This window comes from Roseococcus sp. (genome assembly GCF_965227005.1).
Lineage (GTDB): Bacteria > Pseudomonadota > Alphaproteobacteria > Acetobacterales > Acetobacteraceae > Roseococcus.
This window is the reverse complement of record NZ_CBDDFJ010000039.1, coordinates 1-54,348: the sequence shown is the minus strand read 5'-3', so window position 1 is coordinate 54,348 and position 54,348 is coordinate 1. Positions and strand designations below refer to the sequence as shown.

General features: G+C 70.1%; 58 protein-coding genes, 1 tRNA gene and 2 pseudogenes (1 of these 61 only partly in view). 35 read left to right on the top strand and 26 right to left on the bottom strand.

From position 1 onward, the window contains the following. Positions 1-581, bottom strand: the 5' portion of a protein-coding gene (locus ACO057_RS22675) for a Bug family tripartite tricarboxylate transporter substrate binding protein (RefSeq protein ID WP_421995792.1). 382 nt of this gene lie to the left of the window's left edge; 581 of the gene's 963 nt are visible here — the first part of the coding sequence; it begins with the start codon at positions 579-581; its stop codon lies off the left edge, out of view. 81 nt (positions 582-662) lie between these two features. On the opposite strand from ACO057_RS22675, the pseudogene ACO057_RS22670 reads away from it, so the two are divergent. Further along, positions 663-1,746 (top strand): annotated as a pseudogene (locus ACO057_RS22670) (mandelate racemase/muconate lactonizing enzyme family protein). On the opposite strand, the gene ACO057_RS22665 reads toward ACO057_RS22670, so the two are convergent. Next, positions 1,722-2,762, bottom strand: coding sequence for an amidohydrolase family protein (locus ACO057_RS22665; protein ID WP_421995790.1), 1,041 nt, complete (start codon positions 2,760-2,762; stop codon positions 1,722-1,724). The pseudogene ACO057_RS22670 and the gene ACO057_RS22665 overlap by 25 nt on opposite strands. A gap of 122 nt (positions 2,763-2,884) precedes the next feature. On the opposite strand from ACO057_RS22665, the gene ACO057_RS22660 reads away from it, so the two are divergent. Then, positions 2,885-3,835 carry a Bug family tripartite tricarboxylate transporter substrate binding protein gene (locus tag ACO057_RS22660; protein WP_421995788.1) on the top strand — a complete coding sequence of 317 codons (951 nt, stop codon included), beginning with the start codon at positions 2,885-2,887 and terminating at the stop codon, positions 3,833-3,835. A 28-nt stretch (positions 3,836-3,863) separates the two neighbouring features. Beyond that, positions 3,864-4,664 (top strand): SDR family NAD(P)-dependent oxidoreductase, encoded by an 801-nt coding sequence (locus ACO057_RS22655; RefSeq protein ID WP_421995786.1) that lies wholly within the window; start codon positions 3,864-3,866, stop codon positions 4,662-4,664. A gap of 7 nt (positions 4,665-4,671) precedes the next feature. On the opposite strand, the gene ACO057_RS22650 is transcribed toward ACO057_RS22655, so the two are convergent. Together ACO057_RS22650 and ACO057_RS22645 are read right to left on the bottom strand one after the other, a co-directional pair. Next, positions 4,672-5,145, bottom strand: a complete 474-nt coding sequence (locus ACO057_RS22650) for a DUF192 domain-containing protein (protein ID WP_421995784.1) — start codon at positions 5,143-5,145, stop codon at positions 4,672-4,674. A 7-nt stretch (positions 5,146-5,152) separates the two neighbouring features. Continuing rightward, the gene (locus ACO057_RS22645; protein ID WP_421995782.1) at positions 5,153-6,271 is read right to left on the bottom strand and encodes an acetoin utilization protein AcuC; all 1,119 of its coding nucleotides are present in this window, start codon (positions 6,269-6,271) and stop codon (positions 5,153-5,155) included. A 62-nt stretch (positions 6,272-6,333) separates the two neighbouring features. Here ACO057_RS22645 and ACO057_RS22640 point away from each other — a divergent pair, with 62 nt between their 5' ends. Continuing rightward, positions 6,334-6,732 (top strand): low affinity iron permease family protein, encoded by a 399-nt coding sequence (locus ACO057_RS22640; RefSeq protein WP_421995780.1) that lies wholly within the window; start codon positions 6,334-6,336, stop codon positions 6,730-6,732. Here ACO057_RS22640 and prpB read toward each other — a convergent pair. Together prpB and ACO057_RS22630 are read right to left on the bottom strand one after the other, a co-directional pair. Then, a complete protein-coding gene (gene prpB / locus ACO057_RS22635) occupies positions 6,720-7,643 on the bottom strand; it encodes a methylisocitrate lyase (protein WP_421995778.1) in 924 nt (307 codons plus the stop codon). The two genes, ACO057_RS22640 and prpB, sit on opposite strands and share 13 nt — an antisense overlap. A 14-nt stretch (positions 7,644-7,657) precedes the next feature. Next, complete coding sequence (locus ACO057_RS22630) at positions 7,658-9,061, bottom strand: sodium:proton antiporter (RefSeq protein WP_421995776.1); 1,404 nt, start codon at positions 9,059-9,061, stop codon at positions 7,658-7,660. Positions 9,062-9,174: 113 nt separating this feature from the next. Between ACO057_RS22630 and ACO057_RS22625 the strand changes: the two genes are divergently transcribed. The 9 genes from ACO057_RS22625 to ACO057_RS22585 all read left to right on the top strand — a co-directional run bounded on the left by ACO057_RS22625 (position 9,175) and on the right by ACO057_RS22585 (position 17,729). After that, positions 9,175-9,780: an SRPBCC family protein gene (locus tag ACO057_RS22625; RefSeq protein ID WP_421995774.1), complete on the top strand. Its 606-nt coding sequence runs from the start codon at positions 9,175-9,177 to the stop codon at positions 9,778-9,780. 35 nt (positions 9,781-9,815) lie between these two features. Further along, positions 9,816-10,664: an AAA family ATPase gene (locus tag ACO057_RS22620; RefSeq protein WP_421995822.1), complete on the top strand. Its 849-nt coding sequence runs from the start codon at positions 9,816-9,818 to the stop codon at positions 10,662-10,664. Next, the gene (locus ACO057_RS22615) at positions 10,661-11,893 is read left to right on the top strand and encodes a vWA domain-containing protein (RefSeq protein ID WP_421995772.1); all 1,233 of its coding nucleotides are present in this window, start codon (positions 10,661-10,663) and stop codon (positions 11,891-11,893) included. The genes ACO057_RS22620 and ACO057_RS22615 overlap by 4 nt, the downstream gene beginning before the upstream one ends. Continuing rightward, positions 11,890-12,204 (top strand): XdhC family protein, encoded by a 315-nt coding sequence (locus ACO057_RS22610; protein WP_421995770.1) that lies wholly within the window; start codon positions 11,890-11,892, stop codon positions 12,202-12,204. Before ACO057_RS22615 ends, ACO057_RS22610 begins: the two co-directional genes overlap by 4 nt. Beyond that, positions 12,201-12,875: an XdhC family protein gene (locus tag ACO057_RS22605; RefSeq protein WP_421995768.1), complete on the top strand. Its 675-nt coding sequence runs from the start codon at positions 12,201-12,203 to the stop codon at positions 12,873-12,875. The genes ACO057_RS22610 and ACO057_RS22605 overlap by 4 nt, the downstream gene beginning before the upstream one ends. Beyond that, positions 12,872-14,500 carry an NTP transferase domain-containing protein gene (locus ACO057_RS22600; RefSeq protein ID WP_421995766.1) on the top strand — a complete coding sequence of 543 codons (1,629 nt, stop codon included), beginning with the start codon at positions 12,872-12,874 and terminating at the stop codon, positions 14,498-14,500. The genes ACO057_RS22605 and ACO057_RS22600 overlap by 4 nt, the downstream gene beginning before the upstream one ends. Further along, positions 14,497-14,736 (top strand): hypothetical protein, encoded by a 240-nt coding sequence (locus tag ACO057_RS22595; protein ID WP_421995764.1) that lies wholly within the window; start codon positions 14,497-14,499, stop codon positions 14,734-14,736. Before ACO057_RS22600 ends, ACO057_RS22595 begins: the two co-directional genes overlap by 4 nt. An 88-nt stretch (positions 14,737-14,824) precedes the next feature. Further along, positions 14,825-15,808: a TAXI family TRAP transporter solute-binding subunit gene (locus ACO057_RS22590; RefSeq protein ID WP_421995762.1), complete on the top strand. Its 984-nt coding sequence runs from the start codon at positions 14,825-14,827 to the stop codon at positions 15,806-15,808. A 10-nt stretch (positions 15,809-15,818) separates the two neighbouring features. Next, the gene (locus ACO057_RS22585; RefSeq protein WP_421995760.1) at positions 15,819-17,729 is read left to right on the top strand and encodes a TRAP transporter permease; all 1,911 of its coding nucleotides are present in this window, start codon (positions 15,819-15,821) and stop codon (positions 17,727-17,729) included. A 10-nt stretch (positions 17,730-17,739) separates the two neighbouring features. Here the strand turns inward: ACO057_RS22585 and ACO057_RS22580 are convergent, their stop codons facing one another. From ACO057_RS22580 to ACO057_RS22540, 9 genes are all read right to left on the bottom strand, one after another. Then, positions 17,740-18,609 (bottom strand): hypothetical protein, encoded by an 870-nt coding sequence (locus ACO057_RS22580; protein ID WP_421995758.1) that lies wholly within the window; start codon positions 18,607-18,609, stop codon positions 17,740-17,742. Next, entirely contained in the window at positions 18,588-19,625 is a 1,038-nt protein-coding gene (locus ACO057_RS22575; protein WP_421995756.1) for an LLM class flavin-dependent oxidoreductase, read from the bottom strand. Before ACO057_RS22575 ends, ACO057_RS22580 begins: the two co-directional genes overlap by 22 nt. Before the next feature lie 51 nt (positions 19,626-19,676). Then, on the bottom strand, positions 19,677-20,183 hold the full coding sequence (locus ACO057_RS22570; protein WP_421995754.1) for a GNAT family N-acetyltransferase: 507 nt from the start codon (positions 20,181-20,183) through the stop codon (positions 19,677-19,679). After that, positions 20,183-20,815 carry a uracil phosphoribosyltransferase gene (gene upp / locus ACO057_RS22565; RefSeq protein WP_421995752.1) on the bottom strand — a complete coding sequence of 211 codons (633 nt, stop codon included), beginning with the start codon at positions 20,813-20,815 and terminating at the stop codon, positions 20,183-20,185. Before upp ends, ACO057_RS22570 begins: the two co-directional genes overlap by 1 nt. Continuing rightward, complete coding sequence (locus ACO057_RS22560; RefSeq protein ID WP_421995750.1) at positions 20,812-22,539, bottom strand: peptidoglycan -binding protein; 1,728 nt, start codon at positions 22,537-22,539, stop codon at positions 20,812-20,814. The genes upp and ACO057_RS22560 overlap by 4 nt, the downstream gene beginning before the upstream one ends. Further along, positions 22,532-23,698, bottom strand: a complete 1,167-nt coding sequence (locus ACO057_RS22555; RefSeq protein WP_421995748.1) for a flagellar motor protein MotA — start codon at positions 23,696-23,698, stop codon at positions 22,532-22,534. The genes ACO057_RS22560 and ACO057_RS22555 overlap by 8 nt, the downstream gene beginning before the upstream one ends. Before the next feature lie 91 nt (positions 23,699-23,789). Continuing rightward, on the bottom strand, positions 23,790-25,385 hold the full coding sequence (locus ACO057_RS22550) for an ABC transporter substrate-binding protein (RefSeq protein WP_421995746.1): 1,596 nt from the start codon (positions 25,383-25,385) through the stop codon (positions 23,790-23,792). 37 nt (positions 25,386-25,422) lie between these two features. Continuing rightward, positions 25,423-27,000 carry an ABC transporter substrate-binding protein gene (locus ACO057_RS22545; protein ID WP_421995744.1) on the bottom strand — a complete coding sequence of 526 codons (1,578 nt, stop codon included), beginning with the start codon at positions 26,998-27,000 and terminating at the stop codon, positions 25,423-25,425. A gap of 82 nt (positions 27,001-27,082) precedes the next feature. Then, on the bottom strand, positions 27,083-27,547 hold the full coding sequence (locus tag ACO057_RS22540; protein ID WP_421995742.1) for an Hsp20 family protein: 465 nt from the start codon (positions 27,545-27,547) through the stop codon (positions 27,083-27,085). Between the two features lie 127 nt (positions 27,548-27,674). On the opposite strand from ACO057_RS22540, the gene def reads away from it, so the two are divergent. The 4 genes from def to ACO057_RS22520 all read left to right on the top strand — a co-directional run bounded on the left by def (position 27,675) and on the right by ACO057_RS22520 (position 30,321). Continuing rightward, positions 27,675-28,202 (top strand): peptide deformylase, encoded by a 528-nt coding sequence (gene def / locus ACO057_RS22535; protein ID WP_421995740.1) that lies wholly within the window; start codon positions 27,675-27,677, stop codon positions 28,200-28,202. Beyond that, the gene (gene fmt, locus ACO057_RS22530; RefSeq protein WP_421995738.1) at positions 28,195-29,115 is read left to right on the top strand and encodes a methionyl-tRNA formyltransferase; all 921 of its coding nucleotides are present in this window, start codon (positions 28,195-28,197) and stop codon (positions 29,113-29,115) included. The genes def and fmt overlap by 8 nt, the downstream gene beginning before the upstream one ends. Further along, positions 29,115-29,876, top strand: a complete 762-nt coding sequence (gene truA, locus ACO057_RS22525) for a tRNA pseudouridine(38-40) synthase TruA (protein WP_421995736.1) — start codon at positions 29,115-29,117, stop codon at positions 29,874-29,876. The genes fmt and truA overlap by 1 nt, the downstream gene beginning before the upstream one ends. A gap of 76 nt (positions 29,877-29,952) precedes the next feature. Further along, positions 29,953-30,321, top strand: a complete 369-nt coding sequence (locus ACO057_RS22520; protein WP_421995734.1) for a DoxX family protein — start codon at positions 29,953-29,955, stop codon at positions 30,319-30,321. On the opposite strand, the gene ACO057_RS22515 is transcribed toward ACO057_RS22520, so the two are convergent. The 5 genes from ACO057_RS22515 to ACO057_RS22495 form a co-directional block, all read right to left on the bottom strand. After that, a complete protein-coding gene (locus ACO057_RS22515; RefSeq protein WP_421995732.1) occupies positions 30,308-30,886 on the bottom strand; it encodes a hypothetical protein in 579 nt (192 codons plus the stop codon). The genes ACO057_RS22520 and ACO057_RS22515 overlap by 14 nt on opposite strands. Beyond that, positions 30,874-32,025 carry a succinyl-diaminopimelate desuccinylase gene (gene dapE, locus ACO057_RS22510; RefSeq protein WP_421995730.1) on the bottom strand — a complete coding sequence of 384 codons (1,152 nt, stop codon included), beginning with the start codon at positions 32,023-32,025 and terminating at the stop codon, positions 30,874-30,876. The genes ACO057_RS22515 and dapE overlap by 13 nt, the downstream gene beginning before the upstream one ends. A 4-nt stretch (positions 32,026-32,029) precedes the next feature. Next, on the bottom strand, positions 32,030-32,857 hold the full coding sequence (gene dapD, locus ACO057_RS22505; RefSeq protein ID WP_421995728.1) for a 2,3,4,5-tetrahydropyridine-2,6-dicarboxylate N-succinyltransferase: 828 nt from the start codon (positions 32,855-32,857) through the stop codon (positions 32,030-32,032). Between the two features lie 78 nt (positions 32,858-32,935). Beyond that, positions 32,936-33,709 carry an SH3 domain-containing protein gene (locus tag ACO057_RS22500; protein ID WP_421995726.1) on the bottom strand — a complete coding sequence of 258 codons (774 nt, stop codon included), beginning with the start codon at positions 33,707-33,709 and terminating at the stop codon, positions 32,936-32,938. Between the two features lie 60 nt (positions 33,710-33,769). After that, complete coding sequence (locus tag ACO057_RS22495; protein WP_421995724.1) at positions 33,770-35,467, bottom strand: thiamine pyrophosphate-dependent enzyme; 1,698 nt, start codon at positions 35,465-35,467, stop codon at positions 33,770-33,772. Positions 35,468-35,607: 140 nt separating this feature from the next. Between ACO057_RS22495 and ACO057_RS22490 the strand changes: the two genes are divergently transcribed. The 5 genes from ACO057_RS22490 (at position 35,608) to ACO057_RS22470 (ending at position 40,077) form a co-directional block, all read left to right on the top strand. Next, positions 35,608-36,258: a PepSY-associated TM helix domain-containing protein gene (locus ACO057_RS22490; protein ID WP_421995722.1), complete on the top strand. Its 651-nt coding sequence runs from the start codon at positions 35,608-35,610 to the stop codon at positions 36,256-36,258. 8 nt (positions 36,259-36,266) lie between these two features. Further along, on the top strand, positions 36,267-36,785 hold the full coding sequence (locus ACO057_RS22485; RefSeq protein ID WP_421995720.1) for a DUF2271 domain-containing protein: 519 nt from the start codon (positions 36,267-36,269) through the stop codon (positions 36,783-36,785). 17 nt (positions 36,786-36,802) lie between these two features. Next, the gene (locus tag ACO057_RS22480) at positions 36,803-37,630 is read left to right on the top strand and encodes a DUF4198 domain-containing protein (RefSeq protein WP_421995718.1); all 828 of its coding nucleotides are present in this window, start codon (positions 36,803-36,805) and stop codon (positions 37,628-37,630) included. A gap of 80 nt (positions 37,631-37,710) precedes the next feature. After that, complete coding sequence (locus ACO057_RS22475; protein WP_421995716.1) at positions 37,711-38,604, top strand: FAD:protein FMN transferase; 894 nt, start codon at positions 37,711-37,713, stop codon at positions 38,602-38,604. Between the two features lie 3 nt (positions 38,605-38,607). Continuing rightward, positions 38,608-40,077: a sulfite reductase subunit alpha gene (locus ACO057_RS22470; RefSeq protein ID WP_421995714.1), complete on the top strand. Its 1,470-nt coding sequence runs from the start codon at positions 38,608-38,610 to the stop codon at positions 40,075-40,077. On the opposite strand, the gene ACO057_RS22465 is transcribed toward ACO057_RS22470, so the two are convergent. Next, positions 40,071-40,526 carry a carboxymuconolactone decarboxylase family protein gene (locus ACO057_RS22465; RefSeq protein ID WP_421995712.1) on the bottom strand — a complete coding sequence of 152 codons (456 nt, stop codon included), beginning with the start codon at positions 40,524-40,526 and terminating at the stop codon, positions 40,071-40,073. The genes ACO057_RS22470 and ACO057_RS22465 overlap by 7 nt on opposite strands. Before the next feature lie 191 nt (positions 40,527-40,717). Here ACO057_RS22465 and ACO057_RS22460 point away from each other — a divergent pair, with 191 nt between their 5' ends. After that, positions 40,718-41,779, top strand: a complete 1,062-nt coding sequence (locus ACO057_RS22460; protein ID WP_421995710.1) for a lipid A deacylase LpxR family protein — start codon at positions 40,718-40,720, stop codon at positions 41,777-41,779. Between the two features lie 258 nt (positions 41,780-42,037). Here ACO057_RS22460 and ACO057_RS22455 read toward each other — a convergent pair. Beyond that, positions 42,038-42,112 (bottom strand) — tRNA-Thr (locus ACO057_RS22455). Between the two features lie 186 nt (positions 42,113-42,298). On the opposite strand from ACO057_RS22455, the gene ACO057_RS22450 reads away from it, so the two are divergent. The 8 genes and pseudogenes from ACO057_RS22450 to ACO057_RS22415 all read left to right on the top strand — a co-directional run bounded on the left by ACO057_RS22450 (position 42,299) and on the right by ACO057_RS22415 (position 47,504). Beyond that, positions 42,299-43,012, top strand: coding sequence for a YopT-type cysteine protease domain-containing protein (locus ACO057_RS22450; RefSeq protein WP_421995708.1), 714 nt, complete (start codon positions 42,299-42,301; stop codon positions 43,010-43,012). Between the two features lie 161 nt (positions 43,013-43,173). Then, on the top strand, positions 43,174-43,743 hold the full coding sequence (gene efp, locus ACO057_RS22445; RefSeq protein ID WP_421995706.1) for an elongation factor P: 570 nt from the start codon (positions 43,174-43,176) through the stop codon (positions 43,741-43,743). 19 nt (positions 43,744-43,762) lie between these two features. Beyond that, positions 43,763-44,614 (top strand): inositol monophosphatase family protein, encoded by an 852-nt coding sequence (locus ACO057_RS22440; protein ID WP_421995704.1) that lies wholly within the window; start codon positions 43,763-43,765, stop codon positions 44,612-44,614. Further along, entirely contained in the window at positions 44,614-45,084 is a 471-nt protein-coding gene (locus tag ACO057_RS22435) for a hypothetical protein (RefSeq protein ID WP_421995702.1), read from the top strand. The genes ACO057_RS22440 and ACO057_RS22435 overlap by 1 nt, the downstream gene beginning before the upstream one ends. 93 nt (positions 45,085-45,177) lie before the next feature. Further along, a pseudogene (locus ACO057_RS22430) lies at positions 45,178-45,408 on the top strand (host attachment protein); the annotation flags it as partial. Beyond that, the gene (locus ACO057_RS22425) at positions 45,353-45,625 is read left to right on the top strand and encodes a host attachment protein (protein ID WP_421995700.1); all 273 of its coding nucleotides are present in this window, start codon (positions 45,353-45,355) and stop codon (positions 45,623-45,625) included. The pseudogene ACO057_RS22430 and the gene ACO057_RS22425, both read left to right, overlap by 56 nt. A 69-nt stretch (positions 45,626-45,694) precedes the next feature. Further along, the gene (locus ACO057_RS22420) at positions 45,695-46,672 is read left to right on the top strand and encodes a Bug family tripartite tricarboxylate transporter substrate binding protein (protein WP_421995698.1); all 978 of its coding nucleotides are present in this window, start codon (positions 45,695-45,697) and stop codon (positions 46,670-46,672) included. Positions 46,673-46,742: 70 nt separating this feature from the next. Further along, positions 46,743-47,504, top strand: a complete 762-nt coding sequence (locus ACO057_RS22415) for a tellurite resistance TerB family protein (protein ID WP_421995696.1) — start codon at positions 46,743-46,745, stop codon at positions 47,502-47,504. 7 nt (positions 47,505-47,511) lie between these two features. On the opposite strand, the gene ACO057_RS22410 is transcribed toward ACO057_RS22415, so the two are convergent. Next, the gene (locus tag ACO057_RS22410; RefSeq protein WP_421995694.1) at positions 47,512-48,099 is read right to left on the bottom strand and encodes a thiamine pyrophosphate-dependent enzyme; all 588 of its coding nucleotides are present in this window, start codon (positions 48,097-48,099) and stop codon (positions 47,512-47,514) included. After that, a complete protein-coding gene (locus ACO057_RS22405) occupies positions 48,096-48,623 on the bottom strand; it encodes a thiamine pyrophosphate-binding protein (protein ID WP_421995692.1) in 528 nt (175 codons plus the stop codon). Before ACO057_RS22405 ends, ACO057_RS22410 begins: the two co-directional genes overlap by 4 nt. A gap of 92 nt (positions 48,624-48,715) precedes the next feature. Between ACO057_RS22405 and ACO057_RS22400 the strand changes: the two genes are divergently transcribed. Then, on the top strand, positions 48,716-49,669 hold the full coding sequence (locus ACO057_RS22400; protein WP_421995690.1) for a LysR substrate-binding domain-containing protein: 954 nt from the start codon (positions 48,716-48,718) through the stop codon (positions 49,667-49,669). A 92-nt stretch (positions 49,670-49,761) separates the two neighbouring features. Further along, positions 49,762-50,928, top strand: coding sequence for an acyl-CoA dehydrogenase family protein (locus ACO057_RS22395; RefSeq protein ID WP_421995688.1), 1,167 nt, complete (start codon positions 49,762-49,764; stop codon positions 50,926-50,928). 39 nt (positions 50,929-50,967) lie between these two features. Here the strand turns inward: ACO057_RS22395 and ACO057_RS22390 are convergent, their stop codons facing one another. Beyond that, positions 50,968-51,309 (bottom strand): Rid family hydrolase, encoded by a 342-nt coding sequence (locus tag ACO057_RS22390; protein WP_421995686.1) that lies wholly within the window; start codon positions 51,307-51,309, stop codon positions 50,968-50,970. Between the two features lie 138 nt (positions 51,310-51,447). Here ACO057_RS22390 and ACO057_RS22385 point away from each other — a divergent pair, with 138 nt between their 5' ends. Next, the gene (locus ACO057_RS22385) at positions 51,448-52,575 is read left to right on the top strand and encodes a CaiB/BaiF CoA transferase family protein (protein ID WP_421995684.1); all 1,128 of its coding nucleotides are present in this window, start codon (positions 51,448-51,450) and stop codon (positions 52,573-52,575) included. Between the two features lie 9 nt (positions 52,576-52,584). Here the strand turns inward: ACO057_RS22385 and ACO057_RS22380 are convergent, their stop codons facing one another. Then, positions 52,585-53,421 carry a GGDEF domain-containing protein gene (locus tag ACO057_RS22380; protein WP_421995682.1) on the bottom strand — a complete coding sequence of 279 codons (837 nt, stop codon included), beginning with the start codon at positions 53,419-53,421 and terminating at the stop codon, positions 52,585-52,587. Positions 53,422-53,550: 129 nt separating this feature from the next. On the opposite strand from ACO057_RS22380, the gene pdxY reads away from it, so the two are divergent. Then, the coding region (pdxY, locus tag ACO057_RS22375; RefSeq protein ID WP_421995680.1) for a pyridoxal kinase PdxY at positions 53,551-54,348 on the top strand (798 nt) is incomplete at its 3' end.

Sequence of the window (54,348 nt, the reverse complement as noted above, 5' to 3'; positions counted from 1 at the left end):
CCCTGCAGGATCGCCGTCGCGAGAAGCCCGCCGCTGCGATAGGAAATATGCGTGAGCTGGATGCCGGCGGCGGCGCTGAGCTGCTCGGCGGCGAGATGCGGCATGCTGCCGGGGCCGGTGCTGCCGAAGTTCAGCCGTCCGGGCGCGGCCTTGGCCGCGGCGATCAGCTCGGCGAGCGTCCGATAGGGTAGCGCGGCAGGCACGACGATGGGTTCGGGAACCGCGACGCCCAGCGTGATGGGCGAGAAATCGCGATTGGGATCGTAGGAGGTGCCGCGGCCCAGGCGCGGCGCGATGGCAAGACCGCCCGCGCTCCCGATGCCGAAGACGTAGCCATCCGGCGCGGCGCGGGCGACGACCTCGAGCCCGGTGATGCCGCCTCCTCCAGCGCGATTTTCCACCACCACAGGCTGGCCGAGCGCGGCCGAAAGCCGCGGCGTCAGCACGCGCGCCACGATGTCGCTGGGACCGCCCGGCGCGAAGGGCACGACGAGGCGGACGGGGCGTGACGGATAGGCCTCCTGCGCCGAGGCGCCGGTCGTCAGGGCGAGCAGGATCGCCAGGGTGGCGCGCAGCTTCATGAATGTTCCTCCGCCGGCTTCTACGCGCCGGACTTGAGTGCAAGTATCGACCAGCGGCGGTATGGCCGGAAGGGGAAACAGATGAAGATCACGAAGATCGAAAGCCATATCCACCGCAGCGGCTTCACCTATGGCGCGGGCGAGACCGGCGTGGGCGGGAACCTGCATCTGCGCGGGATGGACACCCTGCTGGTGCGCGTGGAGACCGAGGATGGCCGCCACGGCTGGGGCGAGGGCTTCGGCTTCAATCTCGTGGACACGACCAAGGACGCGCTGGACCGGCTGCTGGCCCCGGCCTGCATCGGGCAGGATGCCGAGGATATCAGCGGGCTCGGCACGGCGCTGGCGCGGCGCTTCCACAACTTCGGCCGCAACGGGCCGGTGACCTTCGCGCTTTCTGGCATCGACATCGCATTGTGGGACCTCAAGGCCCAGCGCGCGGACAAGCCGCTGCATGCGCTGCTCGGCCCGGCGGCGCGCAAGCGCGTGCCCGCCTATGCGAGCCTGCTGCGCTACGGCGTGCCGGAGGACGTCGCGCGCAACGTGAAGGCGGCGGTGGCCCAGGGCTACCGGCAGATCAAGCTCCATGAGGTGGACCTCACCTGCATCCGTGCCGCGCGCGACGCCGCGCCGGCCGAAATCCCGCTCATGCTCGACATCAACTGCGCCTGGAACACCGTGCGCGAGGCCGTCGCCTTCTGCCGCGCGGTGGAGGGGATGAACATCCGCTGGGTCGAGGAGCCCACCTGGCCGCCGGAGGATTTCTCCGCGACGGCCGCCGTGCGCGAGGCAGTCAATTGCGGCATCTCGGCGGGCGAGAACGCCGGTGGACCACAGGACTTCCACCATCTCATCGATGCGCGCGCCGTCGATGTCGTCCAGCCCTCGGTCACGAAGGTGGGTGGGCTCACCGCGATGATGGAGGTGGCCGCCATGGCCGAGGAGGCGGGCGTGGAGCTGGTGCCCCACTGCCCCTATTTCGGCCCCGGGGCTGCTCGCCTCGCTGCACTACCTCGCGGCCTGCGAGGAGGAGCAGCCGATCGAGATCTACTTCGCCGAGCTCGCCGCCCCTCCCTATGGCGACGCGCTGGCGGTGAAGGACGGCTTCATCGCTGTCCCCCAGGGCCCCGGGCTCGGCCTTCAGCCGATGCCGGGCAGCCGGTAGAAGCGCGTCGCGGAGCGCCAGAAGAGGTCCGCCTTCTCCTCGGCGCTCGCCCCGGCGGCCAGACGCTTGAAGGCATTCCAGCCGGCGGCATAGCCAAAGCCGCCCTTGTCGACGGGGAAATTGCTCTCGAACATGCAGCGGCTGGCGCCGAAGAGCTCGATGCAGCGCTCCATATAAGGTTTCCAGTGCTGCGCGAGGGTCAGAGAGGAGGGCGCCGTCGGCTTCTCCTCCAGCCCGAAGCCGGGCAGGCGCATCCCCAGCCCACCCAGCTTCACCATCACATTCGGGCAGGTGGCGAGCTCGGCCATCGCCTTGGACCAGGCCGCAAAGACCTCCGCGCGCTGCCCCTCGAAGCGCCCGATGCCGAGCACGCCGCCGCAATGGTCGAGCACGATCTGCGTCTGCGGGAAGGCGCGCGCCAGCGCGACCAGGCGCGGGATCTGCGGGAAGTAGAGCCAGGCGTCGTAGGAGAGGCCGAGCGGGGCGAGATGCGCGAAGCCCGCGCGGAACTCCGCGCTGTCCAGCATGTCCTCGGCGGGCTGATAGGCCGGGTTCATCAGCTGGGGATCGCGATCCCAGGTGGCGATGTGGCGGATGCCGCGGAAGCGGTCGCCGCCCGCGCGGATATGCGCCTCCAGCACCGGCTTGATCGCATCGCCATGGCGCAGGTCCGCGAAGCCCACGATGCCGGCGCAGACGCGCACATCGCCATAGATGCCGCTCTCGCACATCGCGGCCACACCATTGGCGAATTCGGTCTCGCCGACAGGCTTCATCGCCTCCGGTCCCGTGGCGCGATGCATGGCGCGCGCCTGGACGAGAACCGTCGCGCGCACGTCGTGGCCGGTGCGGATATCGGCGAGAATCTCGTCGAGCAGATAGCGCCAGCCCTCGCGATCCCACAGGTGGTGATGCGGGTCCACGATGAGCTGGCCGGGATCCAGGATCTCCTCCTGATTCGTGGCCAGCCAGTCCTCGCGGACGGGAAGATAATGCTGATGCGTGGCGGTGCTCATGGACGCTCCGTTTGTTCTTCTGCGTGCAAGACTAGGCCCGTTGCCGCGAAGCAAGAAGCAGCCTATCGCTGACGAAGGGACGGCAACGAAAAGGACAACGCATGCGGATCACGCGGCGACAGATGGCAGCGCTTCCCATGGGGCTCGCCACACCCGCGCTCGCGCAGGCGCCCTGGCCCAGCAAGCCCGTGACGCTCCTCGTCCCCTTCCCGCCCGCCGGCGCCTCCGACATCACGGCGCGCGCCATCAACACCCGCCTCGCCGAGAAGCACGGCGTCTCCGTCGTGGTCGAGAACCGACCGGGCGCCAATGGGCAGCTGGCCTCGCGCATGCTGGCCCGCGCCGCGCCCGACGGATACACGCTGATGGTCGGCGCGATCGGCGCCTTCGCGCTGAACGCCGTGCTCTACCGCAATCCGGGCTACGATCCGGTCGCCGATTTCGCGCCGATCACCCTGGCGGTGACGACGCCCAATGTCCTCGTCATCAATCCCTCCGTGGTGCCCTTGCGCGACCTGCCGGGGCTCCTCGCCTGGATGCGCGAAAGGCCCAGCCAGGTTTTTCACGCGACGAGCGGCATCGGCTCCTCGCCGCATCTGACCATGGAGCTCTTCACGCAGATGACGGGCACCCAGGCGACGCATGTGCCCGCGCGTGGAGCGGCGGCCGCGACGATGGACCTGATCGCGGGCCATATCCCCATCTCGTTCCAGGGCCTGGGCACCGTGATCGCGCCGCTGCGCGAGGGCAGGCTGCGCGCCATCCTGGTGACGGATGCCCAGCGCTCCCCCCTGATCCCCGATGTGCTGACGGCGGCCGAGGCGGGACTGCCTGATTTCGAGATCACCTCCTGGCAGGCGGTGATGGGACCGGTGGGCCTTGCGCCCGCTCTGGTCGATCGCATCAGCACCGAGGTCCGATCCGTGCTGCGCGAGCCCTCGAACATCACGACGCTGGCCGAGGGCGGCTACACCGTCGTGGCCGATGCGCCGGCCGAATACCGCGCCTTCCAGATCGCGGAGATCGAGCGCTGGCGGCGCGTCGCGCGCAGGGCCAACATCGTGCTCGACTGAGAACAAAGACAATCGGGCGGAGTGGACCATGGGACCGAGATTTTCCGGCAAGATCGTGCTCATCACCGGCGCGGGCTCCGTCGGGCCCGGCTGGGGCAATGGGCGCGCGGCGGCCGTGGGCTTCGCGCGCGAGGGCGCGACCGTCATCGGCACGGACCGCGAGCTGGCGCCGATGCAGGAGACCGCGGATCGCATCGCGGAATTCGGCGGCCACTTCATCCCCCTCACCTGCGACGCCACCGACAGCGTGGGCGTGGCCGCGATGGTCGAGGGCGTGAAGGAGCGCTTCGGGCGCATCGACATCCTGCTCAACAATGTCGGCGGCTCGGCGGCCGGCGGGCCGGTGGAGATGAGCGAGGAGGTGTGGGACGTGCAGATCGACACCAACCTCAAGAGCGTCTTCCTCACCTGCAAGCATGTGATCCCGATCATGGAGGCCCAGGGGGGCGGCGCGATCGTGAACATGGCCTCCACCTCGGGCATCCGCTTCACGGGCGCGGCGCAGGTGGCCTATGCGGCCTCCAAGGCGGCGGTGATCCAGTTCTCCAAGGTGGTCGCGGTGCAATACGCCGCGCGCGGCATCCGCGTGAACACGGTGGTCCCGGGCCAGATGCACACGCCGATGGTGGAGGTGCGCCTCGCCGGCCAGCGCTCAGGCGGCGACGTGGATGCCCTGATCAAGCAGCGCCTCTCGCGCATCCCGATGGGCTGGGCGGGCGACGGGCGCGACACGGCCCATGCCGTGATGTTCCTCGCCTCGGACGAGGCGCGGTTCATCACGGGCACGGAGCTGGTGGTGGATGGCGGGATGTCCGTCCGCTGCAGCTGAGCGCGGCTTAGTTCGTCCCGAAGAGGGGGTGGATCACCCGGTCGCCCACGCGCAGGTTCAGCCGCTCGGCCGTGCCGCCCTGGACTTCCAGCGTGGCGCGCACCGGGCCACGGCTGTCGATGGTGGCCAGGCTCTGCGGCACCGCGCGCTCATGGATGCGGTGGACGCGGCCATCGGCGCTGATGAAGATCATGTCGAGCGGGATGAGCGTGTTGCGCATCCACATCGCGCTCTCGCGCGGCGCGCCCCAGTCGAAGAGCATTGCATCGTCCGGCGCCATGCTGGTGCGGAACATCATGCCGACCGTCTGCTCGTTCGGCCCCAGCGCCATCTCCGTGTGGAAGACGTGGCGCGTGCCGTCGCGGCCGACGATGACGAGGTCCTCCGTCCGCAGCTTGGGCTGGGGCTGGTTGACGCCGGGCTGCGCTTGCGCGGCCAAGGGCGCGAGGAGGAGGGCGAGGAGGAGGAGACGTCGCTTCATGCGCCGATCATGGCACAGCTGCCAGGACTTCAGACAGGGTGTGCGAGATGAGATCGGCGACAGCTTTTCCGACCGGCCCCTCGCGCGGCGCGTCGGCCAGGGTGGTGAACCAGTGCTCGGGCGGATTGCGCCCGGCGGCGCGGTTGAAGGTCAGGCGGCGCAGCACCTCCTCGGCCCCGGGCGGCAGGCGGTCGGGGATGGGAAAGCCGTTCATGACCGCCCAGTTCCGCGCCCAGCAGCGTGCGACGGTCCAGGGATTGTAGCCCCCTCCCCCCAGCAGCAGGAAGCGCGGGGCGGCCCGGCAGACCGCCCCCACGAAGGCCGCATGCGCGTTGTTGGAGAGCGAGAGCTTCGCCAGCGGATCCTCCTCCAGCGCGTCGGCCCCGCATTGGAGCATGATGGCCTCGGGGCGCAGGCGCGCGATGAGCGGCAGCACCACGCCCTCCAGCAAGGCCCGCATCTCCGTGTCGTTGAAGCCCTGGGGCACGGGCAGGTTCAGCGCATGGGGTGCGGCATGCGCCTGGCCCGAGAAGGGCCAGCGCCCGGCCTCATGGATGGACAGCGTCGTGACACGCGGCTCCTCGGCGAAGGCGATTTCCACCCCGTCGCCGTGATGCGCGTCGATGTCGAGGTAGAGGATGCGCGTGAGCCCCGCATCCAGCCAGGTCAGCAGGCCGAGCACGGCGTCGTTCACGTAGCAGAAGCCGCTGGCCCGCGCCCGCTGGCCGTGATGTGTGCCCCCGCCGGGCACATGGATGATCCCGCCGTCGCGCGCCGTGACCCGCGCGCCCAGCATCACCCCGCCGGCGCTGGTGGCGGGGCGGCGGAACACCTCGCGATAGACGGGATTGCCGTCGGCGCCGATGCGGTAGCGCTCGCGATCCTCCGGCGCCACGGTCTGCGTGGCCTCGGCGCGATGGAGTGCCGCGATGTAGTCGGGGTCGTGGAAGCGGCAGAGCTCCCCGGGGCTGGCCATCGGGCTGTCGAGATAGCGCGCAGGGTCGAGCCAGCCCATGGCGCGGATCAGGTCCAGCGTGGTCGAGACGCGGGGGATGGCGAGCGGGTGCTTCGGCCCATAGGTCGAGCCGCGATAGATCTCGGAACCGATCAGCAGGGGCTCGGGCAATTCGGCTCCATGAAGAATTTCCCAGGCGGCAACCGCCACGTCGCGCCGCGCTTCTGTGCGATATGGAAACCGGCCGCATCTTCGCAAGAACAGCCCAGATCGCCTCCTACCAGTCGGGGCGTCCCTGGGCCTTCATGCTGGCGCTGGCGGTCGTGATTCTCTGGGCCGTGACCGGGCCGCTCTTCGCCTATAGCGACACCTGGCAGCTGGTGATCAACACGGGCACGACCGTGATCACCTTCCTCATGGTCTTCCTGATCCAGAACGCCCAGAACCGCGACACCCAGGCCATCCAGCTCAAGCTCGACGAGCTGATCCGGGCGACCCAGGGCGCGCACAACCGGCTGATCGCCCTGGAAAATCAGAGCGAGGAGACCCTCGCCGAGGTGAAGGCCGAGCTGGCCGACGCCTGCATCGAAGGCATCCCGCAGACGTTGGATGGGCAGCCTCAGCCGCGCTGAGGCATCGCCACCGGCACCACCGTCCGCACGAGGCTGGCATCCAGCTCCTCGTACTTGTGGTAGCCGATCGTCTCGTAGAGCTCGGCGCGCGTCTGCATCCGGTCCACCGCGTTCTGCGCGCCGCCGTCCTTCGCGATCTGCCCGTAGAGCTGCTCCCAGGCCTTGGCCGCGACCCGCAGATGCGACACCGGCCAGATCACCATCGCATAGCCGAGCGCCTGGAATTCCTCCGCCGTCAGGAAGGGCGTGCGGCCGAACTCGGTCATATTGGCGAGCAGCTTCACGCCCGGCATGCGCGAGGCGAATTCGCGGAACATCTCGGGCGTGGTCAGCGCCTCGGGGAAGATCGCGTCGGCGCCGGCTTCCAGATAGGCCTTGGCGCGGGCCACGGCGCCGTCCATCCCCTCGCTCGCCACGGCATCCGTGCGGGCGATGATGTAGAGGTGGCGGCGCGCCTTACGCGCGGCCGCGACCTTGGCGTACATCTCGTCCAGGCTGGCGAGCTTCTTGTCGTTCAGATGGCCGCACTTCTTGGGCAGCACCTGGTCCTCCAGCTGCACCGCGGCACCGCCCGCATCCTCGAAGGAGCGGACCATGTGCATGACGTTCAGCGCCTCGCCATAGCCGGTGTCGCCGTCGACCAGCAGCGGCAGCCCGGTGGAGCGCGCCACCTGGCGGACGAAGAAGCACACGTCCTCGATGGTGATCATGCCGAGATCGGGCAGGCCCATCGTGGCCGACATCGCCGCGCCCGACAGATACAGCGCCTCGAAACCATGCTTCTTCGCGATCAGGCCCGAAAGGCCGAGATGCGCGCCGGGCATGCGCAGGATCTCGGGGCGGTCGAGCAAGGCACGGAAGCGCTCGCCGGCCGGGGCGGTCGGGAGATCGGCGCCGATCACGTAGGGCATGGAAGTGACTCCTGTCAGCGGAAGAAGAGGAAGGTGCACAGCACGAAGAGCGGGATCAGCACCATCATGGCCCAGGCGCAGTATCCGAAGAAGGAGGGCATGCGCGCGCCGCTCTGCTCGACTATCGCCTTGACCATGAAGTTGGGCGCGTTGCCGATATAGGAGTTGGCGCCCATGAAGACCGCGCCGGCCGAAAGCGCGGCCAGGGTCGCGGCCTCGGGGCCCATGAGATGGACGGGATCGCCCCCGGCGAGGTTGAAGAAAACGAGATAGGTCGGCGCATTGTCCAGGAAGCTCGACAGCAGTCCCGTCATCCAGAAATAGACCCAGGGAACGGGATCGCCCGCGCCGTCGGAGGTGAGCGCGACCAGCGAGGCGGCGGCCCCCTCGGGCCCGGCCTTCAGGATCGCCAGCAGCGGGCCCATGCAGAGGAAGATCGCGGCGAAGAGCTTGGCGACCTCCGCCATCGCGCCCCAGTTGAAGCCGTTTTCCTCGCGCAGCGCGCGCGGCGTCATGCGCATCGAGACCACGGTGACCAGGACGAAGAGCGCGACGCCGACCACCCGCTCGATGCCGATCGGCAGCCCCGCCAGCTCGATCTCGCCGGGACGCCAGACGCCCTGCATGAGCACGCCGAAGACCACCACGCCGATGAGGAAGATGTTGGACCGCCCCTCGATGCTCAGCTTCTCGCGCGGCGCGGGGTCGGCCGCGCGCGGCGCCTCGCGCGCGTAATGGAAGCTGTCGAGCAGCCAGTAGACGCTCAGCAGCACCGCAGCGCAGAACAGGAAGGGGAGGAAAAGGTGCGTCGTCGGCCAGAAGAAGGACACGCCCTGGAGGAAACCGAGATAGAGCGGCGGATCGCCGATGGGCGTCAGGCTGCCGCCGATATTGGCCACCAGGAAGATGAAGAAGACGAAGGTGTGCGTCCGCCGGCTGCGATGGGCATTGGCGCGCAGCACCGGGCGGATCAGCAGCATGGAGGCGCCGGTCGTGCCCATCACGCTGGCCAGCAGCGTGCCGACGCCCAGCAGCAGCGTGTTGGTCCCCGGGGTGCCGTTAAGCGTGCCGCGCAGCAGCACGCCGCCGCCCGTGGCGTAGAGCGCCGTCAGCAGCGCCACGAAGGGGATGTATTCCTCCAGGGCGACATGCGCCACGGCCCGCGCCGCCGCGCCGCTCCCGAAGGCCAGCGCGAAGGGGACCAGCATCGCAGCGCCCCAGAAGGCCGCCACCTTGCCGTAATGATGGTGCCAGAAAGCCGGCGCGAGGATCGGCATGAACGCGATGGAGAGCAGGATGCCCAGGAAGGGCAGGCCCCAGGCCAGGCTCATCGTCGCCCCGTCGAGCGCTTCCGCCGCCTCGGCGGGCAGGGCCAGTCCGACCAGGAGAGCGACGATCGGGCCGCACCGGAGGAGCATTGCCAGCATCCTCCAGGCTTTTCCGGAATTCCGCCCCGCCGTCAACCGCAGGCAGGGGGTTTGCAGCCGCGCGGTCCGACGCCTAATAACAAAGCAATTGGCGGAGTACTCCCATGGAAATGTCTGGTGAACGGCTCATCGCCGCGACGCGCGCGCAGGTCTGGCACGCGCTCAACGATCCCGAGGCCCTGAAGGCCGCGATTCCCGGCTGCGAGGCGCTCGAAAAGGTCTCGGACACCGACCTGACGGCGCGCGTGGCCATCAAGATCGGCCCGATGGCGGCCAAGTTCTCGGCCAAGGTGAAGCTCGAGAACCTCAACCCGCCCGAAAGCTACACCATTTCCGGCGAGGGCAATGGCGGCGCGATGGGCTTCGCCAAGGGCGGCGCCGATGTCTCGCTGACCGAGGTCGGCCCCTCCGAGACGCTGCTGAAATACGGCGTGAAGGCGCAGGTCGGCGGCAAGATGGCCCAGCTCGGCGCGCGGCTGATCGACAGCACCGCCAAGCAGATGGCCGACCAGTTCTTCGACCGCTTCGCGGCCGCCCTGGCCCCTGCCCCGGTTGCCACGCCCGGCGCGGCGCCCGTGGCGCATGCCCCGGCACCGGCCGCCATCTCGGCCTTCTCGCTCATCCCGACGCAGTACATGGGCATCCCCATCATCGGCTGGCTCGGCTTCGGCGCGATGGTCGTCATCGCGTATCTGCTGTTCCTCGCGTGAGCGACCTGCCGGCTGACGTCGCGGCCACCGCCGCGATGCTGGCCGCGGGCGGCTATGTGGCCGACACGGCGCTCGCGACCACCATCCACCTATCGCTGCGCATGGGCCGGCCGCTCTTCCTCGAGGGCGAGCCCGGCACCGGCAAGACCGAGATCGCCAAGGTGCTGGCGGCGCAGCTGCCCCGGCGCCTCGTGCGGCTGCAATGCTATGACGGGATGGACCTCTCGGCCGCGGCCTATGAGTGGAACCATGCCCGCCAGCTGATGGCGATCCGCCTTGCCGAGGCCTCCGGCAATGTCGCCGATATCGAGAATTCCATCTACGACCGCCGCTTCCTCGAGGCCCGCCCGCTGCTCCAGGCACTGGAGGGCGAGCCCGCCGTGCTGCTCATCGACGAGCTGGACCGGGCGGACGAGCCTTTCGAGGCCTTCCTTCTCGAGGTCCTCGCGGATTTCCAGCTGACGGTGCCCGAGCTCGGCACGCTGAAGGCCGCCACGCCCCCGGTGGTCATCATCACCTCCAACCGCACGCGCGAGGTGCATGACGCCATCCGCCGGCGCTGCCTCTACCATTGGGTCGACTATCCCGATGCCGCGCGCGAGAAGGCCATCCTGGCCCTGCGCGCCCCCCAGGTCAGCGCGCAGCTCTCCGCGCAGGTCGTGGCCTTCGTGCAGCGGCTGCGCGGCGGGGACTACTTCAAGCTGCCCGGCGTGGCCGAGACGATCGACTGGGCCAATGCCCTGGCCGCGCTCGATGCGCGCGAGCTGGAAACGGGCGCGGTGGATGCCACGCTCGGCGTGCTGCTGAAGTACCAGGACGACATCGCCAAGCTGAAGGGCGAGGAGGCGGCGCGCCTGGTCGCTGAGTCCCGTGACGCGGCGTGATCCCGCCTAAGGAGGCTCTGAACGAGGCTGCCCAGCGCAGCTTCGCCGGCCCGCGCGATCGTCCCTCCGCCGAGGCCTTTGCGCCCAATCTGCTCGCCTTCATTCGCCTGCTGCGCCGCGTCGGGCTCCAGGTCGGCCCCGGCGACGCCCTGGCCGCCACCGAGGCGCTGACCCTCACCGGCATCGAAACCCGCGCCACGGTCCGCGCCGCCCTGGCCGCCACGCTGCTGCGCAAGCACGACCAGGCCGAGCTCTTCGACGCCGCCTTCGCCCTCTTCTGGCGCGATCCCGAGAAGGGCGCGACGGAGGCCGCCTTCGCCATGCTGGAGGACCAGAAGGACCCTCCCAAGCCCAAGGCCGGCGACCGCCGAATGGCCGAGGCCATGGCCCATGACCGCCCTCGCCCGCCGCCCCCGCCGCCGCAGGAGCAGCCGCCCCAGCAGGATGCGGTGATGACCGTCTCCGAGCGCGAGCGCCTCCAGCAGATGGATTTCGAGGCGATGAGCGCGACGGAGATCGCTCTCGCCAAGCAGGAGATCCGCCGCCTCGTCCTGCCGCTGGACGAGCGGCCCACCCGCCGCTTCCGCACCGACCCGCTCGGCCCGCGCGTGGACCTCAAGGCCACCATCCGCGCGGGCTCGCGCAGCGGCGGCGAGCTGGTGAAGATCCTGCGCAGGCGGCGCGTGGTGCGCCCGCCGCCGCTGGTCGCCATCTGCGACATCTCGGGCAGCATGGCGCGCTACGCCCAGGTGCTGCTGCACTTCCTGCATGCCGTGACCAATGACCGCGAGCGGGTGCACAGCTTCCTCTTCGGCACGCGGCTGTCCAACATCACGCGCCAGCTCAAGCATCGCGACCCCGAGATCGCCTTCGAGATGGTCGCACATATGGTGCCCGACTGGTCGGGCGGCACGCGCATCGGCGAGGCGCTAGAGCAGTTCAACCAGGATTGGGGCCGGCGCGTGCTGGGCCAGGGCGCGGTGGTGCTGCTCATCACCGACGGGCTGGACCGCGAGGGCGGGCGCGGCCTCGCGGAAGCCACCGACCGGCTGAAGCGCTCCTGCCGCCGGCTGATCTGGCTGAACCCCCTGTTGCGCTATGCGGGCTTCCAACCCAAATCCCAGGGCATCCGCGCGATGTTGCCGCATGTGCATGAGTTCCGCCCCGTGCATAATCTCGCGAGCCTGCGGCAATTGATCGAGGCGCTGGGCAAGGGAACACGTCGATGAGCGAGGATATTCTGGGCACCGCCGCCGCCTGGGCCGCCGAGGGCGAGCAGGTCGCGCTGGCCACCGTGGTCGAAACCTGGGGCAGCAGCCCCCGCCCCGCCGGCTCCATGCTGGCCGTCACCGCCTCGGGCCGCATGGCCGGCTCGGTCTCGGGCGGCTGCATCGAGGGCGCGGTGGCCGATGTCGCGCGGCAGGCGATGCGGGACGGCAGGCCGCAGCTGCTCGATTTCGGCATCAGCGACGAGCGCGCCTGGGAGGTGGGGCTGGCCTGCGGCGGCAAGCTCAAGGTCTTCGTGGAGAAGCTCGGTTGACCCCCGAACATCTGGCGCGCCTGCAGAAGGCGCGCGCCAAGCTCATGCCGGTCGCGCTGCTGACCCAGCTCTCCGACGGCACCCAGCATCTCTTCCCCGAGGACGCGATCCCCGGCGCGCTCGCGGAAGCGGCGGAAAAGGTGCTGTTCGAGGACAAGGCCGCCAATGTCACCCTGGACGGCGAGGCCTGGTTCATCCAGCCGCACAACCCGCCGCTGCGGATGATCGTGGTCGGCGCGGTGCATGTGGCCCAGACGCTCGCGCCCATGGCCGCCGAACTCGGCTTCGCGGTGACGGTGATCGATCCCCGCCGGTCCTTCGCCTCGGAGGACCGCTTCGGCGCCGTCACCCTCAACCACGAATGGCCCGACGAGGCGATGGAGGCGCTGGCGCCCGACACGCGCACCGCCGTCGTCACCCTCACCCACGACCCCAAGCTGGACGATCCCGCGCTCGACGTCGCCCTGCGCAGCAAGGCCTTCTACATCGGCGCGCTGGGCAGCCGGCGCACCCATGCCAAGCGCGTGGAGCGGCTGAAGGAGCTGGGGCATGACGACGCCGCCCTGGCCCGCATCGCCGCGCCCGTGGGTCTCGACATCGGCGCCATCACCGCGCCCGAGATCGCGCTTTCCATCCTCGGCCAGGTCGTGGCCCGCAGGCGCGGCAAGTGAACTTCGGCCCGACGCCGCTGGATGAGGCGGAGGGCGCCGTCCTCGCGCATTCCATTCGCCTGGCGGAGCGGGCGCTCAAGAAGGGCACGGTGCTCGATGCGGCGGCCATCGCGGCGTTGCGGGCCGAGGGCCACCGCGAGGTCATCGCCGCGCGCCTCGACCCGGACGATGTAGGCGAGGACGAGGCGGCACGCCGCGTCGGCGAGGCGATGGAGACGCCGCTCGTCGCGCGCAGCCGCGCCGCCACGGGCCGCGTCAATCTGATCGCGCAGTCGGCCGGGCTGCTGGTGCTGGACGCCGGGGTGATCGACCAGCTGAACGCGCTGGACGAGAGCCTGACCATCGCGACCCTGCCCAATTACAGCCTGGTCCAGCCCAAGGAAATGCTGGCCACCATCAAGGTCATCCCCTTCGCCGTGCCCGGCCCTGCCTTGGCCACGGCCCAGGCGCTGCTGCGGCGGCAGAACGTGCTCGCCTTGCATCCCTTCCGCCCGCTGAAGGTCGGCCTCGTGCTGACGGAGCTTCAGGGCATGAAGGAGAGCGTGATGGCCAGCGCCATTGAGATCACCGGCGCGCGCATCGCCGCGCTGAAGGGCACGCTGCTCCCCGTCGAGCGCGCGCGCCATGAGGCCGGCGCCACCGCCGAGGCCCTGCGACGCCTCCTGGCCCAGGGCGCGGAGATGCTGCTCGTCATGGGCGCCTCGGCCACCATCGACCGGCGCGACGTCGGACCCGCCGCCATCGTGCAGGCCGGCGGGCGGATCGAGCATTTCGGCATGCCGGTCGACCCGGGCAACCTGATCTGCCTGGGCGCGGTCGGTGACGTCCCGGCGCTGGTGCTGCCGGGCTGCGCGCGCAGCCCCAAGGTGAACGGCTTCGACTGGGTGCTGCAGCGGCTTTTCGCGGGCGTCGCCGTGACCTCGCGCGACGTGATGGCCATGGGCGTGGGCGGGCTGCTCAAGGAGATCGAGACGCGGCCCCTGCCCCGCGCCAAGGTGCCGCCGCGCCGTGCGCGCCAAGTGGCGGGCCTCGTCATGGCCGCCGGGCTTTCGAGCCGGATGGCGCCGCTGAACAAGCTGCTCGTCACCGACGGCGAGGGCGTCGCCATGGTCGCGCGCGTGGCGGAAAAGGTGCTGGCGAGCGGCGTGACGCCGGTGCTGGTCGTGACCGGCCATGACCGCGAGCGCGTTCAGGCGGCGCTGGCCGGCCGGCCCGTGATCTTCGTCCATGCCGAGGACCACGCGCAGGGCCTCTCCGCCAGCCTCAAGGCCGGCCTCGCCGCTTTGCCGCCGGAGGCCGAGGGCGTGCTGGTCGCTCTGGGCGACATGCCGCTGGTGGAACCGGCGGTGATCGCGCGGCTGCTCGCCGCCTTCGACCCCGAGGAGGGGCGCGCCATCGTGCAGCCGAGCTTCGGCGGCCGGCCGGGCAATCCGATGCTCTGGGGACGCGAGTTCCTCCCCGAGATGATGCGGCTGACCGGCGACATGGGCGCGCGCTCGCTGGTCGCGAAGCACGCCGACCGCCTGGCCGAGGTCGAGGTGGCGGATGACGGCGTGCTGCGCGACTTCGACACGGCCGAGGCGCTGAAATCCGCGCCGGGCTTCGGGGCCAGGGTCCCGGCGTGACCTCGCGCATCCCGCGCGACTGGACGATCCTCGAAAGCCCCGAGAACGCGCAGCACGACCGCTGCGTAGACATCTTCCTCCGGCCCAACGGCACCTTCGGCTTCGAGGAGTTCCGCCGCGACGTGGAGGATGGCGGCCGCTGGACGCCGGTGAGCTATTTCTCGGCCGCCGTCTTCGCCTCGCGCGAGGCCGCGCGGGCGGCGGCGGCCCAAGCCGTGGCGTGGCTCCGCCCGTAGTCCACCGAATGTTCGGATGACGAACCGAATGGTTGCATCCCGCGACCGGCAGGCGTCACACTTGGCGGCCGGTTTCAGGAGAGCCTCCATGACCTTCGACCTTGCGCGCCGCGGATTGCTCGCCACCGCGATGGCCGCCCCCTTCATCCGCGCCGCCGCCGCGCAGAGCACCTTCGAATGGGTCGCGGGCTCGCTCGGGGGCGGCTGGTACACCATGGCCGCCGGTCTCGCCTCGCTCGTGCGCGAGGAGAATCCGCAGATCCAGATCCGCGTCGTCCCCGGCGGCGGCCTCGCCAATCCGACCCGCATCCAGAACGGCCAGAGCCAGATGGGCTGGGGCATCGACGCCTTCACCGCCGCCGCCTTCAAGGGGGAGGAGCCCTATACCTTCGCCCATCCGAAGCTGCGCAGCCTGGGCACCGGCTATTCGCCGACCGACCACTACCTTCTCGGCCGCGCCGACGGGCCGAGCGACATGCGCGAGATCCTGACCACGCGCGCCCTCAAGCTCGCCACGCCCCAGCGCTCCTCGACCGACGAGATGTCGGCGCAGCGCATCCTTCGCTTCGTCGGAACCTCGCCCGAGCTGATCCGCGCCTCCGGCGGGCGCTATCTGAACGGCAGCTACAACGACATCGCCTCGGCCTTCAACGACGGCCAGGTGGACTACGTCTACATCGCCCTCGCCCGTCCCGCCGCGCTGCTGACCGAGATCGCGCAGGGCCGCCGCGCGGCCAAGCTCATCGCCTTCCCCGACGATATCCGCACCCATATGAAGGCCACCTTCGCCTATTCGGAGGCGAGCGTGCCGCCGGCCGCCTATCCGACGCTGCTGAGCGCGCCGATCATGGTGACGGCGATGGACAGCGTGGTGCTCGTCGCCGACACGACGCCCGAGCCTGTGGCCTATGCCATCGCCAGGACCTTCATCCGCAACAAGGGTCAGCGGCTGTCGACCATCCATGCCTCGATGGAGGCCTATGATCCCCTGACTTCCTGGCAATACACCGGCTGTCCGCTGCATCCGGGCGCGGCGCGCGCCTATCGCGAGGCCGGGGCGATGCCGGCCTGAGGATCCTCCCTTGAGAACCCTGAAGGGCTGGCTCGGCATCGCGGTCACCGCCTGGCTCGCGGCGGCGGCGGGAATGCATCTCTACTGGGGCGGTTTCGGCTTCCCCGAGCCCGTCTGGATGCGGGGCTTTCACCTCGCCGTCTTCGTGCCGCCGCTCTTCCTGCTCTATCCGGCCCGCGCGTCCTCGCCGTCCGACCGGCCGAGTCTCGTCGACTGGCTCTGGGCCGCGGCGGCCACGACGCCGCATATCTGGGTGATGATCCAGGCCGGCGCGGTGGCGGACCGCATGGAATATGTCGATCCCTTCGGACCGGTGCTGATGATGCTGGCCGTCCTCGCCATCGTCACCCTTCTCGAGGCCACGCGCCGGGCGGTGGAGCCGGGACTGGCCTGGATGGTGATCCTCTCGCTCGCCTATATGCAGTTCGGCCACCTGCTGCCGGGCGTGCTGAACACCCGCGTCTTCACCCCGGCGGAAATCCTGGAATCCGCCTGGCTCGTGCCCACGGCGGGCGGCGTCTACGGGCCGCTGACGGGGATCGTGGCGACCACCATCGCCGTCTTCATCATCTTCGGCAGCTTCATGCAGGCGAGCGGCACGGGGCGGCTCTTCTCCAATTTCGGCGCGGCCGTCGCGGGGCGCTATTCGGGCGGGCCGGCGAAGGTGGCCGTCATCACCTCGGGCCTCTTCGGAACCATGAGCGGCAGCTCCGTCTCCAACGTCATCACCACGGGCGCCATGACCATCCCGCTGATGAAGCGCGTGGGCTATCGCGCCTCCGTCGCCGGCGGCATCGAGGCGGCGGCCAGCGTGGGCGGCGCGCTCATGCCCCCGGTGATGGGCGCGGCGGCCTTCGTCATGGCCGAGATGACGAACATTCCCTACGCCGCCATTGTGAAGGCCGCGGCCATCGGCGCGGTGCTCTACTATTTCGCCATCCTCGCCGCGGTACATTTCGAGGCCAAGCGCGCCGGCATGCAGCCCATGGCCCTCGCCGACATCCCCGTCTGGCGCGAGGTGGCGCGCGACGCGCATCTGGTCGTGCCGATCTTCGTGCTCGTCTATCTGATGACCGAGCGCTGGAGCGGCAATTTCGCGGCCTTCATCTCCACCGTCGCCATGGTCGCAGTCGCGATGCTGCGCCGGAACACCCGCATGGGCTGGCGCGACGTGGTGCGGGCGCTGGCCAATGCGGGGCATACCATGGCGCCGCTCGCCGTCTCCATCGCCGGATCGGGGATCGTGGTGGCGGCCCTGACCTCGACGGGAATGGTCGTGGCCTTCGGCGGCATCATCAAGGAGCTGGCCGGCGGCTCGCTGCCCTGGCTGCTGGTGCTGCTCTGCATCACCGTGCTGATCCTGGGCATGGGCATCCCGACCACGCCCTCCTACATCATCGCCGCCGCCATCGGCGTGCCGCAGATCATCGAGGTCGGCTCGCGCGTGCTCGGTTATTCACCAGCCGAGCTGATGCTGCCGGCGCACCTCTTCCTCTTCTATTTCGCGGTGATCGCGGATGCGACGCCGCCCGTGGCGGCCGCGGCCTTCGCGGCGGCGGCCATCGCGGGTGCGGGGCCGACCATCACCTCCATCCACGCCACGCGCTTCGGCATCGCCGGCTTCACCGTGGGCTTCGCCTTCATCTACGACCCCGAGATCATGCTGCGCGGCGCGCTGCCGGACATCCTGACGGTGGTGGCGATCCAGGTGGCGGCGCTGACGGCGGTGACGGCGGCCTATGCGGGCTATCTGATGGCGCCGATGGGCCTCGCGCCGCGCCTGCTGCTGGGGATCGCGGGCCTGCTGGGGGCCTTCGGCTACTTCCTCGCCGATGGAGCCCGGCTGGCGGTGGTGCTGGCGGGCCTGGCCGTCCCGGCCCTGTGGCAGGTGCTGGCGCAGCGGCGGCTGGCGACGGGCTGAATTACCGCCGTCATCCCCCGCCCATCAGCCGCTGGTTGCGCCGGTCCAGGGCATCCAGCCCGCCCAGATAGCGCGCCTGCGCCGGATCCCAGCGCAGCCGCCCATAATGGATCAGCGCGTTGAGCGTGCGCGGCCTTCCGCGCTGCGTGCAGATCCGCGCCTCGCGCACCGCCATCACCAGCTCCGCATAGCCCTCGCGGGAGGGTTCGCGCGTCGTCAGCGAGGTCATCCGCTCCTCCAGGCGCCAGGGCTCGCAACCGCGCGCGTCGCGCTGGACGGAATAGAGCGTGGGCCCCTGGAACACCTGCTGCAGACGATCCTCGACCGGCGTCGCGATCAGATACTGGGCGAAGCTTTCCGCGCCGTCCTGATGGCCGTTCATCACCGCCACCGCCGCGCGCCCCTCGCCCAGCAGGACCATCTGCGCGATCGACGGCGGGCCGCCTCGGTCCGTCTGCACCAGCAGGGCGCCGGCCGGGCGGTATTCGGGCGCGACCTGCGCCATCACCAGCGCGCCGGCGACCAGGATCGCGACGTGGTCGCGCTCGCCCTCGGAGATCATCGCCCAGCTCGCCGGCTCGCCATCCGCCAGGTCGATCTCCGCCGGGCCGGGCGGCGTGTCCTCGCCCGCCACGGCATCGGGCACGGCGCGTGCGCCGAGGGTCCGGCTCGCACGCCCGTCGGGGCCGAGATCGGGATAGAGCTCGCGCAGGATATCGCGGAAGGTCACGACGGCGCGTTCGCTCGGCCGGCTGTCGAGCGGCCTTCGCGCGCCGTCGCGGATGGAGACGACGGCGGGGCCGTCCTGGGCCTGCGCTTGGGCGGGCGCCAGCCAGGCGGCCAGAGCGAGGAGGACGGCTAGGCCGGTTCTTGCTGGCATGGGGTCAGGGCCTCCGTCAGCCCGAAGGCCTCGCCGATCAGCGTGACGCTGCGCCGGCGGGCCTTGGGATCATGGCATGGGGTGAGGATCGCGACCTCCTGGACGCCGAGCTCCGCCGCCAGGGCGGAAATCCGCGCGCGGACCTGCTCGCCGGTGCCGATGATGGCGCGCGCCCTCATGCGCTCCACCTTCGCCAGCTCGGCCTCGCTATAGGGATAGGCGGCCGCTTCCTCGGCGCTCGGCAAGGGCGGGTAGACGCCGCGGTCGCGATGCAGGCGCCACAGGGCCCGCGAGGCGAAGAGCCGCTCGGCCTCGGCCTGGGTGTCGGCGGCCAGGGCATAGATGCCGATGGCCGAATGCGCCTTCTGCCCGCGCAGCTCGCGGAAGGTGTCGCGATAGACCGCAAGGGCCTCGGCGCAGCCCTGCCCATCGGTGATGAAGTAGGCGTAGCAATAGGGCAGCCCGAAGAAGGCCGCGACCTGCGCGCCGTAGTCGCTGCTGCCGAGGATCCAGACCTCCGGGACGGTCGGAACCTCGGGGCTGGCGCGCACGTCGCGATAGGGGTGCTGCTCGGGCAGCCCGTCGCCGAGCCAGCCCAGCAGGTCACGCACGGCGGCAGGAAAGTTGTCGGCAGCGGTCCCGGCATTGGGGTTCAACGCATAAGCGGTGCGTCCGTCGCTGCCCGGGGCGCGGCCGAGGCCCAGATCGATGCGGCCAGGCCCCACCGCCTCCAGCGCGCGGAACTGCTCGGCGACCTTCAGCGCGGAGTAATGCGGCAGCATGATGCCAGCGCTGCCCACGCGGATCCGCCGCGTGGTGGCCGCGATGGCGGCGATCACGATCTCGGGCGCGGAGCCCGCATGGCTGCGGCTGTTGTGGTGCTCGGCGAGCCAGTAGCGCGCATAGCCGAGACGGTCGGCCAGCCTCGCGACCTCCATGGTCTCCTGGATCGCCTGGGCGGCATCTCCCCCGGAGACGATGGTGGACTGGTCGAGGATCGAGATCGCGAGTTGCATGCCCGGAAGCTTAGGGCGCGATCCGCCGCATCGCCATGGGCCAGGCGTCCTTCATGCGCGGTGCCGCCAGAGCTCGGCCGTCACGCCCTTCAACTCGATCAGGCCGTCCTGCGTCGCCCCGAGCCGCTGGGCGAGCCGGCGCGAGCGCGCATTGTCCGGATGGATGAAGCTCGCCACCGGGGTGGGCAGCGTCCCTCGCGCCCAGCCCAGCACGGCCGAGGCCGCCTCGAAGGCGAGGCCCCTGCCCCATTCGGCCGGCGCAAGGCCATAGGCGAGCTCCGGCATGGGCCAGCCCTCCGGATGCAGGATGCCGGCGCGGCCGATGAAGCGTCCCTCCCGCTCGATGGCCCAGAAGCCGCAGCCGCGCAGCTGCCAGTGCCCGAGCTGGACGGCCATGGCGATCCAGGTCTCGCCGCGCGTGCGCGGTTTGCCCGCGCTCTCGCCGACGCCCAGGTGGCGCATGAACTCCGGATCGGCCTGGAGCGCCGCGAAGGCGTCGAGATCGGCCTCGGTGAAGGCGCGCAGCAGCAGCCGCTCCGTGCGCAGGACGGGGATCATCACTCCGTCCCGAAGCAGCGATCGCCCGCATCGCCGAGGCCGGGGACGATATAGCCCCGCTCGTTGAGTCTTTCGTCCAGCGCGGCGGTCGTGATCGGCACGTCCGGATGGGCGGCGCGGAAGGCGGCGATGCCCTCGGGGGCGGCCACCACGCAGGCGAAGCGGATCGAGGTCGCGCCGGATTGCTTCACGCGATGGATCGCCTGGATGGCCGAGCCGCCGGTGGCCAGCATCGGGTCCAGCACCAGCGCGCCGCGCCGGGCGAGGTCGCGCGGCAGGCGCACCACGTACTCCGTCGGCTGCAGCGTGTGCTCGTCGCGCACCAGGCCGAGATGGCCGACCGGCGCCTCGGGCAGCACCATCCGCGCGCCCTCCAGCAAGCCGAGGCCCGCCCGCAGGATCGCCACCAGGCAGGGCTCGGGCGCGGCCAGCACGGGCGCGGTCATAGGGCCGACCGGCGTCTCGATGCCCGCCTGCGTCTCGTCGAGGTCGCGCAGGGCCTCGACGGTCAGGATGGCGCCGATCTCGGCGAGGATACGGCGGAAGGTGGCGCTGTCGGTCTCGCGCCGCCGGATGCGGGTGAGCTTGGCGCGCATCAGCGCGTGGTCGGGGATGTGGAGTGGGATGCTCATCGGTCGGTCAGCCTCAGTTCGATGCGCCGGTTGCGGGCGTAAGCCTCGGGCGTGTCGGCCGGGTCGATCGGCTGGTGTTCGCCGAAGGCGGCGGCGGCGACGCGGTTGGCCGGCAGCCCGGCCTCGATCAGCAGGTTCGCCACCGCGATGGCGCGCGCGGCGGAGAGCTCCCAGTTGGTCGCGTAGCGGTTGCTGCGGATGGGCGAGCGGTCGGCATGGCCGTCCACGCGCAGCAGCCAGGGAATCTCGGGCGGAATGCGCGAGGCGATGTCGAAGAGCACGCGCGAGAGCTGGCGCAACTGCTGCTGTCCGACCGCCGAAAGCTCGGCCGAGGCGGGCGGGAAGAGCACCTCGGACTGGAAGATGAAGCGGTCGCCGACGATGCGCAGCTCCGGCCGGTCGCCCAGCACCTCCCGCAGGCGGCCGAAGAACTCGCTGCGGTAGCGCTGGAGCTCCTCCACGCGGCTGGCCAAAGCGGCGTTCAGCTGGGCGCGCAGGTTCACCACCTGGGCGTCGTTCTCGCGGTCGCGCGCCTCGGAAGCATCGAGCGCATTGGCGAGGCGATTGAGCTGGCCGCGCAATTCCTCCAGCTGGCGCGTGAGCAGCGCCACCTGGGCGCGCGCGGCTTCCGACAGGCGCTGCTGTTCGGCGGCCTGGCCCTCGGCGCCCTGGCGGCGCTGGGCCTCGCTGGCGGTGGCGGCCTGTGCGGTTTGGGCCGCGCGCTCCGCCTGCTCGCGCAAGGCGTTGAGGCGGGCAATGTCCTGCTGCAGCCGCGCCAGGTCGGCCAGCCGCGCCTCGATGGTCGCGCGATCGGTGGTGACGGTGCGGTTCAGCGCCTCGGCCTGGGCCTGGAGGGCGGCGATGCGGCGCTCCATCTCGGCGGCGCGGGCGGCGGCCTCGGCGGCCTGGCGGCGGATGGTCGCGAGCTCCTGCCGCGCCGTCTCCAGCGCGCCGGTGGTCTCGCGGGCCTGCCGCTCGGCGGTCGCGCGGGCCGTCTGCTCGGCCGAGAGGCCGCGCTGGAGCTCGGCCAGGCGCTGCTCGATGCCCGCGCGCGTGGCGCGCTCGGCCGTGAGGGCCTGATTCGCCTCGGCGAGGCTGCGCGTGGCCGCGGCGCGCGCGGCCTGCTGGGCGGCGAGGTTGCGGTTCGCCTCGGCCAGAAGCTGCTCGCTTGCGGCCCGCGCCGTGGCCGAAGCGCGGGCCTGTTCGTTCAGGCGCTGCACGGTCAGCGCGGTGTCGCCCGTGGCGGATTCGGCGCGGCCCAGCGCCTCGGCCAGCTGCGTCTCGGCGCGGGTGAGCTGCTGCGCCTGCACGGCGCGCGCGGCCTCCAGATCGGCAAGGCGGGCCGCCAGCCGGTCGCGCTCGCCGCGCAGGCTGGTCGCATCGCCGGCCAGGGCATCGCGCTCGGAGTTGAGACCGCGCAGTTGTTCGGAGAGCGTGTCGCGCGCGCCGGTCGCGCCGCGCAGGTCGTCGGAGGCGCGGGTGAGGAGCTGACGCAGCTCCGCCGCCTGCCCACGCTCCAGCGAGAGCAGCTCCGCAAGCTCGGCCACCTGGGCGTTCAGCCGGTCGAGCGCGCGGTCTCGGTTGGAGAGCGCGGTGGACAGGAACCCCTGCGCCAGCACGAAGACCAGCAGCACGAAGATGATGACCATGAGCAGCGTGGACAGCGCGTCCACATAGCCCGGCCAGACATCGAAGCTCTGCGCCCGCGAGCGGCGCCTAGCCACCGGGATTGCCGCCCGGGATCTGCTGCGTCCCGCCCGAGATGGCCATGATGGTGCGCGTCAGCACGCGGATCTCGCTGCGCAGCTCCTGGGTGGATTGTGCGCGGCCGGAGGCCACCTCCTCCAGCAGCCGGGCCAGCAGCAGCTCGGTGTTGCGCAGATGGCCCCGCGCCGCGTCGTCGATGGCGCTCTGGCCCTGATAGGCGGCGAGCTGCGTCAGAACGGGGGTGAGCTGGGCCTGCTGCTCGGCCATGCGGGCGATCATCTGCTGGGTGCCGCGCATCTGGTCGCCCAGCAGCGAGAGCTGTTCGGCAAGCTGGCTGACGGCCATGGCGGTGGTGCCGCGCGCCTCTTCGCCACGCGCCATGATGGCCTGCAGCGCCTCCAGATTCTCGGCCGTCTGCTCCAGCAGCGCATGCACGAAGACGGGCATGGAGCCGCCCTCGGATTCGCCGCCCAGCGCGCCGGAGGACAGCCGCGTCTGGCTGGCCAGCCAGTCCTCCAGCTCGGTGTAGAAGCGGTTCTGCGCCTGGCCCGCCGTGAGGTCGAGGAAGCCCAGCACCAGCGCGCCGGCAAGGCCCAGCATCGAGGAGGAGAAGGCCACGCCCATGCCGCGCAGGGGTTCGGCCAGGCCGGCTTTGAGCTGGTTGAACAGCGCGTTCACGTCGCCCGAGCCGACCGACATGCCGCCGATCACCTCGGCCACCGCGCCGATGGTCAGCAGCAGGCCCCAGAAGGTGCCGAGCAGGCCGAGGAAGATCAGCAGGCCCGTCATGTAGCGCGACAGCTCGCGCGTCTCGTCCAGGCGGGAGGAGATGCCGTCCAGCAGCGAGCGCATCGCCGCGGTGGAGAGGGTGAAGCGGTCGGTGCGGCGCGCGGCCAGCATGCTCGCCATGGGGCCGAGCAGCTTGGGCGTGGGGCGCGCGGGGTCGCCCTGGCGGGGGTTGCGGAAGGCCTCCAGCCAGTCGACCTCGGGGCGCAGCAACATCACCTGGCGGATGTTCCACAGCACGCCGAGCAGCAGCACGAAGAGGATGAACCCGTTGAGGATCGGGTTCGCCTCGAAGGCATGGTGCAGCGAGGGGTAGAGCAGTGCGACGACGACCCCGACCAGAGCGAGGAAGGCCAGCATGCGGGAGAGGAAGGCCGTCGGCTTGGTCATGCCCGGGACACTACCCAGGCCCGGGATGGGACGCCAGTGAGGCGAGAGGCTTCCCCCTCGCGCTCACCCGCAAGGGGTGTTCCGGCCGGATTCAATTCTCCGGCCGCACGCCCATCGCCACCGTCCGCTCGTCCATCCGCGGCTCGTGCCGGAGCCCCTTCCTGAGCGCCCAGGTATTGGTCAACTGCACGAGCTGGATCATCGGCATCTCCTCGGCATAGCGCGCCGTGACCTGCTGCCAGAGCTCGTTGCGCGCCGTGTCGTCCATGGTGGCCGAGGCGCGGGCCGTCAGCCCGTCGAACTCGGCGCTGGAATAGCGCGCATTGTTGTTCGCCCCCGTCAACCGCTGGCGGTCATGGGTGGCGACGACATTGGCGAGGTAGTTCGAGGCCTCGCCCGTGGAACTGCCCCAGGCGCCGATCTGCATCGCATACTCGACCCTGGCCCGGCGCGGCACGAAGGCGGTCCAGGGCAGCGCCTCGACCTGCACGCGCACGCCGATCCGCGTCCACATCTGCGCGACCGCCTGGGTGAGGCGCGCGTCATTGGGCCAGCGGTCGTTGGGCGTGTGGACGGTGAGGCGGAAGCCCTCGGGATAGCCGGCCTCGGCCAGCAGCCGGCGCGCGCCCTCCGCATCGAAGGCCTGGGGCTTCACGTCGGCATTGTAGCCGAAGGCGCCGGCCGGTAGCCATTGCGCGGTGGAGACGGAGGCGCCTTCCATCACGCGGTCCACCAGCGCGTCGCGGTTGATCGCCATGGAAAGCGCGCGGCGCACGCGCACGTCCTTGAAGGGATTCACCGGCAGCGGCGTGCCCGCATTATCGGTGACGAGCGGCGTGCCGCCGTCGCGCGAGTAGTCCGGCGCCATATAGACGGTGCGCAGGCTGGCGATCTCCGTCACCGTCAGCCGCGGCTCGCGGCGCAGGCGGGCGAGGTCGCTGGTGGGAATCTGCTCGATCAGATCCACATCGCCGGCCAGCAGCGCCGCGGTGCGGCCCGCATCGTTCAGGATCATGCGGTAGTTCACGCGCGACCAGGGCTCGCGCTCGCCCCAGTAACTGTCGTTGCGCTGGAGCTCCACGCGGTCTCCGGCGCGGTAGGAGACGAGCTTATACGGACCGGTGCCGATGGCGGCGCGGCCGGAATTGTAGTCCTCGGTCGCCGCGCCCTCGCCCGCATGGCGCGAGATGATGCTGACCGAGGCGAAGTCCAGCGGCAGCAGGGGATGCGGCTGGCGGGTGTGAATGCGCAACGTCAGCGGATCGCGCACCTCGACGCGCGCGATGGCGCGCAAGAAGCCGCCGAAGCCGCCGGGACTGTTGGCCACATTGGGCACGCGCGAGAAGGTGAAGACCACGTCGTCCGCCGTGAAGGGCTTGCCGTCGTGCCAGGTCACGCCCGCGCGCAGCTTGAACTCCCACTCGGTGTCCGAGACCACGCGCCAGCTTTCCGCGAGAGCGGGACGCATGCGCGACTGCCCGTCGCGCTCCACCAACCTGTCGAAGATATGCATGGTCAGCGCGTTGTTCGGCCCGACATTGTGGAAATGCGGATCCGTCGTGGTGACCGGCGCGCCGGCGCCGATGGTCAATATACGGTCTTGCGCCGTGCCTTGCGCCCGGACCTGAACCGTCGCGGCGGCCGGCGGCACGAGGGCCGCCAGCGCCAGTGTACGTCGCTTGATCATATCCACCCCGACATCTTTGACGGGGAGGCTAACAGCATCAGGGGGCCGGGCGCACCCCCATTGCGACCGTCCGCTCATCCATGCGCGGCTCGTGCACGAGGCCGCGGCGCAGCGCCCAGGCGTTGTTGAGCTGGAAGAGCTGGAGCGTCGGCACCTCCTGGTCGACCAGGGCCACCGCCTCGTGCCACAGCGCCTCGCGACGCGCGTCGTCCATCTCGACGGAGGCCCGCGCCGTCAGCGCGTCCACGGCCGGGTTGGAATAGCGCCCGGCATTGTTCGCGCCGGTCAGCTTCGCCCGGTCGTAGCTCGAGACGATGTTGATCATGAAGTTCGAGGCCTCGCCGGTCGAGCTGCCCCAGGCACCGAGCTGCATGGCGAATTCCTGGCGCGCGCGGCGCGGCACGAAGGCGGAGAAGGGCAGCGCCTCCAGCTGCACGCGCACGCCGATCCGCGTCCACATCTGCGCCACGCCCTGGGCGATGCGCGAATCATTGGGCCAGCGGTCGTTGGGGGTGTGCAGGGTCAGGCGGAAGCCGTCGGGGAAGCCGGCCTCGGCCAGCAGGCGCTTGGCGCCCTCCGCATCGAAGCGCTGCGGGCGGATGGCGGGGTTGTAGCCGAAGGCGCCCTCGGGCAGCCACTGCCCCGAGGCGACGGCGCCGCCCTCCATCACGCGCTCCACCAGGGCGTCGCGGTTGATCGCCATGGAGAGCGCGCGGCGCACGCGAATGTCGCGGAAGGGGTTGGCCGGCAAGGGCACGCCGGCATTGTCGGTCACCAGCGGGGTCGCGCCCTCGCGGGAGAAGTTGGGCGCCATGTAGACGGTGCGCAGGCTCGCGACCTCGGTCACCTGCAGGCGCGGGTCGCGGCGCAGGCGGGCGACGTCGCTGGAGGGGATCTGCTCGATGAGGTCCACGTCGCCGGCCAGCAGGGCCGCCGTGCGGGCGGCGTCGTTCAGGACCATGCGGTAGTTCACCCGCGTCCAGGGCTGCGGGCCGGCCCAATAGGCGTCGTTGCGCACCATCTCGACGCGGTCGCCGGGGCGGAAGGAGACCAAACGATAGGGTCCCGTGCCGATGGCGGCGCGGCCGGAATTGTAGTCCTCCGTGCCCATGCCCTCGCCCGCATGGCGGGAGACGATGATCACCGAGGCGAGGTCCAGCGGCAGCTGCGGGTTGGGCTGGCGGGTGTGGACCCGCAGCGTCTGGGGATCGGGCACCTCGATGCGCTCGACCAGGCGCAGGAAGCCGCCGAAGCCGCCGGGGCTGTTGGGCACGTCGGGGATGCGGGCGAAGGAGAAGGCGATGTCATCGGCCGTGAAGGGCCGCCCGTCATGCCAGGTGACGCCCTGGCGCAGCTTGAACTCCCACTCGGTGTCCGAGATCGCGCGCCAGCTGGTGGCCAAAGCGGGGTGCAGGCGGGACTGGCCGTCGCGCTCCACGAGCTTGTCGAAGATGTGCATCGACAGGGCGTTGTTGGGGCCCATGTTGTGGAAATGCGGGTCGATGGTGGTGACGGGCGCGGCGGCGCCGATGGTCAGCGTCTGGGCTGAAAGCGTTTGGGCCGAAACGGTGACGGGGGCCAGGACCGCAAGGGTCGCGGCGAGCTTCTTGAGCAAGGCCAAATCCTTTTCGCAACTGCGAAAGGATTAACAGGAGTTCCATGCCGGGCACCATGCCCGGCAAAGACAATTCCCGAAGCTAAGTCTCCTCGCCGCGTACCCGCTGACGCACGACCGGCCGCGTGGGGCCCGCCCCCTGCCGCCCGATCGGGATGGAGCGCACTTTCACCTCGGGCATGGGGCGCTGGAGGTCGATATGCAGCAGGCCGTTGTCGAGGAAGGCGCCCTCGACGTCGATGCCCTCCGCCAGGACGAAGGCCCGCTGGAACTGCCGCGCGGCGATGCCGCGATGGATGAAGATGCGCCCCTCGCCATCGTCACGCTGGCGGCCGCGGATGACGAGCTGGTTGTCCTCCTGGGTGATCGCGAGGTCGTCCATGGAGAAGCCGGCGACCGCCAGGGTGATGCGCAGCCGCGCCTCGCCCGTCTGCTCGATATTATAGGGGGGATAGCCATCGGCGTTCTTCTGAACGCGGTCGAGCATCTGCTCGAGATGGTCGAAACCCAGAAACAACGGCGAGCCGAACACCGAGGAACGCGACATTGAGCCTCCTGCAAGGAGCGAGTATGGCCCCACGCCCCTGGAATAGGCGGCATGCGAGCCCGTGAGACTTGGCCCGGCGGGCGCGCCGTTGCAAGCCTGGGGCGGCGGGGCTACCTCCCCGGACATCATGATCGACGAAAAACTGCCTATCCTGATTGTTCCCGACGCCCGGCTGCGCCTCAAGGCCCGGCCGGTCGGCCCTGCGGACGACGATATCGTCCGCGCGCTGGCGCCCCGGATGCTGGCCACGATGTACGCCGCGCCCGGAATCGGGCTGGCCGCGCCGCAGGTGGGCTCGAACCTGCGGCTGATCGTGGTGGACGTCGCCGGCAAGGAGGAGGCGCCCGCGCCGATGGTCCTGATCAATCCGGAGATCATCGCCGCCACCAAGGAGATGGCCCTGCGCGAGGAAGGCTGCCTCTCGCTGCCCGGCCAATACGCCGATGTGGAGCGCCCGGAGCGGATCAAGCTGCGCTGGCTGGATCTGGAGGGGTCGCGCCAGGAGATGGAGGCCGAAGGCCTGCTCGGCGTCTGCCTGCAGCATGAGATCGATCATCTGAACGGCGTGCTCTTCGTCGATCATCTCTCGCCGCTGAAGCGCAACATGATGCTGCGCAAGCTGGCCAAGGAGCTCAAGAAGGCGAGGGATGAATAAGCCCCTCAAACTCGCCTTCATGGGCAGCCCGGACTTCTCGGTCCCTGCCCTGCACGCCTTACATGCGGCGGGCCACGAGATCCGCGCCGTCTACACCCAGCCGCCCAAGCCCGCCGGCCGGGGCCAGCAGGAGACCCCCTGCCCGGTCCATCGCGCGGCCCTGGCGCTCGGGCTGGAGGTGCGCACGCCCGCGCGGGTGAAGCGCGACACGGCCGAGCACGCGGCCTTCGCCGCGCTGGAGCTCGATGTCGCGGTGGTGGCGGCCTATGGGCTGATCCTGCCCTTGCCGATGCTGGACGCGCCGCGGCGCGGCTGCCTCAACATCCATGCCTCGCTGCTGCCGCGCTGGCGCGGGGCGGCGCCGATCCACGCGGCCATCCTGCATGGCGACACCGAGAGCGGCGTCACCATCATGCGGATGGAGGAAGGGCTCGACACGGGCCCGATGCTGCTCAAGGGCACCGTGCCGCTCGGCCCGCGCGCCACCACCCCCGAGCTGCACGACGCGCTTTCGGCCATGGGCGCGTCGCTGATCCTGCGCGCGCTGGACGAGGATCCCCCCGCCGTGCCGCAGCCCGAGACCGGCACGACCTATGCCGCCAAGCTCACCAAGGCGGACGGCCTGCTCGACTGGACGCAGCCGGCCACGGCGCTCGATGCCAGGGTGCGGGCGATGAATCCCTGGCCCGGCGCCTATTTCTCCCATCGCGGCGAGGTGCTGCGCGCCTTGGCCGCCGAGCCCGTCGAGGGCTCGGGCGCGCCCGGCGAGATCCTGCCCGGCCCGGCGCTCACGGTGGCCTGCGGCAAGGGCGCGCTGCGCCTGACGCGCCTTCAGCGCCCCGGCCGCGGCGCCATGGACGCCGACGCCCTGCTGCGCGGCTACGCCCTGCCGCCGGGGACCATTCTGGGCTGATGCCGAACTACGCCCTCCTCGTCGAATACGACGGCACCGCCTTCTTCGGCTGGCAGCGCCAGGCCAGCGGCCCCTCCGTCCAGCAGACGCTGGAGGAGGCGGCGGCCGCGGTGAATGGCGGCGTGGTGCCGCTTGCCACCGCCTCGGGCCGCACGGATTCGGGCGTGCATGCCGAAGGCCAGGTCGTGCAGGTGAAGCTGTCCGCCCGTCTCCCGCCGGATCGCATGCGGGCGGCGCTCGACTTCCACGTGAAGCCGCACCGCATCGCCATCCGCGCCGCGGCCTTCGCGCCGGAGGGGTGGTCGCCGCGCTTCTCGGCGATCCAGCGGCACTACCGCTACCGGATCCTCGCACGCCGCGCCAAGCCGGCGCTGGAGGAAGGGCGCGTCTGGCACATCCCCTTGCCGCTCGATCACGAGGCGATGCATGCGGCCGCGCAAGGCCTGATCGGCAAGCATGACTTCTCGGCCTATCGCGCGACCTCTTGCCAGGCGGATTCGCCCGTGCGCACGCTGGAGCGCCTGGACGTGACCCGCATGGGCGAGGAGATCCACATCTTCGCGAGCGGCCGCAGCTTCCTCCACCACCAGGTGCGCAACTTTGCGGGCACGCTCTACGAGGTCGGGCTCGGGCGGCAGCCGGTCGCCTGGCCGCGCGAGGTGCTGGAGGGACGCGATCGCCGCCTCGCCGGGCAGACGGCGCCGGCGCAGGGGCTGTGCTTCCTGAACGTAGAGTATCCGGAGCCGCTCGACTGGTGTTGATGCAGGCCCTTGACCTCAACTTCGGTTGAGGTTTTAGACAAGCGCCGGCCTAACAACAGCCGGAGCCAGAACGCCCATGCCAAGCCCCCCTTCGCCTTCGCCGATCCGGAATCGCCTGCCGCAGATCGCGGCCTGGATCCTGGCCGTCTTCTTCGTGGTCGGTGGCATGGCCAACATCGCCGGACCTCAGGCGATCCTCGACGACTATGAACGCTGGGGCTTTCCCGGCTGGTTCCACCATGTGACCGGCGGCCTGGAACTATTGACCGCGCTTTTCCTGGTAAGAAACCGGACAAGACGGATGGGCGCGGCCCTGGGCGCGCTGGTGATGGCCGCGGCTGCGACGACGCTCCTCCTGCATGGAGAGTACGGTCACGCGCTCCTGCCGCTTGGCCTCCTGGCCGTGCTGGCGCTGCTCGGTCGGGCGGCGTTCAGCCGCCGGTGATCTTCGCCGTCAGGGCGCCGATGAACAGCCCCATCGTCAGGTCCAGCACGACGAACATCGCCGCCGCCATGCCGGGGATATTCAGCGCGACCCGCGTCACGAACCATTCCAGCCAGATCGCATAGCCCACCGCCACCAGGCCCAGCGCATTGCCGACCCAGCCGGGCAGGCCCAGCACGCTCGGCACCAGCAGCACGATCAGCAGCGCATATTGCACGAGATTGGACCAGTTCCAGGCCGCGATGAAGCGCGGCCAGTCGCCCGAGCGCTTGGCCCGCTGCGCCAGCCCCAGGGAGGCCAAGGCGAAGGCCACCCAGCTCAGGGTGTAGCCGATCAGCTCCGCCACCAGCGCGACCGCCACGCCGCTCGGCGGCGCGCCCTGCGTCGACCATCCGATGATGCGCAGCACCAGCAGCACCGGCAGGCAGATGAGCGCGGCGAGGAAGGAATGCCGCGCGCCCTCCAGCCCCGGTGCGATCAGCGCCAGCCCCTCGACACGGCCGCGCGCGAAGAGGATGGCGGCGGCGATGCCGTTGGCGACGCTGGGCGGGTTCAGCGCAGGCACTCCTCGATCACGATGCGATACAATCCGGCGAGCGCGCGCAGCTCCTCGACGGGCGCGCATTCGTCGCGCTGATGCAGGGTCGCGCCCACCGCGCCGAGCTCGGCGACGGGGCAGTAATGCGTGATGAAGCGCGCATCCGAGGTGCCGCCGCCGGTATCGAGCCTGGCCTCGAGGCCCGTCCCGCGCCGCACCGCGCGCTGCAGCGCTTCGACGAAGGGGCCGGGCGAGGTCAGGAAACTCTCGCCGGAGACGGAGACGCGCAGCTCGTGATCGGGCGCATGCTCGGCGAGCACGGCACGGATGCGCTCGGTCAGGGCGCTCGAATGATGGTGGTCGTTGAAGCGGATGTTGAAGAAGGCCTTCGCCTCCGCCGGGATCACGTTGGTGGCCGTGTTGTCCACCTGGAGGCCGGTGACCTGGAGCGTCGAGGCCTCGAAGAACTGGCTGCCGGCATCCAGCGGCTCGGAGGTCAGCGCGTTCAGCACGCGGATCAGCCGATGCACCGGATTGTCAGCGAGCTGCGGATAGGCGCTGTGGCCCTGGCGGCCCTTCACCGTGATGAAGGCATTCATGCTGCCGCGCCGGCCGACCTTGATGGTGTCGCCGAGCTGCTTCTTGGAGGTCGGCTCGCCCACGACGCACATGTCGGGCGTGTGGCCGTTCTCGGCCATCCATTCCAGCACGCGGCGCGTGCCGTCCACGCTCGGCCCCTCCTCGTCGCCCGTGATGAGCAGCGAGATGGAGCCGGGATGGTCGGGATTGGCGGCGATGAAGTCGGACAGCCCGGCCACGAAGGCGGCGATGCCGCCCTTCATGTCGCAGGCGCCGCGGCCGTAGAGCACGCCGTCCTTGATGACCGCCGCGAAGGGGTTGTCCTTCCAGGCGGCCTCGTCGCCGGGCGGCACCACATCGGTGTGCCCGGCGTAGCAGAGATGCGGCCCCTCCGTGCCGCGGCGGGCGAAGAGGTTGTCCACCTCTCCGTACTTGAGCCGCGTACAGGTGAAGCCGAGCGGCGCGAGCGCCGCTTCCATGGTCGCGAGCGCGCCGCCATCGGCCGGCGTCACGCTGCGGCAGCGGATGAGCGCCTGCGCCAGCGGGATCGGGTCGGCCGGTTCTTCCGGCAGGTTGCCTCGCGCCAAGGTCTTAGTCGCGCAGCAGGTCGTTGATCGAGGTCTTGGCGCGCGTCTGCGCGTCCACCCGCTTCACGATCACGGCGCAATAGAGGCTGGGTCCCGGCGTGCCGTCCGGCAGCGGCTTGCCCGGCAGGTTGCCGGGGACCACGACCGAATAGGACGGCACGCGGCCGACGAAAATCTCGCCGGTGTTGCGGTCGATGATCTTGGTCGTGGCCGAAAGGAACACGCCCATGGAGAGCACCGAGCCCTGCTCGACGATCACGCCCTCGACCACTTCGGAGCGCGCGCCGATGAAGCAATCGTCCTCGATGATGACGGGATTGGCCTGCAGCGGCTCCAGCACGCCGCCGATGCCCACGCCGCCCGAGAGATGCACGTTCTTGCCGATCTGCGCGCAGGAACCCACCGTCGCCCAGGTGTCGACCATCGTGTTCGCGCCGACATGCGCGCCGAGATTCACGAAGCTCGGCATCAGCACCACGTTCGGCGCGATATAGGCGGAGCGGCGGGCGATGGCGCCGGGGACGGCGCGGAAGCCGGCTTCCTTCCAGCGGTTCGGGCCCCAGCCCTCCCACTTCAGCGGCACCTTGTCATAGGCACCCGCGGAGGTGTCCATCGGCGCGGAATCGGTCAGGCGGAAGGAGAGCAGAACGGCCTGCTTCAGCCACTGATTGACCTGCCAGGTGCCGTCCTTGGGCTCGGCGACGCGGGCCTTGCCGCTGTCCAGCATCTCGAGCGCGGCCTCGACGGCCTCGCGCGCTTCGCCCTGGGTGCTGGCGGAGATGGTGTCGCGCTTTTCCCAAAGGGATTCGATGGTGGACTGAAGGCTGGACATGGCGGCTCCTGGATTGGCGCCCAGAGGCTTCGCATCGAGGGCCCGTAGCGTCAATGCGGGAGCGTCAATGCAGGGGCGTCAGCGCGCCGGCGCCTCCAGCACCGAGGCATGCAGCCAGCCGATCGCGACCCCGCCTTGGGCGACCTGATACCAGCCGCCCGGCGCCTCGCCGACGACCTCGAGCGTGGTCGAGGCCGGGACGACGCCGATGACCTCGCCGCCGATCGGTCCGTTGCGCAGATTGGCGCCGGTGCGGGCCCAGGTGGTGACTGTCTGCCGCGAGGCGGGCAAGGCGGCCGGCGCGCTGGGTCCCGCCAGGATCTGCACGCCCGCTGGGGCGGCCGGCGGGGCGGCGGCGGCCGGCGCGGGCATCGGGGGCACGGCGGCCGCAACCTCGCCCGGCCCCGCCCCGGGGATGGCCGGCAACGGCGGATAGCTGCGCGCCATGGGCCGATTCGTCACCGGACCGCCGCCGTCGAAGCAGCGATCCACCAGTTCGAGGAAAACGCGCGTGGCCTCGGGCCCGGTGGCGCCGAGCGTGAAGCCCGTCACCCGCGCAGCCTCGCCCTCGAAGGCCACGACCGCGACATAGGGAATATAGGGGTCGCCCGCCCCGGCGCTGGAACGGCCGCAGACGGCCACTGTATCGGCCAGCGCCTGGGTGAAGACCTGCACACCGCGCAGCTGCGTCTCCCGCCCGTTCAGGCGGTCGCGCAGCGATGCGGCGGCGGCGTCGCGCGCCGATTGCTGGCGCGAGGCCGGCGGCGGCGCCGGTCCGGCGGAATCCCGCTTCTCCTCGCGGCAGGCCGCGAGGGCGAGGAGGGCGATCAGGGCAGCCAGGGAAACTCTCACGGGCGGGAGGATAGCCCTCGCCGCCCGGTAAAGCACACCTTGGAATATACTAGCTGGATCTTACTTCTTCACGCCCGCGCCCTGGGCGCGGAGGTCCGAGATGGTCGCGCGATTCGTGACCTGCTCCGGATTGGTGCGGATCTCGATGATCGCGGGCTTGCCGCTCGCGACCGCGCGCTTGTAGGCCGGCACCAGCTCGTCGGTCGTCTCCACCAGCTCGCCATGGCCGCCGAAGGCCTCGATGAACTTGGTGAAGTCCGGGTTGGTCAGCAGCGTGCCGCTGACGCGCTCGGGATAGACTCGCTCCTGGTACATGCGGATCGTGCCGTACATGGAGTTGTTGAAGACGAGGATGATCGGCGCCACGCCGTGATGGAAGGCGGTGGCGATCTCCTGGCCGGTCATCATGAAGCCGCCGTCGCCGACGAAGCAGATCACCTGCCGGTCGGGGAAGGAGATGGCCGCGCCGATCGCCGCCGGCACGCCGTAGCCCATGGCGCCGTTGGTGGGGCCGAGGAAATCCTGGCCCTCCTTCACATGCATGAAGCGCGTCGGCCAGGTGGCGAAGTTGCCGGCGTCGGTCGTGAAGATCGTGTCCTTCGGCAGCTCCTTCTCCAGCGCCTGGAGCGCGCGGGCGAGGTTGATCTTGCCCTCGTATTCCGGGGCCGCGGCCTGCTCCTCGCGGGCGGCGCGGACCTTCTTGCGCCAGCTGCCCCAGACCGGCTTGGCGATCTTCTGGCCCTTGAGCGACAGGGCGAAGGCATTCACGTCCGAGGTGATGCCCAGCGCGGGACGATAGACGCGGCCGATCTCGGCCTGGTCGGGATAGACCTGAACGAGCGGCGTGGCGCCCGCCATGTCCAGCAGGGTGTAGCCCTGGCTCACCGGCTCGCCCATGCGGGTGCCGAAGGCGAGGATGAGGTCGGCCTCCTTGGCGGCGGCCACCAGCTTGCCGTCGGCGCCAACGCCCAGATCACCCACGAAATGCTCCGACGTGCCGTCGAACAGGCCCTGGCGGCGGAAGGAGACGCAGGTGGGGATGTCGTTGGCGACCACGAAGTCACGAATCGCGTTGCGGCCCTCTTCCGTCCAGCGGCTGCCGCCGATGATGGCCAGCGGGCGCTCGGCCTTGGCGAGCAGCGCCATCATCCTGGGAATCGCGTCGGGCGAGGGGAAGGCGGGCATGATGTCGGCCGGGCCGATATCGGGCACGGAGACCAGGTCCTTCTGCATCTCCTCGGAGATGGCGATGACCACGGGCCCCGGACGGCCACTGGTCGCGACGTCGAAGGCATGGGCCATGATCTCGGGGATGCGGTCGGCATGGTCGATCTGCGTGACCCACTTGGCCAGGGGCGCGAACATCTTGCGATAGTCGACCTCCTGGAAGGTCTCGCGATCCGTCTCGATGACGGGGATCTGGCCGACCAGCAGGATCAGCGGCGTGCTGTCCTGCATGGCGACATGCACGCCGATCGAGGCGTGGCAGGCGCCCGGGCCACGGGTGACGATGGCCACGCCCGGCTTGCCGGTGAGCTTGCCATGGGCCTCGGCCATGTGAACGGCGCCGGCCTCGAAGCGGCAGGTGATCAGCTCGATCCGGTTGCGGACGGCATAGAGCCCGTCGAGCAGATCGAGATAGCTCTCGCCCGGCACGGCGAAGACATGCGTCGCCCCCTGCGCCACCAGGGCGTCGGCCAGCAGCTTGCCGCCGCTGCGCTCGGTGATGGACTGACCCTGGTTCGGCGACTTCGCCATACGACATTTCCCCCATTCGGAATCTGGCCGGAAACTAGACCGGGTTTATCGGGCCGTCACGGGCACGGTCGTCGTTACGTTACGAGATTTGCAAGCCGCCCTCGGACCGGCTATTTGCGAACCATTCTCAATGAGGCGACATGACCCCGAGCAAGACCGGCACGGCCAGGCCCCCCCTCGCGGCCGGCAACCGATCCTTCTGGCTGAAGCAGCTGCACCAGTGGCACTGGATCAGCTCGGCCATCTGCCTGATCGGGATGCTGCTCTTCGCCGCGACCGGCATCACGCTGAATCACGCGGCCCAGATCGAGGGATCGCCCAGGACCGCCGCACGCACGGCCATGCTCCCCGCCGCGCTGCTGGAGGCGCTGCCGCCGACCCAGGGCGACGTGAAGCGCGCCCTCCCCGCGCCGCTGCGCGACTGGATCTCTCGCGAATTCGGCGTCACCGCCGGCGACCGGGAGGCCGAATGGTCGGCCGACGAGATCTACCTTCCTCTGCCCCGCCCCGGCGGCGACGCCTGGATCAATATCGACCGCCAGACGGGCGAGACGCGCCACGAGGTCACCACGCGTGGCTGGGTTTCCTACCTCAACGACCTGCACAAGGGCCGCAACACGGGCACGGCCTGGAGCTGGTTCCTCGACGTCTTCGCGATCGCCTGTTTCGTCTTCTGCCTGACCGGGCTCTTCCTGCTGCACATGCATGCGGGCGGGCGGCCGACCACCTGGCCCATGGTCGGGCTTGGGCTCGTGGTGCCGGTCGTCCTCGCCATCCTGTTCATTCACTGAGAGGTTCCATGCGTCTTCTTCCCGCCCTCGCCGCCAGCGCCGCCGTGCTTCCCGCCTTGGGCGCGGGCGCGGCCGAGTTGAACGTCACCCTCGAGATCCCGACACTCACCGTCGCCGAATACCACCGCCCCTATGTGGCGCTCTGGGTCGAGCGGGCGGACCAGTCCACGGCCGCCAACCTGGCCGTCTGGTACGCGATCCGCCTGCGCGACAACGAGGGCGAGAAGTGGCTGAAGGACATGCGCCAGTGGTGGCGCCGTTCGGGCCGCGATCTGCGCATGCCCATCGAGGGCGTGACCGGCGCGACGCGCGCGCCCGGCCGCCACACGCTGCGCTTCGACGCGGCGAGCGGTCCGCTCGCGAGCCTGCCGGCCGGTCAGTATAACCTCGTCGTCGAGGCCGCGCGCGAGGTGGGCGGCCGAGAGCTCCTCCGCGTGCCCTTCCAGTGGCCGCCGGCAGCCGCCCAAACCGGCACTGCCCAGGGCTCCACCGAGCTCGGCGCTTTCTCCGTTTCCACCCAGCCCTGAAGAAGAAAGGTCAGAAGATGATCTCCAGCTTCCCCTTCCGCCGCCTCGTCCTGGCCGCCATGGTCGCCCTGCCGGTCGGCCTGGCCCCGGTCGCCGAGGCCCTGGCGCACCGCGCCTGGATGATGCCCTCGGCCACCGTGCTCTCGGGCAATGACCCCTGGGTGACGGTCGATGCCGCCATCTCCAACGACCTCTTCTACTTCGAGCATTTCCCGATGCCGCTCGACGGGCTGACCGTCACGGGGCCCGACGGCCGCGCGGTGACGGTCGAGAACCAGTCGCGCGGGCGCTATCGCAGCACCTTCGATTTCCGCCTGACCGAGCCCGGCACCTATCGCGCCTCCGTCGCGGCCGAGGGCATGTCCGCCACCTGGCGCCAGGGCGGCGAGCAGCGCCGCTGGCGCGGCACGCGCGAGGCCTTCGCGACGGCCGTGCCCCAGGGCGCCGAGCAGCTGCGCGTCACGCTCAGCCAACGCCGCAACGAGATCTTCGTCACCCGCGGCGCGCCGAGCGAGCGCGTGCTGCAGCCGATCAACGAGGGGCTGGAGATGGTGGCCATCACCCATCCCAACGACCTCGTCGCCGGCGAGCCCGCGCGCTTCCGCCTGATGCTCGACGGCCGCCCGGCCGGCGGCGTGGATGTGGAGGTCGTCCCCGGCGGCAATCGCTACCGCGACGCGCTGAACGACCAGAAGATCAAGACCGGCGCGGATGGCGTCTTCGAGATCCGCTGGGGCGGCCCGGGCATGCATTGGGTCAGCGCCTCGGTGCGCGACGACAATTCCGGCATCGCCGGCGTGCAGCGCAATGCCAGCTACGCCGCGACGCTCGAGGTCCTGCCCTGAACAGGGTCCTCGTCCCTGAACTGACCGCATCGCTCGTCCCGGCCCGGCCGGGCGAGGTGCGGAGCCTGGGTGGGGCGACCATGGGAACCACCTGGTCGGTCCGCTACCTGGGCCGCGTGGAGACCTCCGCGCTGCGCCCCGGCATCGAGGCGCGGCTGGAGACGGTCCTCGCGCAGATGAGCGGCTGGCGGGCGGATTCGGACCTGCGCCGCTTCAACGCTGCGCCCGCCGGTTCGCGGCACCGGCTGCCCGCCGAATTCCTGACGGTCCTGACCTGCGGGCTGGAGATCGCCGCGCTCAGCGGTGGCGCCTTCGACCCCGCCATGGCGCCGCTGGTGGACCTCTGGGGCTTCGGCCCGGTCCCCGCCGCCGAGGGCACGCCGCAGGCCGGCGATATCGCGCGGGCGCTGGCGAAACCCGGACTCGCCCTCGATGGCGGCGCGCTGTTCCAGCCGGGGGGCCTCGGGCTCGATTTCTCGGGCATCGCCAAGGGCTATGCGGTCGATCTCGTCGCCGAGCATCTGATCGCCCAGGGCCTAGGCTCCTTCCTGGTCGAGATCGGCGGCGAGCTGCGCGGGCTGGGGATGAAGCCCGATGGCTCGCCCTGGTGGGTCGCGATCGAATCCGTGCCGGGCACCTCCACGGAGCAGGAGGATTTCGTCGTGGCGCTGCACGGCCTCTCCATCGCCACCTCGGGCGACTATCGCCGCTTCTTCGAGCAGGACGGCCGCCGCTACGGCCATACGCTGGACCCACGCACGGGCTGGCCCGTCGCCCATGACGTCGCCTCCGTGACCGTCCTGCATCCGAGCTGCATGCGCGCCGACGCCTGGGCCACGGCGCTCTATGTGCTCGGCCCGAGCGAGGGGCTGGAGCTCGCCGCGCGCCATGGATTGAGCGCGCTTTTCGTCACGCGCGAGGAGGGCGGCCTGGCCGAGCGCATGTCCCCCGCCTTCGCCGCCATGCTGGACTGACCTGTGTCGCCCGAGACGGAACGCACCCTGACCGCCGGCGCGGTGCTGCTGGCCTATGTCGCCTTCTGCGGCCTCGTCGCCTGGCGCCGCGCGCGCAGGCGACGCCTCGCCGCCCTGCCGGATTCCGCGGGCGACCGCGCGCCCGTGCTCGTCGCCTATGCGAGCCAGACCGGCTTCGCGGAGGAGCTCGCCCGGCGCAGCGCCGAAGCCCTCATCGCCGGGGGCGTGCCGGCCCGCATCGCGCCGCTGGAGGCGCTGGACGCCGATACCCTGGCCGTCGCCGGCCGCGCCGTCTTCATCGTCAGCACCACCGGCGAGGGCGACCCGCCCGACCATGCCGCGCGCTTCGTGCGCCGCGTGATGGGCCACAAGGCCGCGCTGGGCGATCTCGACTACGGGCTGCTCGCGCTCGGCGACAGCGGCTATGCGCGCTACTGCGCCTTCGGCCGCCAGCTGGACGCCTGGCTGCAGACCCAGGGTGCGACGCCGATCTTCGACCGCGTCGAGGTGGACGACGCCGATGGCGGCGCGCTGCGGCACTGGCAGTATCACCTGGGCAAGATCGCGGGCGTGAGCGAGGTGCCGGACTGGGCGCCCCCCCGCTTTGCGGAATGGCGGCTGGTCGAGCGCCGCGAGCTCAACCCCGGCAGCCCCGGCGGTGCGGCCTTCCATCTCGCGCTGGAGCCGATGGAGGGGAGCGCCGAATGGCAGGCGGGCGACATCGCCGAAATCGGCCCGCGCAACGCCATCGAGGCGCTGGCCCGCTTCCCGCCCTATTTCGCCGAGGCCCTCGCCGACCGGATGCTCCCCGAGGATCCGGCCGAGCTGGAGGGCCTGACGCCCGAGCAGGCGCATGAGCGGCAGAAGCCCCTGCCCCATCGCGAATACTCCATCGCCTCGCTCGCCGGCGACGGGCGGCTGGAGCTGGTGGTGCGGCAGGCGCGGCATCCGGATGGGCGGCTGGGCATCGGCTCGGGCTGGCTGACGGAATTCGCGCCCATGGGCAGCCCCATCGCGCTGCGCCTGCGCAGCAACCGCGGCTTCCACGCGCCCGAGGAGGACCGGCCGATGATCCTCATCGGCAACGGCACGGGCATCGCGGGGCTACGCGCGCATCTCAAGGCGCGGGCGGCGGCGGGGCGCCGGCGCAACTGGCTCATCTTCGGCGAGCGCACCCGCGCGCAGGACTTTCTCTATCGCGAGGAGATCGAGCTCTGGCAGGCCGAGGGCGTACTGACGCGGCTCGACCTCGCCTTCTCGCGCGACCAGCCGGCGCGTCTCTATGTGCAGGACCGGCTGCGCGAGGCGGCGGGGGCCTTGCGCGAATGGATCGCGGAGGGTGCGGCCATCTATGTCTGCGGCAGCCTGGAGGGCATGGCCACGGGCGTGCACGCCGCCTTGGCCGAGGCGCTCGGCCATGAGGCGCTGGAAGCCCTCGCCGAGGAGGGGCGCTATCGCCGCGACGTCTACTGATCGCGGAGCGCATCCGGCGTCCGGCGGAAGCCGATCGCGAGGCGGTTGAAGGTGTTCATCAGCCCGATGGCGATGGTCAGGTCCACCAGCTCCTTCTCGGAGAATGCCGCGGAGGCGGCCTGGAAGGCCTCATCGGGGATGGCGGTATCGGCCACGCGTGTCACCGTCTCCGCCCAGGCCAAGGCCGCCCGCTCGCGCGGATCGAACAGCGCCTCGGCTTCGCGCCAGACCGGGACGAGGACCAGCTTCGCGAGGGCAAAGCCCTTGGCCGTGAGCGCCTTGGAATGCAGGTCCAGGCAATAGGCGCAACCGTTGATCTGGCTGGTGCGGTAATAGGCCAGCTCCAGCAGCTCCTCCGGCAATCCGGATTGCATGATATAGCCATAGACGCCGCCCAGCGCCTTCACGCCGGCCGGCGCGACCTTCATGTAGTCGATTCGTTCGCTCATGGTCCTGTTCCTTCGCAAGGGCGTTGTTCCACCCAGACGAGATGCCCGCCCCGGAAGTGACATGCGGCCCAGATGTCACATGGGGCCGAAGGCGGATGCCGCACTGCAACCACCATCACCGTCGACCATTAAGGTTTCCGACAAGGATTCATCATGCCCCTATTCCCCATCTTCGCCCTGAACGTCGCCGCGTGACCGGCTCCCGCTTGAAGCTGTCCGTCCTCGGCGCCCTGCTCGCCTTCTCCGGCACCGCGGCCCTCGCCCAGCCGGTCCGCGTGCAGCTGCCCGAAACCCCGAATCTGGGCGAGCCCGTGCGCGACGTGCAGGTCCCCGACTCGCGCGGCACCTTCTCCTTCATGCTGGACAACGACCTCTTCGCCGGCACGGACAAGAATTACACCAGCGGCTTCCAGTTCGACTGGCGCTCGCCCTCCTATGATCCGCCGCGCTGGGTCTCCGCCGTCACCGGGCGCTTGAGCCTCATCTTTCCCGAGGGCGGCACGCCGCGCTGGGGCGTCTCCTTCGGCCAGAACATCTTCACGCCCGAGGACACCTCGCGCCGCAACCCCGACCCGCGCGACCGGCCCTATGCCGGCTGGCTCTTCGGCACGCTCTCCCTGGCCTCCTATACCGCGACCTCCTATGGCAGCCTGGAGCTCCAGGCCGGCATCGTGGGCCCCGGCGCGCTGGGCGAGCAGTTCCAGAACGGCGTCCACCGGCTGCGCAACTTCGACCTGGCGGAGGGCTGGAGCCATCAGCTCAAGGACGAATTCGGCCTCAACGTGATGCTCGCGCGGCAGTGGCGCTGGAACTACGAGACCGGCATCGAGGGGCTGCAATACGGCTTCGTGCCGAGCCTCAATGCCAGCCTGGGCAATGTCTACACCTATGCCAGCGCCGGGATGATGGCGCGTATCGGCAGCAATCTGAACGCGGATTTCGGCCCGCCCCGCACGCGCCCCGCGCAGTCCGGCTCGGCCTTCTTCCAGCCCGAGGGCAGCGGTTTCGGCTGGTACGTCTTCGCCGGCGTCGAGGGCCGCGCCATCGCGCGCAACATCTTCCTCGACGGCAACACCTGGCGGGACGGGCCGCATGTGACGCGCGAGCCGCTGGTGGCCGACCTGACGGTGGGCTTCGCGGTTATGTACCGCCGCGCCCGCCTGACCGCGAGCTATGTGGCGCGCACCCAGGAGTTCACGACCCAGGGCGGCGGGTCGCAATACGGCTCGCTCGCGGTCGCCTTCCGCTTCTGACCGACCACGGCGAGGGCGTGCGCGCCCTCGCCGCGCGGCAGGCGCTCCCGTTCACCCGCACGCACGGCGCCCGCACCACGACCGGCGGCGTGTGGCGGGCATGGCGAAGAACTCCACCGATTCCCATCGGCCAAGCATCTCTGGAAGACGGACGGTGCGGCCGCCTGAGACGGCGGCTGACCTTTGAATGTAATGGGTGAGGCCCGTCGGGGTTCTCGTCCTGCCGATGAATCCCGGCCCTGTCAGGGCTGAGGAGGCTGGTGCTGTTGGGGGGGATTGAACCCCCGACCTCTCCCTTACCAAGGGAGTGCTCTACCACTGAGCTACAACAGCTGGCGGGGCGGTTCCTAGCTTTGTGCTCGCGGTGCTGCAACCCCCCGCAGCCCGAAAATGATCGGCGCCCTCACGAGCCCGGAAAAAACTTGACATTCTGTCAGCCTGATCATCGACTGCATGCACGGGAATTGATCAGTTTTTTACGCCCCTCAAGCAAATAAAATAATTTCCGGAGGAGAATTCATGTCTGACTGGCAGAGTGGAAAAATACCCACTCCATATATTCCCATTTCTCGCGTGCCGATACCACCATCCCAGGTCTTCGACTACCGGCAGTCTTATGACGCACGCTGGAAAATCAAGAAGATATCTTCCAACGGTGCCTGCCAAGGCCTTTCGATCTTCTGGGTCATCAAGTCAGCGAACGGTGACGACTTCGCTACATGGCTCGGTCCTCCCAGTAACGCCTCCACCACCCATGGGCAACCGGGCCCGAAAATGGGGAAGGAGATGGATGACATCATTCGGGTCATGGTACAGCAGCAGAAGATCTTTGATCTTCCCCAGAAAAGCCGCAGCCTCAACATGAACTGGGCCAGGGATCGCATCGCGAAGCTGGATGGTCTGGGCGATGGGAGCGGGAGCACGAAACTTAGGGCGACGGGCAACCTGACGCTGCTGCAGGGCGCGTCGGCCAAGCAAATCGCGTCGGAGGTCACGAGTACCGACGGGTTCGTCTTCTTCGGCTTCTCGATGACCGCGACCGATCAGCAACCGGGATGGGGCCATGCCGTGGCAGCCCAGGTGACGACACCGACGGTGAACTTCTTCGATCCGAATTATGGTCAATATCACTTCGAGGACCTAAGCGATTTCCACGTTTGGTTCGAGCACACCCTCATGCCGCAATACGGCACGACAAACCCCGACACCGCCGAAATCCAGCACTTCTCCTGAGCTCATTCCGCGGCAAAGCTCCCGCGATCTGCCGCAGCCTGGGCGTGTCCCGGCGCCCGGCCTTGGAAAGGCCGTCTGTCCATGGACAGTTGCCGATAGCCGCCCCGGCGTGTAAGCCCTCCCGCCTCAGCTAAACCCACAGAAATACAGGTGCCACGCCCATGGCGAAGATGCAGGCCAATCAGATGCGCGCGGGCATGGTCATCGAATTCGAAGGCCAGCGCTACACGATCATCCGCCAGAACATCATGATCCCTGGCAAGGGCAATGCGATCATCCAGGTCGACATGCGCAACATCAAGACCGGGTCCAAGAAGGACCAGCGCTGGCGCACGGCCGACGTGGTCGAGCGCCTGACGACCGAGGACAAGGAGTTCACCTACTCCTATCCCGAGGGCGAGATGCTGGTCCTCATGGACCCGGAAACCTTCGAGCAGACCCAGGTTCCCAACACGATTCTCGGCGACCGCCTGCCCTTCCTGCAGGAAAACATGACCGTGAACGTCCGCCTCATCGAGGGCGACCCGGTGGCCATGGACCTGCCCGAGCTCGTGACCCTCGAGATCGCCGAGGCCGACCCGGTGGTGAAGGGGCAGACCGCCTCCTCCTCCTACAAGCCGGCCCTCCTCGTGAACGGCATCAAGACCATGGTGCCCCCCTTCATCACGACCGGCGAGCGCATCGTGGTCCGCACCGAGGACGCCTCCTACGTGGAGCGGGCCAAGGGCTGATCCCCAAGGGTTTATAGATATGTCCGGTTCCTCTCCCCGCCTTTCCCCTGCGCTGAACGTCGTGGTCTCGGCCGTCCGCAAGGTCGGCCGCCGCCTGCTGCGCGACTTCTCCGAGGTCGAGCAGCTCCAGGTCTCGATGAAGGGCCCGGGCGACTTCGTCAGCCAGGCCGACCTCCGCGCCGAGCAGACGCTCCGCGAGGATCTCGGCAAGGCGCGTCCGAACTTCGCCTTCCTCATGGAGGAAAGCGGCAGCTCGGGCGATGCCGACTGGGAGTGGCGGTGGGTGGTGGATCCGCTCGACGGCACCACCAATTTCCTGCACGGCATCCCGCACTGGTGCATCAGCGTGGGCATCGAGAAGCGCCTCGCCGACGACAAGTCGGAGATCGTGGCCGGTGTCGTCTACAACCCCGCCTCGGACGAGCTCTTCTGGGCCGAGAAGGGCATGGGCACCTTCCTCAACGACAAGCGGATGCGCGTCTCCGCCCGCCGCGAGATGAACACCGCCCTCTTCGCCACCGGCATTCCCTTCGCCGCCACGCCGAAGAAGGCGGAGTTCGCCCATGCGCTGGTGCGACTGATGCCCCAGGTCTCGGGCATCCGCCGCTTCGGCGCGGCCGCGCTCGACCTCGCCTGGGTCGCGGCCGGCCGCTACGACGGCTATTGGGAGCTGGTGCTGAACAAGTGGGACATCGCGGCCGGGCTCATCCTGGTGCGCGAGGCCGGCGGCATCGTGACGGCGCCCGACGGCGGCGATCCCTATGCCCAGTGCAATATCGTCGCCGGCAACCAGCACCTTCAGGGCAAGCTGCGCGACGTGGTGGTGGAAAGCCTGGCCGCGGCGGCCAAGGGCCGCTCCGTGGCGGGCTGATGCGCCGCCGCGTCCTTCTGACGACCGCCTTCCTGCTCCCGGGGCTTCTGGCCCCGGGAGCGGCCTGGGCTCAGGCGCCGGGCGCCACTTCCGCCCCTCTGCCGCCTTTGCCGCCCTTGCCCAATATCCCCCTGCCCCGCGGCATCGCCCTGCTCGAGCCCGGTGCCTGGCGCGTTGAATTCCCGCACGGGGGCGAGGTGCTCGAAGCGCCCCAGCGCGTGGTCCTCGCCCGAATCGGCGCGGCCCTGAGCGCGGGAACCGAGGGGCGGATCACGCTCATCGCCGAGGTCAGCGAGGGCGACGACCTTTCCACCACACGCCGCCTGTCGCTGGTTCGGGCGCGGGCCGTGAGGGCGGCCCTGGTGGCCGGCGGCCTCGCCGAGACGCGCATCGACCTGCGCGCCATGGGCCGCACCGCCGCCATCCGCGATTCCGTGGACGTCCTCGCGCCGATCGTGCCGAAGCCCTGATCTCGGCGAAGCCCCCGGTCTCGGGGGAGCCATGCCGGGCAACCCTTGGGGCCGCCGGGGGGTTAACTGCGACACCCCTTTCGGAGACGTCGCATGAAGGCCCATCCCCTGCCCGCGCGGATCTTTGTCCTGGTCTGCGACGGCGCCAAGGCGCTGATGCTTCACAATGAGGGCGACGCGCTCCAGCCACGGCTCGTGACGGTCGCGGCCTTCGACGAACCGGCCATCCCCACTCGCGAGCTGGGCACCGACCGTCCCGGCCGCACCCATGCCCCCGGCGGCGCGCGCAGCGCCACCACCGAGACCGATCTGCGCGAGCAGGCCGAGGAGGCTTTCCCTCACCCGCATCGCGGACGCGCTCGACCAGGTGGTGCGCGAGAAGGAGATGAAGAACCTTCTGCTGGTGGCGCCCCCCGGCGCGCTCGGCGTCTTGCGGGGCAAGCTGAGCCCGTCCGTTCGCGGCGTGATCTCCGGCGAGGTCGCCAAGAGCCTCACCGGGTTGCCGGTCGACCAGATCGCCAGGCACCTGCTGACGGGCTGACGAGCGGGAGTGGCGGGCTGTGGCCGGCGCCGCTAGGGTCGCGTCCAGGGAACGACCAAGGACATCACAATGACCCTCTCACGCCGCGCGGCCCTGTCCGCGCCCATGCTGGCCCTTGGGGTCGCGCCCTCGCTGGCGCGCGCGCAGAGTTGGCCCTCCGGCCCCATCCGCATCGTCGTGCCCTTCGCGGCCGGCGGCAGCACCGACGCCGTGGCGCGCATCGCCTCGCCCGGCCTGACGCAGCGCCTGGGCGTGCCGGTGGTGGTCGAGAACCGCAGCGGCGCGGCGGGCTCGCTCGGCACGGGCGCGGTCGCGGGGGCGCGGCCCGACGGCAACACCTGGCTGCTCACCTTCGACAGCCACGCGACCCTGCCCGCTCTGCTGCCCAACCTGCCCTTCAACCTGACCGGCGATCTCGATCCCGTGCTGCTCATCGGCGGCGCGCCCTATGTGATCGCGGTGCGGCCCGACAAGCCCTATCGCAGCCTCGCCGACATCGTGGCCGCCGCAAAGGCCCGGCCGGATGCCGTCAACTACGGCAGCACCGGCAACGGCACGCTCGGCCACCTGACCATGGTGATGCTGGCCGCCCGCACGGGCATCCGCATCGCGCATCTGCCCTATCGCGGCGGCGGGCTCGCCGTGAACGACACCGTCGCCGGCCATGTCGAGATGATGATCGGCAGCGCGGCCCTGGTCGCGCCGCAGATCGCCGCGGGCAATCTCCGTCCTGTCGTGCAATTCGGGCCCGAGCGGCTGCCCGGCCTGAGCGAGGTGCCCACCGCCGTCGAAAGCGGCTTCCCGGGCCTGGAGGCGGAAGCCTGGTGGGGCGTCTTCGCACCGCATGGCACGCCGGCCGCGATGCAGCAGCGCATGACGACCGCGCTGCAGGAAAGCTTCCGCGACGAAAGAGTGAACCGCACCATGACCGAAAGCCAGCAAGCGCGTCTCGTGCTGGGCGGGCCGGAGGTGCTGCGGCCCTTCCTCGACCGCCAGATCGCGCTGTGGAGCCAGGTCGTGCGCGAGAATCAGGTGCAGGCCGACTGAGGGCGTCGGGCGCGCAACATAAATTTTCGGTCATCTTGTCGCGCGCGCCCGCCACCCCGATCTATCGGGCATGATCGACGCGCAAGCCCTTCTCGACCGCTTCCTGGGCTCCAATGCCCGCCCGGCTGCGGGGCAACCAGCCTCCTCGCCCTGGACCAACCCGGCGGCCTTCGGAGGCGTGGCGGATGCCGCCAAGCAGGTCCTGGGCCAAGGCGGCATGGGGGGGCTTGTCGGCGCTGCGGCGGCCGGCGGGCTCATCTCCCTCTTCACCGGCCGCAAGAAGGGCGGCGGGCTCATGAGCCATGGCGGCGCGGCGCTGCTCGGCGCCCTGGCCGACCGTGCCTTCCAGAACTGGCAGGCCGGCCGCGCACCGGCGGCCGCCCCTCCGGCCACCCTGGCGGATGCGGCGGCCGTGGACGCCCGCTTCCTGCCCGGCGCGGCGCCCGCCGCGACCGGCGAGGCCTTCGAGCTCGCGCTCATCCGCGCGATGATCGGCGCCGCACGGGCCGATGGACATATCGACGCCGAGGAACGGCGCCGCATCTTCGCCCAGGTCGAGGCCGCCGGGCTCGATGCGGAGGCCAAGGCCTTCGTCTTCGACACGATCGAGGCGCCGATCGGCGTCACGGAGGTCGCGGCGGCCGCCTCGACCCCGGAACAGGCCAGCGAGCTCTACCTGGTCTCGCGCCTGGCGGTGGATCCCGACGACCCGTCGGAACAGGCCTACCTGCAGGCCCTGGCCCATCGGCTGAAGCTGCCGGCCGAGCTGGTGGCCCATCTCGACCGGCAGGTGGACAGCGCCGTCGCGAACCCGGCCGCGCCCGCCGCCTGACGCCGCTTCAGGACGTCGGCAGGCCCAGCGCCGCGCGGAAGCGGTTCTTCACCTGAACGCCGTCGCGCGGCGGCAAGGCCCGGGGCGCTTCCTGGGCCGCGATCTTCACGGTCGTGAAGGACAGCGCCTCGCGCGCATGGATGCGCTGGCGCAGCCCCGCGATGGACGAAGCCTCGGTGATCGTCTCCGTCACCGGGAAGCCGCAGGCGGCGGCCACGGCCGCGAGCTCGATCCCCTGGCCCGCATGGCTCGGCTGCATCCCCGTCTCGCCGAAATGCCCGTTGTCGAGCACCACGATGGAGAGGTTGCGCGGCCGCCGCAGCGAGATCGTCGCCAGCGAGCCCAGGCCCATGAGCTGCTCGCCATCGCCGGTGATCACCAGCACCGGCCGCTCCGGCTGCGCCGCGGCGATGCCGAGGCCGACCATCCCCGAGCTGCCCATGGCGGCCCAGAGGTAGTAGTTGAGGTCGTGGTCGCCCGCCGCCATCACGTCGTAGGAGGGCGAGCCGAGGCCCGTCACCACCACCAGGTCGCCGCGATCGCGCAGCAGTTCGGCGACAACCTGTCGCCGGTCGAGATGTCCGCCCGCGCTCACTTCACCCACTCCTTCTCGCCGATCAGCCGCTGCCCGAGCAGCAGCGCGCAGGACCCATCGCCATCGAAGGCCATGGTGGCCGCGCCGCGCAGCAGCGGGCCGACATCCTCGGGCTTGTCCGCGCGCCAGGTCATCACGCCCATGAGCTTCAGCGCGGCTTCCGTCGCCTGGCCCATCGGGTTCTGCCAGTTGTTGAACTCGGCCCAGTCGCCGCGCATCGTCACCACCATCAGCAGCGGGAAGCGCGCGACGGCCGGCAGGGCCAGGGTGTTGATGCAATTGCCCACGCCGCTCGACTGCATGAGCAGCGCGCCGCGCTCGCCGCCGAGCCAGGCGCCGGCGAGGTAGCCAATGCCCTCCTCCTCGGTCGTGAGGACGACCGCCTTGATGTCGGGATCGGCCTCGGCGAGGCGGATCGCCGTCGAATGCCCGGCATCGGGCACGTAGACGACGTGCTTCACGCCGGCGGCCTTCAGCACGGCGAAGACCTCCTCGCGCCAGGAGATGGTTTCGGTGGTGGTCATCAGTCCTTGCCTAGATGGGATGGCGCGGAAGCTAGGCGCGAAGCCGACTTGCCGGAAATACAAGGTTGAAGAATAAGCTATGCCGGATTTATATGGATTCCATGGATCTGCGGCAGCTCAACACCTTCATCCAGGTCGCCGATCTCGGCAGCCTCAGTAAGGCCTCGGACCGGTTGCGCATCGCCCAGCCCGCGCTCTCCCGGCAGATCCGCATGCTGGAGGAGGAGCTGAAGCTGCCCCTCTTCGACCGCCATGGCCGCGGCATGGCGCTGACCGCCGCGGGAGAGCTGCTTCGGACACGCGCGGGAAATATCCTGCGCCAGCTCGAGGAGACGCGGGCCGATCTCAACCAGGAGGCCGGCGCCGTGCGGGGACGCGTGGTCTTCGGCATGCCACCCACGGTCGGCGACATCCTCGCCACGCGCCTCATCGAGCGCTTCATGGCGCTCCATCCCGAAGTCACGCTGCGCGCCGTCCCGGCCTTCAGCGGCTATCTGCTGGACTGGCTGCATGCCGGCGAGGTGGACATCGCGGTCGTCTACGGCACCGAGGCGAATGCCAGCATGCGCCTCTCTCCCCTGCTGGTGGAGAGCCTCTGCCTGGTGACGCCGCCCGGCGCCTCGCCGGCGCCGCACCACGCCATTCCCTTCGCCGAGGTCGCGCGCGAAAAGCTGGTCCTGCCCGGCCCGCAGCACGGGCTGCGCCGCCTCATCGAGCGCGAGGCGCGCGCCCATGGCATCGAGCTCCAGATCACCGTCGAGGCGGATGCGCTGCAGGTGCTGAAGGGGCTGGTGCAGCGCGGCCTCGGCTCCACGATCCTGCCCCTCGCTTCCGTGCATGCGGAGGTTGCGGCCGGGCTGCTGGGCGCGGCGCCCATCATCGATCCGCATCTGTCGCGCAAGCTCGTCATCGCCCAGCCGCTCGGTCGCCAGGCCTCGAACGCGGTGCGCCGCTTCGAGCAGGTGCTCCGCCAGGAGGTCGGCGACATGGTCCGCGAGGGCATCTGGGACGGACAACTGCTGGGAACCGATACAAATCCGGCATAGGTGCTTGGCAGGAATTGTATTTTGCTCGATGGCTGGCCGGGAGCAGGTTCCCGCGCAACAATCCCCACGCCAGTGTCACGACGAAGGTTCCCATGGACGCGATCATCAATGCCGACCCGCATGCCGAGATTCGCGAGGAGGTGCGCAAGCTCTGCGCCCGCTTCCCCGGCGAGTACTGGCGCGAGCTCGACGCCCGGCGCGGCTACCCCACCGAATTCGTCACGGCGCTGACCGAGGCGGGCTATCTGGGCGCGCTCATCCCCGAGGAGTTCGGCGGCGCGGGCCTGGGCCTCTCGGCCGCCTCGGCGATCCTGGAGACCGTCCACGCGGAGGGCTGCAACGGTGCGGCCTGCCACGCGCAGATGTACATCATGGGCACCATCCTCAAGCACGGCTCGCCCGAGCAGAAGAACCGCTACCTGCCCGGCATCGCCGACGGCTCGCTGCGCCTGCAGGCCTTCGGCGTGACCGAGCCGACCAGCGGCACGGACACGACCAACCTGCGCACCACAGCCGTGAAGCAGGGCGACAAGTACATCGTGAACGGCCAGAAGATCTGGACCAGCCGCGCCGAGCATTCCGACCTGATGCTCCTGCTGGCCCGCACCACGCCGAAGGACCAGGTCGCGAAGAAGACCGAGGGGCTTTCGACCTTCATCGTCGACATGCGCACGGTGCTGGGCAAGGGCCTCACCATCCGCCCGATCCGCACGATGATGAATCACAATTCCTGCGAGGTCTTCTTCGACAACATGGAGGTCCCCGCCGAGAACCTCGTGGGCGTCGAGGGCAAGGGCTTCCGCTACATCCTGGACGGCATGAACGCCGAGCGCCTGCTCATCGCCTCCGAGAGCATCGGCGACGCCAAGTGGTTCACGCAGAAGTCCGTCGCCTATGCCAAGGAGCGCGTGCTCTTCGGCCGGCCGATCGGCCAGAACCAGGGCGTGCAGTTCCCCATCGCCAAGGCCTATGCGCAGATGCGCGCGGCCGAGGCGCTGCTGCACAAGGGGCTCGAGAAGTTCGAGGCCGGCCTGCCCTGCGGCGAGGAGGCGAACACCGCCAAGATGCTCGCGGCCGATGCGGCCTGGGCGGCGGCCGAGGCCTGCGTGCAGACCCATGGCGGCTTCGGCTTCGCCGAGGAATACGACGTGGAGCGCAAGTTCCGCGAGGCGCGGCTCTACCAGGTGGCGCCGATCAGCACGAACCTGATCCTCAGCTATCTCGGCGAGCACGTGCTCGGCATGCCGCGCAGCTACTGAGGCCGGTGGATGGCGGCGGGCATGCCCGCCGCCGGCCGGTCAGACGGTCGCGGTGCAGATGATCTCGATGAGGTCCTTGCCCTCGAGCGCTACGCCGAGCACCGCGCGCATGGGCGGGTTGGACGCATCCACCCACTCGTCCCAGGCCTTGTTGAGCGCGGGCTTGGCGGACATGTCGGCGCAATAGCAGATCGCGGTCAGGATCTTCGCCTTGGAGCTGCCGGCCTCGGCGAGGTTCTTGTCGATGCTGGCAAGCGCGCCCTTCACCTGGACGTACATGTCGTCGGACTTGTCGGGCGAGGTCGTGACGGTGGTGACGATGCCGTTGTGGACGACGCCCTTGCTGCGCGAGGCGATGGAGCCGGGGATGCGGGTGATCATGCGAGAATCCTGTGAGATGAAAGCGCGATCCTCCGCGATGCGACGCGAGATGGCCAGTGCGCGCGCTTAACGCTTCGGGACAGCGATGGCATGCTGCGCCGATAAACACGAAACGCTTTAGGGAAGGCCCACCCGCCGATGAACAAACCTCTTTCCGGCCTCCTCGTCGTGGCGATGGAACAGGCCGTGGCCGCGCCGCTCTGCTCCATGAAGCTGGCCGATGCCGGCGCGCGCGTGATCAAGATCGAGCGCGCCGAGGGCGATTTCGCCCGCGGCTACGACGCCGCCTGCAAGGGCCTCTCGACCTATTTCGTCTGGCTGAATCGCGGCAAGGAAAGCCTCTGCCTCGACATCAAGAATCCGGCCGACAAGGCGCTGCTGGCGAGCCTGCTGTCCAAGGCCGACGTCTTCATCCAGAACCTCGCCCCCGGCGCCATGGGGCGCGCGGGCTTCGGCGCGAAGGAGCTGCGCGAGAAGCATCCGCGCCTCATCACCGTCGATATCAGCGGCTATGGCGAGGACGGCGAATACGCCAGCATGAAGGCCTATGACCTGCTGGTTCAGGCCGAGAGCGGCCTCGCCTCGGTGACCGGCCGTCCGGAAGGACCGGGGCGCGTGGGCGTCTCCGCCTGCGACATCGCCTGCGGGATGAACGCGCATGCCGCCATCCTGGAAGCGCTGATCGAGCGCGGCATCACCGGCAAGGGCAAGGGCATCGGCGTCAGCCTCTTCGACGGCATGGCCGACTGGATGAACGTGCCGCTGCTCTACCTCGAGGGCACGGGCAAGGAGCCGCAGCGCATCGGCCTCGCGCATCCCTCGCTCTGCCCCTATGGCGCCTTCGAGACCAAGGACGGCGCGCTGATCCTCATCTCCATCCAGAACGAGCGCGAATGGGCGCTCTTCGCCGAGCACTTCCTGCAGGAGAAGGAGCTCATCACGCGCGAGGGCTTCCGGCTCAACGTGCAGCGCGTGGCGAACCGGCCGGAAGTGGACGCGCATATCGGCGGCGTCTTCGGCTCGCTCACCCGGCAGGACTGCGTCGAACGTCTGACGAAGGCGAATACGGCCTATGGCTTCGTGAACGACGTGCACGGGCTGTCGAGCCACAAGGCGCTGCGGCGGATGCAGGTGGCGACCGAGAAGGGTCCGGTCGAGATCGTGGCGCCCGCCGCGCGCTTCAGTGACGGGACACGGGAATACGGCGCGGTGCCGGCGCTGGGCGCGCATACCGCGTCCATCCGCGCGGAATTCGCGGGCGGCTGAAGTTAGCCCTCAGGCCGCCAGGGCCGCGACGAAAGCGCGGTCCCGTCCGGCGGCCTTGGCGGCGTAGAGCGCCTCGTCCGCGCGATGCATCGCGGCCTCGAGTGCGGCCACGCCCTCTCCCTCGATCGTCGCGAGGCCGGCCGAGAGGGTCAGCAGGCGATCGGGCGCGCCCGGATGCGGCACGCCCTCGCGGATGGCGGTCCGCAGGCGCTCCACCAGCGGCAGGGCCGATTCCAGGTCGACACCCGGCAGGATCATGGCGAATTCCTCGCCGCCGATCCGCCCCAGCACGTCCTGCTCGCGCATCGCCGGGCGCGTGGCCTGGGCGACGCCGCGCAGCGCCGCATCGCCGGCCGCATGCCCCCAGCCGTCATTGATGGATTTGAAGTGGTCGATGTCGAGCAGCGCGACGACCACGGGGACGCGGCGTTGGCGGCTCGCCTGGACGGCCGCGAGAGCCCGCGCGCCGAAGCCGGCGCGGTTCGGCAGGCCGGTCAGCGGATCATGCTCGGCCGCGGCCGCGAGCTGGGCTTCCAGCCCGTCGCGCAGGCGCAGCGAGCGCATGAGCATCAGGAAGAACAGCGGCACCAGGATGTCGGCGCCCAGCCAGAACCAGTCGAGCAGGCGGGCCTGCTCGCCGGGGCGGAAAATGACCTCGACCATCGCCCCCACGACGTCCATGACGCCGAGCGAGACCATGAGCACCACCCCCGCCATGGCGAGGATGCGGCGGTCCGGCTTGCCGCGATGGAGAACGGCATACCGCCAGGACAGGCGTGCAGCCTGCAGGCAAAGCAGCGCGATGACCGCGCTGAACAGCGGAAACACGAAGTCCTTGGCGAGCATGCCTGTATCGATCCGCCCTGATGTTGCGCGCCCACGGAGACGACGGGGCCGGCCGCAAGGTCGCCCGCCCGCGAAGCCCCGGCAAGGCGGATTGCGGCGCCTTCTCCGCACGGCCATGCTGCGGGCGCGATGAACATCCTCTCGATTCAGTCCTGGGTCGCCTACGGGCATGTCGGCAACGCCTCGGCGATGTTTCCGCTGCAGCGTCTCGGCGCCGAGGTCTGGGCGGTGAACACCGTGCAGTTCAGCAACCACACCGGCTACGGCGCCTGGCGCGGCCAGGTCTTCGGCGCGCAGCTGGTGCGCGACTGCGTCCAGGGCATCGCCGAGCGCGGCGCGCTGCCGCGCTGCGACGCGGTGCTGACCGGCTATATGGGCGATGCGGAGATCGGCGAGGCCATCGTGGAGGCCGTCGCGCAGGTGAAGGCGGCCAATCCCGCGGCCCTGTGGTGCTGCGACCCGGTGCTGGGCGACGACGATCGCGGGATGTATGTGCGCCCGGGCATCCCGGATTTCTTCCGCGACCGCGCCTTGCCGCTGGCCGATATCGCCACCCCCAACCGCTTCGAACTGGAATGGCTGACGGGACGCAGGATCACCACGCTGGAAGAGGCCAAGGCGGCCGTCACCGCGCTCCAGGCGATGGGTCCGCGCTGCGTGCTGCTGACGAGCCTCATCCTGCCCGAGATGGGCGGCCAGGGCATGGGCATGCTGGCCGCCGAGGGCGGGCGCTTCTTCCAAGTCACGACGCCGCAGCTGCCGATCAGCGTGAACGGCGCGGGCGATGCCATCGCGGCCCTCTTTCTCTTCCACCGGATGAAGACGGGCTCGGCGCAGGAGGCCCTTTCGCGCGCCTGCTCCTCCATCTTCGGGCTGCTGCGCCGCACTGCCGAGGCGGGCTCGCGCGAGATCCTGACCGTCGAGGCG

Excerpts from the sequence above, each read along its gene's own strand:
- efp (WP_421995706.1), top strand. The coding sequence starts at position 43,174 with ATGGCGAAGATGCAGGCCAATCAGATGCGCGCGGGCATGGTCATCGAA.
- ACO057_RS22400 (WP_421995690.1), top strand. The coding sequence starts at position 48,716 with ATGGATTCCATGGATCTGCGGCAGCTCAACACCTTCATCCAGGTCGCC.
- ACO057_RS22610 (WP_421995770.1), top strand. The coding sequence starts at position 11,890 with ATGAGCGAGGATATTCTGGGCACCGCCGCCGCCTGGGCCGCCGAGGGC.
- ACO057_RS22440 (WP_421995704.1), top strand. The coding sequence starts at position 43,763 with ATGTCCGGTTCCTCTCCCCGCCTTTCCCCTGCGCTGAACGTCGTGGTC.
- ACO057_RS22570 (WP_421995754.1), bottom strand. The coding sequence starts at position 20,183 with ATGATCCCCGTCCTGCGCACGGAGCGGCTGCTGCTGCGCGCCTTCACC.
- ACO057_RS22620 (WP_421995822.1), top strand. The coding sequence starts at position 9,816 with ATGCTGGCCGCGGGCGGCTATGTGGCCGACACGGCGCTCGCGACCACC.
- ACO057_RS22420 (WP_421995698.1), top strand. The coding sequence starts at position 45,695 with ATGACCCTCTCACGCCGCGCGGCCCTGTCCGCGCCCATGCTGGCCCTT.
- ACO057_RS22385 (WP_421995684.1), top strand. The coding sequence starts at position 51,448 with ATGAACAAACCTCTTTCCGGCCTCCTCGTCGTGGCGATGGAACAGGCC.
- ACO057_RS22625 (WP_421995774.1), top strand. The coding sequence starts at position 9,175 with ATGGAAATGTCTGGTGAACGGCTCATCGCCGCGACGCGCGCGCAGGTC.
- ACO057_RS22485 (WP_421995720.1), top strand. The coding sequence starts at position 36,267 with ATGCGTCTTCTTCCCGCCCTCGCCGCCAGCGCCGCCGTGCTTCCCGCC.
- ACO057_RS22415 (WP_421995696.1), top strand. The coding sequence starts at position 46,743 with ATGATCGACGCGCAAGCCCTTCTCGACCGCTTCCTGGGCTCCAATGCC.
- ACO057_RS22590 (WP_421995762.1), top strand. The coding sequence starts at position 14,825 with ATGACCTTCGACCTTGCGCGCCGCGGATTGCTCGCCACCGCGATGGCC.
- ACO057_RS22575 (WP_421995756.1), bottom strand. The coding sequence starts at position 19,625 with ATGCAACTCGCGATCTCGATCCTCGACCAGTCCACCATCGTCTCCGGG.
- truA (WP_421995736.1), top strand. The coding sequence starts at position 29,115 with ATGCCGAACTACGCCCTCCTCGTCGAATACGACGGCACCGCCTTCTTC.
- upp (WP_421995752.1), bottom strand. The coding sequence starts at position 20,815 with ATGAGCATCCCACTCCACATCCCCGACCACGCGCTGATGCGCGCCAAG.
- ACO057_RS22650 (WP_421995784.1), bottom strand. The coding sequence starts at position 5,145 with ATGAAGCGACGTCTCCTCCTCCTCGCCCTCCTCCTCGCGCCCTTGGCC.
- ACO057_RS22435 (WP_421995702.1), top strand. The coding sequence starts at position 44,614 with ATGCGCCGCCGCGTCCTTCTGACGACCGCCTTCCTGCTCCCGGGGCTT.
- def (WP_421995740.1), top strand. The coding sequence starts at position 27,675 with ATGATCGACGAAAAACTGCCTATCCTGATTGTTCCCGACGCCCGGCTG.
- ACO057_RS22540 (WP_421995742.1), bottom strand. The coding sequence starts at position 27,547 with ATGTCGCGTTCCTCGGTGTTCGGCTCGCCGTTGTTTCTGGGTTTCGAC.
- ACO057_RS22490 (WP_421995722.1), top strand. The coding sequence starts at position 35,608 with ATGACCCCGAGCAAGACCGGCACGGCCAGGCCCCCCCTCGCGGCCGGC.
- ACO057_RS22660 (WP_421995788.1), top strand. The coding sequence starts at position 2,885 with ATGGCAGCGCTTCCCATGGGGCTCGCCACACCCGCGCTCGCGCAGGCG.
- ACO057_RS22630 (WP_421995776.1), bottom strand. The coding sequence starts at position 9,061 with ATGCTCCTCCGGTGCGGCCCGATCGTCGCTCTCCTGGTCGGACTGGCC.
- ACO057_RS22405 (WP_421995692.1), bottom strand. The coding sequence starts at position 48,623 with ATGACCACCACCGAAACCATCTCCTGGCGCGAGGAGGTCTTCGCCGTG.
- ACO057_RS22425 (WP_421995700.1), top strand. The coding sequence starts at position 45,353 with ATGCCCCCGGCGGCGCGCGCAGCGCCACCACCGAGACCGATCTGCGCG.
- ACO057_RS22450 (WP_421995708.1), top strand. The coding sequence starts at position 42,299 with ATGTCTGACTGGCAGAGTGGAAAAATACCCACTCCATATATTCCCATT.
- dapD (WP_421995728.1), bottom strand. The coding sequence starts at position 32,857 with ATGTCCAGCCTTCAGTCCACCATCGAATCCCTTTGGGAAAAGCGCGAC.
- ACO057_RS22555 (WP_421995748.1), bottom strand. The coding sequence starts at position 23,698 with ATGACCAAGCCGACGGCCTTCCTCTCCCGCATGCTGGCCTTCCTCGCT.
- ACO057_RS22380 (WP_421995682.1), bottom strand. The coding sequence starts at position 53,421 with ATGCTCGCCAAGGACTTCGTGTTTCCGCTGTTCAGCGCGGTCATCGCG.
- ACO057_RS22480 (WP_421995718.1), top strand. The coding sequence starts at position 36,803 with ATGATCTCCAGCTTCCCCTTCCGCCGCCTCGTCCTGGCCGCCATGGTC.
- ACO057_RS22390 (WP_421995686.1), bottom strand. The coding sequence starts at position 51,309 with ATGATCACCCGCATCCCCGGCTCCATCGCCTCGCGCAGCAAGGGCGTC.
- ACO057_RS22475 (WP_421995716.1), top strand. The coding sequence starts at position 37,711 with ATGGGAACCACCTGGTCGGTCCGCTACCTGGGCCGCGTGGAGACCTCC.
- prpB (WP_421995778.1), bottom strand. The coding sequence starts at position 7,643 with ATGCCCTACGTGATCGGCGCCGATCTCCCGACCGCCCCGGCCGGCGAG.
- ACO057_RS22395 (WP_421995688.1), top strand. The coding sequence starts at position 49,762 with ATGGACGCGATCATCAATGCCGACCCGCATGCCGAGATTCGCGAGGAG.
- ACO057_RS22665 (WP_421995790.1), bottom strand. The coding sequence starts at position 2,762 with ATGAGCACCGCCACGCATCAGCATTATCTTCCCGTCCGCGAGGACTGG.
- ACO057_RS22640 (WP_421995780.1), top strand. The coding sequence starts at position 6,334 with ATGGAAACCGGCCGCATCTTCGCAAGAACAGCCCAGATCGCCTCCTAC.
- ACO057_RS22465 (WP_421995712.1), bottom strand. The coding sequence starts at position 40,526 with ATGAGCGAACGAATCGACTACATGAAGGTCGCGCCGGCCGGCGTGAAG.
- ACO057_RS22495 (WP_421995724.1), bottom strand. The coding sequence starts at position 35,467 with ATGGCGAAGTCGCCGAACCAGGGTCAGTCCATCACCGAGCGCAGCGGC.
- ACO057_RS22655 (WP_421995786.1), top strand. The coding sequence starts at position 3,864 with ATGGGACCGAGATTTTCCGGCAAGATCGTGCTCATCACCGGCGCGGGC.
- ACO057_RS22550 (WP_421995746.1), bottom strand. The coding sequence starts at position 25,385 with ATGATCAAGCGACGTACACTGGCGCTGGCGGCCCTCGTGCCGCCGGCC.
- fmt (WP_421995738.1), top strand. The coding sequence starts at position 28,195 with ATGAATAAGCCCCTCAAACTCGCCTTCATGGGCAGCCCGGACTTCTCG.
- ACO057_RS22520 (WP_421995734.1), top strand. The coding sequence starts at position 29,953 with ATGCCAAGCCCCCCTTCGCCTTCGCCGATCCGGAATCGCCTGCCGCAG.
- ACO057_RS22580 (WP_421995758.1), bottom strand. The coding sequence starts at position 18,609 with ATGCCAGCAAGAACCGGCCTAGCCGTCCTCCTCGCTCTGGCCGCCTGG.